This is a genomic window from Clostridium sp. 19966 (assembly GCF_032335695.1).
In the GTDB taxonomy this organism is placed as follows: domain Bacteria; phylum Bacillota; class Clostridia; order Clostridiales; family Clostridiaceae; genus JACTOJ01.
Genome location: NZ_JACTOJ010000008.1, coordinates 57672 through 115342, shown reverse-complemented (window position 1 = coordinate 115342; position 57671 = coordinate 57672). Strand labels below are relative to the sequence as shown.

At 29.9% G+C, this 57671-nt stretch carries 59 protein-coding genes, 1 pseudogene and 2 riboswitches (2 of these 62 cut by a window edge); of the genes and pseudogenes, 51 read left to right on the top strand and 9 right to left on the bottom strand.

The features are described from left to right. The 47 genes from IAI10_RS10410 to IAI10_RS10180 all read left to right on the top strand — a co-directional run. On the top strand, positions 1 to 1011 hold the 3' end of the coding sequence (locus IAI10_RS10410) for a VirD4-like conjugal transfer protein, CD1115 family (protein WP_156736244.1). It extends 1149 nt beyond the left edge of the window; the window shows 1011 of its 2160 coding nt (coding positions 1150-2160); the start codon falls outside the window, past its left edge; its stop codon occupies positions 1009 to 1011. A 16-nt stretch (positions 1012 to 1027) separates the two neighbouring features. After that, entirely contained in the window at positions 1028 to 1351 is a 324-nt protein-coding gene (locus tag IAI10_RS10405) for an Mbov_0395 family pilin-like conjugal transfer protein (RefSeq protein WP_396334366.1), read from the top strand. A 44-nt stretch (positions 1352 to 1395) separates the two neighbouring features. Beyond that, positions 1396 to 1626: a DUF6133 family protein gene (locus IAI10_RS10400; RefSeq protein ID WP_021284930.1), complete on the top strand. Its 231-nt coding sequence runs from the start codon at positions 1396 to 1398 to the stop codon at positions 1624 to 1626. Positions 1627 to 1690: 64 nt separating this feature from the next. Next, positions 1691 to 2527, top strand: coding sequence for a conjugal transfer protein TrbL family protein (locus tag IAI10_RS10395; protein ID WP_156736248.1), 837 nt, complete (start codon positions 1691 to 1693; stop codon positions 2525 to 2527). Further along, entirely contained in the window at positions 2527 to 2736 is a 210-nt protein-coding gene (locus IAI10_RS10390) for a mercury transporter (protein WP_156736249.1), read from the top strand. Before IAI10_RS10395 ends, IAI10_RS10390 begins: the two co-directional genes overlap by 1 nt. A gap of 59 nt (positions 2737 to 2795) precedes the next feature. Continuing rightward, the gene (locus tag IAI10_RS10385) at positions 2796 to 3602 is read left to right on the top strand and encodes a hypothetical protein (RefSeq protein ID WP_156736252.1); all 807 of its coding nucleotides are present in this window, start codon (positions 2796 to 2798) and stop codon (positions 3600 to 3602) included. 64 nt (positions 3603 to 3666) lie between these two features. Next, positions 3667 to 3990 carry a hypothetical protein gene (locus IAI10_RS10380; protein WP_156736254.1) on the top strand — a complete coding sequence of 108 codons (324 nt, stop codon included), beginning with the start codon at positions 3667 to 3669 and terminating at the stop codon, positions 3988 to 3990. Positions 3991 to 3996: 6 nt separating this feature from the next. Next, the gene (locus IAI10_RS10375; protein WP_156736256.1) at positions 3997 to 4263 is read left to right on the top strand and encodes a helix-turn-helix domain-containing protein; all 267 of its coding nucleotides are present in this window, start codon (positions 3997 to 3999) and stop codon (positions 4261 to 4263) included. A gap of 18 nt (positions 4264 to 4281) precedes the next feature. Next, complete coding sequence (locus tag IAI10_RS10370; RefSeq protein WP_315673195.1) at positions 4282 to 4788, top strand: prepilin peptidase; 507 nt, start codon at positions 4282 to 4284, stop codon at positions 4786 to 4788. Between the two features lies 1 nt (position 4789). Next, positions 4790 to 5566 carry an RcpC/CpaB family pilus assembly protein gene (locus IAI10_RS10365; protein WP_156736258.1) on the top strand — a complete coding sequence of 259 codons (777 nt, stop codon included), beginning with the start codon at positions 4790 to 4792 and terminating at the stop codon, positions 5564 to 5566. Beyond that, entirely contained in the window at positions 5567 to 6370 is an 804-nt protein-coding gene (locus tag IAI10_RS10360; RefSeq protein WP_315673194.1) for a ParA family protein, read from the top strand. After that, entirely contained in the window at positions 6370 to 7728 is a 1359-nt protein-coding gene (locus IAI10_RS10355; protein WP_156736260.1) for a CpaF/VirB11 family protein, read from the top strand. Before IAI10_RS10360 ends, IAI10_RS10355 begins: the two co-directional genes overlap by 1 nt. Beyond that, positions 7715 to 8644, top strand: a complete 930-nt coding sequence (locus tag IAI10_RS10350; protein ID WP_156736262.1) for a type II secretion system F family protein — start codon at positions 7715 to 7717, stop codon at positions 8642 to 8644. The genes IAI10_RS10355 and IAI10_RS10350 overlap by 14 nt, the downstream gene beginning before the upstream one ends. A 168-nt stretch (positions 8645 to 8812) precedes the next feature. Then, positions 8813 to 9250, top strand: coding sequence for a hypothetical protein (locus IAI10_RS10345; protein ID WP_156736264.1), 438 nt, complete (start codon positions 8813 to 8815; stop codon positions 9248 to 9250). Positions 9251 to 9273: 23 nt separating this feature from the next. Then, positions 9274 to 9966 carry a hypothetical protein gene (locus IAI10_RS10340; protein WP_156736266.1) on the top strand — a complete coding sequence of 231 codons (693 nt, stop codon included), beginning with the start codon at positions 9274 to 9276 and terminating at the stop codon, positions 9964 to 9966. 103 nt (positions 9967 to 10069) lie between these two features. Next, a complete protein-coding gene (locus IAI10_RS10335; RefSeq protein ID WP_156736268.1) occupies positions 10070 to 10519 on the top strand; it encodes an NUDIX pyrophosphatase in 450 nt (149 codons plus the stop codon). A gap of 90 nt (positions 10520 to 10609) precedes the next feature. Beyond that, complete coding sequence (locus IAI10_RS10330) at positions 10610 to 11482, top strand: secretion protein F (RefSeq protein WP_156736270.1); 873 nt, start codon at positions 10610 to 10612, stop codon at positions 11480 to 11482. Between the two features lie 11 nt (positions 11483 to 11493). Beyond that, the gene (locus tag IAI10_RS10325) at positions 11494 to 11901 is read left to right on the top strand and encodes a DUF4320 family protein (protein WP_156736272.1); all 408 of its coding nucleotides are present in this window, start codon (positions 11494 to 11496) and stop codon (positions 11899 to 11901) included. Further along, positions 11892 to 12446 carry a hypothetical protein gene (locus IAI10_RS10320; RefSeq protein ID WP_156736273.1) on the top strand — a complete coding sequence of 185 codons (555 nt, stop codon included), beginning with the start codon at positions 11892 to 11894 and terminating at the stop codon, positions 12444 to 12446. The genes IAI10_RS10325 and IAI10_RS10320 overlap by 10 nt, the downstream gene beginning before the upstream one ends. A 160-nt stretch (positions 12447 to 12606) precedes the next feature. Next, positions 12607 to 13149 (top strand): DUF6550 family protein, encoded by a 543-nt coding sequence (locus IAI10_RS10315; protein WP_156736275.1) that lies wholly within the window; start codon positions 12607 to 12609, stop codon positions 13147 to 13149. A 65-nt stretch (positions 13150 to 13214) separates the two neighbouring features. Next, positions 13215 to 14942: a hypothetical protein gene (locus IAI10_RS10310; RefSeq protein WP_156736277.1), complete on the top strand. Its 1728-nt coding sequence runs from the start codon at positions 13215 to 13217 to the stop codon at positions 14940 to 14942. 15 nt (positions 14943 to 14957) lie between these two features. Further along, positions 14958 to 15332 (top strand): DUF3846 domain-containing protein, encoded by a 375-nt coding sequence (locus IAI10_RS10305; RefSeq protein ID WP_156736279.1) that lies wholly within the window; start codon positions 14958 to 14960, stop codon positions 15330 to 15332. Between the two features lie 10 nt (positions 15333 to 15342). Continuing rightward, on the top strand, positions 15343 to 16014 hold the full coding sequence (locus IAI10_RS10300; RefSeq protein ID WP_156736282.1) for a hypothetical protein: 672 nt from the start codon (positions 15343 to 15345) through the stop codon (positions 16012 to 16014). Between the two features lie 65 nt (positions 16015 to 16079). Next, a complete protein-coding gene (locus IAI10_RS10295) occupies positions 16080 to 16286 on the top strand; it encodes a hypothetical protein (RefSeq protein WP_156736284.1) in 207 nt (68 codons plus the stop codon). A gap of 2 nt (positions 16287 to 16288) precedes the next feature. After that, positions 16289 to 18121 carry a VirB4 family type IV secretion system protein gene (locus IAI10_RS10290; protein ID WP_156736286.1) on the top strand — a complete coding sequence of 611 codons (1833 nt, stop codon included), beginning with the start codon at positions 16289 to 16291 and terminating at the stop codon, positions 18119 to 18121. Between the two features lie 15 nt (positions 18122 to 18136). Beyond that, positions 18137 to 18967 carry a C39 family peptidase gene (locus tag IAI10_RS10285; RefSeq protein WP_156736288.1) on the top strand — a complete coding sequence of 277 codons (831 nt, stop codon included), beginning with the start codon at positions 18137 to 18139 and terminating at the stop codon, positions 18965 to 18967. 20 nt (positions 18968 to 18987) lie between these two features. After that, positions 18988 to 19152, top strand: a complete 165-nt coding sequence (locus IAI10_RS10280; RefSeq protein WP_315673193.1) for a hypothetical protein — start codon at positions 18988 to 18990, stop codon at positions 19150 to 19152. Next, positions 19130 to 20140: a hypothetical protein gene (locus tag IAI10_RS10275; RefSeq protein WP_315673192.1), complete on the top strand. Its 1011-nt coding sequence runs from the start codon at positions 19130 to 19132 to the stop codon at positions 20138 to 20140. Before IAI10_RS10280 ends, IAI10_RS10275 begins: the two co-directional genes overlap by 23 nt. Positions 20141 to 20161: 21 nt before the next feature. Then, positions 20162 to 20779 (top strand): helix-turn-helix domain-containing protein, encoded by a 618-nt coding sequence (locus IAI10_RS10270; RefSeq protein ID WP_156736291.1) that lies wholly within the window; start codon positions 20162 to 20164, stop codon positions 20777 to 20779. Positions 20780 to 20957: 178 nt separating this feature from the next. Continuing rightward, positions 20958 to 21140 carry a helix-turn-helix domain-containing protein gene (locus IAI10_RS10265; RefSeq protein WP_150845613.1) on the top strand — a complete coding sequence of 61 codons (183 nt, stop codon included), beginning with the start codon at positions 20958 to 20960 and terminating at the stop codon, positions 21138 to 21140. A 68-nt stretch (positions 21141 to 21208) separates the two neighbouring features. Then, the gene (locus tag IAI10_RS10260) at positions 21209 to 22939 is read left to right on the top strand and encodes a class I SAM-dependent DNA methyltransferase (RefSeq protein WP_156736293.1); all 1731 of its coding nucleotides are present in this window, start codon (positions 21209 to 21211) and stop codon (positions 22937 to 22939) included. Continuing rightward, positions 22936 to 24267: a restriction endonuclease subunit S gene (locus IAI10_RS10255; protein ID WP_156736295.1), complete on the top strand. Its 1332-nt coding sequence runs from the start codon at positions 22936 to 22938 to the stop codon at positions 24265 to 24267. Before IAI10_RS10260 ends, IAI10_RS10255 begins: the two co-directional genes overlap by 4 nt. A 25-nt stretch (positions 24268 to 24292) precedes the next feature. Continuing rightward, complete coding sequence (locus tag IAI10_RS10250; RefSeq protein ID WP_156736297.1) at positions 24293 to 25297, top strand: AAA family ATPase; 1005 nt, start codon at positions 24293 to 24295, stop codon at positions 25295 to 25297. A gap of 6 nt (positions 25298 to 25303) precedes the next feature. Beyond that, positions 25304 to 25822, top strand: a complete 519-nt coding sequence (locus tag IAI10_RS10245) for a hypothetical protein (RefSeq protein WP_156736299.1) — start codon at positions 25304 to 25306, stop codon at positions 25820 to 25822. Positions 25823 to 25893: 71 nt separating this feature from the next. After that, positions 25894 to 26700, top strand: coding sequence for a hypothetical protein (locus IAI10_RS10240; RefSeq protein WP_156736301.1), 807 nt, complete (start codon positions 25894 to 25896; stop codon positions 26698 to 26700). A 13-nt stretch (positions 26701 to 26713) separates the two neighbouring features. After that, positions 26714 to 27874 (top strand): AAA family ATPase, encoded by a 1161-nt coding sequence (locus IAI10_RS10235; protein ID WP_156736303.1) that lies wholly within the window; start codon positions 26714 to 26716, stop codon positions 27872 to 27874. Positions 27875 to 27898: 24 nt separating this feature from the next. Further along, positions 27899 to 30880, top strand: coding sequence for a type I restriction endonuclease (locus tag IAI10_RS10230; protein ID WP_156736305.1), 2982 nt, complete (start codon positions 27899 to 27901; stop codon positions 30878 to 30880). A gap of 41 nt (positions 30881 to 30921) precedes the next feature. After that, complete coding sequence (locus IAI10_RS10225) at positions 30922 to 31323, top strand: transporter (RefSeq protein ID WP_315673280.1); 402 nt, start codon at positions 30922 to 30924, stop codon at positions 31321 to 31323. Between the two features lie 56 nt (positions 31324 to 31379). Beyond that, positions 31380 to 33173 carry a TerB N-terminal domain-containing protein gene (locus IAI10_RS10220; protein ID WP_315673191.1) on the top strand — a complete coding sequence of 598 codons (1794 nt, stop codon included), beginning with the start codon at positions 31380 to 31382 and terminating at the stop codon, positions 33171 to 33173. Positions 33174 to 33326: 153 nt separating this feature from the next. Then, positions 33327 to 35156, top strand: coding sequence for a P-loop NTPase fold protein (locus IAI10_RS10215; protein WP_156736311.1), 1830 nt, complete (start codon positions 33327 to 33329; stop codon positions 35154 to 35156). Between the two features lies 1 nt (position 35157). Continuing rightward, positions 35158 to 35979, top strand: coding sequence for a Qat anti-phage system associated protein QatB (qatB, locus tag IAI10_RS10210; RefSeq protein WP_156736314.1), 822 nt, complete (start codon positions 35158 to 35160; stop codon positions 35977 to 35979). After that, positions 35976 to 37274, top strand: a complete 1299-nt coding sequence (gene qatC / locus IAI10_RS10205; protein WP_156736316.1) for a Qat anti-phage system QueC-like protein QatC — start codon at positions 35976 to 35978, stop codon at positions 37272 to 37274. The genes qatB and qatC overlap by 4 nt, the downstream gene beginning before the upstream one ends. Beyond that, entirely contained in the window at positions 37267 to 38004 is a 738-nt protein-coding gene (gene qatD / locus IAI10_RS10200; RefSeq protein WP_156736318.1) for a Qat anti-phage system TatD family nuclease QatD, read from the top strand. The genes qatC and qatD overlap by 8 nt, the downstream gene beginning before the upstream one ends. Positions 38005 to 38131: 127 nt before the next feature. Continuing rightward, entirely contained in the window at positions 38132 to 41029 is a 2898-nt protein-coding gene (locus tag IAI10_RS10195; RefSeq protein WP_156736320.1) for an AAA domain-containing protein, read from the top strand. 96 nt (positions 41030 to 41125) lie between these two features. Beyond that, positions 41126 to 41788, top strand: coding sequence for a DUF5710 domain-containing protein (locus IAI10_RS10190; protein WP_156736322.1), 663 nt, complete (start codon positions 41126 to 41128; stop codon positions 41786 to 41788). Between the two features lie 139 nt (positions 41789 to 41927). Then, positions 41928 to 42596 carry a metallophosphoesterase gene (locus IAI10_RS10185; RefSeq protein WP_156736324.1) on the top strand — a complete coding sequence of 223 codons (669 nt, stop codon included), beginning with the start codon at positions 41928 to 41930 and terminating at the stop codon, positions 42594 to 42596. Between the two features lie 240 nt (positions 42597 to 42836). Then, on the top strand, positions 42837 to 43409 hold the full coding sequence (locus IAI10_RS10180) for an HD domain-containing protein (RefSeq protein WP_156736326.1): 573 nt from the start codon (positions 42837 to 42839) through the stop codon (positions 43407 to 43409). A 164-nt stretch (positions 43410 to 43573) separates the two neighbouring features. Here the strand turns inward: IAI10_RS10180 and ytaF are convergent, their stop codons facing one another. From ytaF to IAI10_RS10150, 6 genes are all read right to left on the bottom strand, one after another. Next, the gene (ytaF, locus tag IAI10_RS10175; protein WP_156736328.1) at positions 43574 to 44188 is read right to left on the bottom strand and encodes a sporulation membrane protein YtaF; all 615 of its coding nucleotides are present in this window, start codon (positions 44186 to 44188) and stop codon (positions 43574 to 43576) included. A 243-nt stretch (positions 44189 to 44431) separates the two neighbouring features. Continuing rightward, positions 44432 to 44869: a DUF1523 family protein gene (locus tag IAI10_RS10170; protein WP_156736330.1), complete on the bottom strand. Its 438-nt coding sequence runs from the start codon at positions 44867 to 44869 to the stop codon at positions 44432 to 44434. A 147-nt stretch (positions 44870 to 45016) separates the two neighbouring features. Further along, entirely contained in the window at positions 45017 to 45751 is a 735-nt protein-coding gene (locus IAI10_RS10165) for a protein kinase family protein (RefSeq protein ID WP_156736332.1), read from the bottom strand. A gap of 3 nt (positions 45752 to 45754) precedes the next feature. Further along, positions 45755 to 46102 carry a zinc ribbon domain-containing protein gene (locus IAI10_RS10160; RefSeq protein WP_156736334.1) on the bottom strand — a complete coding sequence of 116 codons (348 nt, stop codon included), beginning with the start codon at positions 46100 to 46102 and terminating at the stop codon, positions 45755 to 45757. Positions 46103 to 46176: 74 nt separating this feature from the next. Next, positions 46177 to 46866, bottom strand: coding sequence for a TVP38/TMEM64 family protein (locus IAI10_RS10155; protein ID WP_156736336.1), 690 nt, complete (start codon positions 46864 to 46866; stop codon positions 46177 to 46179). Between the two features lie 119 nt (positions 46867 to 46985). Next, positions 46986 to 49529: an HAD-IC family P-type ATPase gene (locus IAI10_RS10150; RefSeq protein ID WP_315673190.1), complete on the bottom strand. Its 2544-nt coding sequence runs from the start codon at positions 49527 to 49529 to the stop codon at positions 46986 to 46988. A 109-nt stretch (positions 49530 to 49638) separates the two neighbouring features. Next, positions 49639 to 49734, bottom strand: a riboswitch (NiCo riboswitch). 394 nt (positions 49735 to 50128) lie between these two features. Between IAI10_RS10150 and IAI10_RS10145 the strand changes: the two genes are divergently transcribed. The 3 genes from IAI10_RS10145 to IAI10_RS10135 all read left to right on the top strand — a co-directional run bounded on the left by IAI10_RS10145 (position 50129) and on the right by IAI10_RS10135 (position 54970). Beyond that, positions 50129 to 51436, top strand: a complete 1308-nt coding sequence (locus IAI10_RS10145; protein WP_156736340.1) for an Nramp family divalent metal transporter — start codon at positions 50129 to 50131, stop codon at positions 51434 to 51436. 112 nt (positions 51437 to 51548) lie between these two features. Then, positions 51549 to 51703: riboswitch (M-box (ykoK) riboswitch) on the top strand. A 383-nt stretch (positions 51704 to 52086) separates the two neighbouring features. Then, positions 52087 to 54756 (top strand): magnesium-translocating P-type ATPase, encoded by a 2670-nt coding sequence (gene mgtA / locus IAI10_RS10140; protein ID WP_156736342.1) that lies wholly within the window; start codon positions 52087 to 52089, stop codon positions 54754 to 54756. A gap of 13 nt (positions 54757 to 54769) precedes the next feature. Continuing rightward, complete coding sequence (locus IAI10_RS10135; protein ID WP_156736344.1) at positions 54770 to 54970, top strand: hypothetical protein; 201 nt, start codon at positions 54770 to 54772, stop codon at positions 54968 to 54970. Positions 54971 to 55096: 126 nt separating this feature from the next. On the opposite strand, the pseudogene IAI10_RS10130 reads toward IAI10_RS10135, so the two are convergent. From IAI10_RS10130 to IAI10_RS10120, 3 genes and pseudogenes are all read right to left on the bottom strand, one after another. Further along, positions 55097 to 55961: pseudogene (locus tag IAI10_RS10130) on the bottom strand (cation diffusion facilitator family transporter). 423 nt (positions 55962 to 56384) lie between these two features. Next, positions 56385 to 56891, bottom strand: coding sequence for an ImmA/IrrE family metallo-endopeptidase (locus tag IAI10_RS10125; protein WP_156736346.1), 507 nt, complete (start codon positions 56889 to 56891; stop codon positions 56385 to 56387). 17 nt (positions 56892 to 56908) lie between these two features. Continuing rightward, positions 56909 to 57361 (bottom strand): helix-turn-helix domain-containing protein, encoded by a 453-nt coding sequence (locus IAI10_RS10120; RefSeq protein ID WP_156736348.1) that lies wholly within the window; start codon positions 57359 to 57361, stop codon positions 56909 to 56911. A 176-nt stretch (positions 57362 to 57537) separates the two neighbouring features. On the opposite strand from IAI10_RS10120, the gene IAI10_RS10115 reads away from it, so the two are divergent. Then, a protein-coding gene (locus tag IAI10_RS10115; protein ID WP_315673189.1) for a hypothetical protein crosses the window boundary here: on the top strand, positions 57538 to 57671 show its 5' portion. It continues 418 nt past the right edge of the window; only the first 134 of its 552 coding nucleotides appear in the window; its start codon is at positions 57538 to 57540; its stop codon lies off the right edge, out of view.

Genomic DNA, 57671 nt, shown 5'->3' with positions numbered 1-57671 from the left:
TATGTAAAGAAACTTAGTCCTACACATCCTGCTAAGGCTTTGATTGCTATATCAGAAGTTGCACCAAGTAAAACAAGAGGAAGCTTTTATACAGCAGCCCTCACTACTTTAAGGCTGTTTACTAATCCTCTTATAAATTCTATGACTAATGTAAGTGATTATAATCCAAAGGAAACAGGAGATAAGAAAAGAGCTATTTTTATTATTCTTCCTGATGAAAAAACAACTTATTATTCTTTGGCAAGTTTATTTGTATCACAGCATTATATAGAACTTGTAAAAAGTGCAGATGAAAGAGGTGGTAGATTAAAAAATAGAGTAAACTTCTTGCTCGATGAATTTGGAAACTTTGCTCAAATACCTGATTTCTCAAATAAGCTTACCGTTGGAGGGGGCAGAGGAATTAGGTTTAATTTATTTTTACAGAGTTTTGCACAACTAGATGAAAAATACGGAAAGGAGGTGGCTAAGACAATAAAAGGCAACTGTGAAAATTGGATTTATCTTCAGGCAGATGACATTGAAACCTTAGAAGAAATATCTAAGAAGTTAGGCAATTACACAGTAGCTACTTATTCATTAAGTGCTTCCCATGGAAAATACAGTACTCCATCAAGTTCACATAGTATTAATCTAACTCATAGAGCTTTACTTACAGTTGATGAAATTAGACTGATTTCAAGACCTTACAGTTTAATTACGTCAAGAAATAATCCTGCAATTATGAATTCACCAGATTTGTCAAAATTGGAATTTAATAAAATCTTTGGGCTAGGAGATAAGGAGTATAATCGAAGGGTAAGAGAAGTAAGAGAAAACAGAAGGAAAGTAAGAAGTGCAAGCATGGAAGAGATGGAGTTGTGGGGAGTATGGCTTTATTACACAGCTAATGAGCAATTAGGTATTACAAAAAATTCAACAACAGGATTACAAGAAAAGGTTGTTAAAGCTCAAAGAATTAGCTATGTAACAGGAAACGAGAAAGGAGAAGATTATTTTGAAGAAGATTAGAAATTTTTTAGAAAAGATAAAAGAAAAAATATTACTGACTTTAGTATCAATTTATACAGTTAGTATGATTTCAACACCAGTTTATGCAGCAGAAGGTGTTAGTAATAGCCAAATTGTAAAAGGTACAGAAAAGTTAATTAATGACACTACAACTTGGTTAATGGTACTTGCTCCTGTATTAGCAGGACTTTTAATTATATATTTTTGTATTAGAAGAAGTGCAGCAGATGAGATGGATCAGAAGAAATGGAATAACAGAATTGTGGTAGCAATTGTTTCATGTATTGGAGCAGTTCTAGGTTCGGCAACATTAAATCTTATTGTAGGTTACTACAAATAATTAATAAAAAATTATAATAATCAAATTTATGGAGGTATAACAATATGAAAAATTTAGTATTAAGAACACAAATAAAGGCTATGAATATGGTAGGAAAGGCAAAAGAAGCTCTCACAAGCAAAAGCGGTGAGGGCTTTGTTGATACAGCAGTAAAAATTTTAATGTCTGTAGTAATAGGAGCATTAGTACTTGGAGGATTATATTTATTATTTAAAGACACAGTTCTTCCAACACTAACTCAAAAAATTAAAGATATGTTTAACTTCAAAGGTTAAGATAAATCCATTTAAGGAGCTTATGATATAAAACGTAAGCTCCTTAAAAATTGGAGGTGATGATGTGGAATATTTATTAGTGCTTTTAATTGCAGGAATATTAAGTGGTTGCCTTGCCTATGTAAATTCATTATTAAATGATTTAGTACCTATTGCTTTACATGCAGAAAGATATATGGATACAATGCTTGGAACGAATGGTTTAACAGAAGTATTTAATATTTTCTTTGGCTTTGGTGTTTCACTAATAGTACTGAAATTTTTAAAGAAAGGCTTCGACCAATATATTCTTTGGACAGAGGGCGATGCTGATGCAGACCCTATATTAATGCTTACAGGATTTTTTAAAGCATTAGCAATAGCGGTAAGCTTTCCAACTTTATATGGTTGGTTAGGTAAAATCATTGAAGATTTGACAGATAAATTGATACAGGCAGTAAGTAAAGGAATGGTAACAGATTTTACAGCCATAATTAATGGAATATCAAGTGCAGGGCTTTTCACAGCCATTATTTCACTGATATTTTTTATATGCTTCTTCCTTTTATATCTTCAATTTTTAATGAGAGGAATGGAAATATTAATACTTCGTGTAGGTCTTCCAGTAGCTTGTGTTGGATTATTAGATGCAGATAATGGAGTATTTAGGACATATATTCAGAAATTTTTTCAGTCAACTTTAGCAGTATTAGTACAAATAGTTTTAGCAAAAGTTGGAGTAGCATTAATGCTTAATACTCATGTGTTTTGGGGAGTAGCAGCCTTAATGCTTGCAATAAAAACACCGAAGTTTTTACAGGAATTCATAATTGTATCAGGTGGACATGGAGCAGGAGTTATGGGCAATGTTTATCAATCAGTAAGGTTAGTACAAATGGCGAAAGGAGCGTTTAAAAAGTAATGGAATTAGTAAAAGAAATGGCAGATGCTTTTGTAATGCTCATTAGAGTAGGTGCAGTATTAAGGGTAGTTTATTGTTTTATAAGAATGGGAGCTTCAGAGGATGAAGGTTCTATGTATAAAAAAAGAGCAAAGAATACATTGATATTCTATATACTTGCAGAAAGTATATGGCAGATTAAGGAGTTGGTTTTAGGGTATTATGGATAATGTTTAAAATCAATATAATATGATATAATGATATCAAAATTTATATTGAGGTGAGTTATATGGCAAAACGTGACGATTTTTCTCCAAAAGTAAAAGATACGCTAGCTAAAAGAGTAGGATATATATGTTCTAATCCTAATTGTAATCAAGAGACTATTGGTCCACATAGTGATCCAAATAAAAGTTTATCAACTGGAATAGCAGCACATATTACAGCAGCAGCTCCAGGAGGAGCAAGGTATAATCCAAATTTGACATCAGAGCAAAGAAAGTCTATTGATAATGGAATATGGCTATGTGAATATTGTGCTGGATTAATAGATGTAGACGAAGTTATGTATCCAGTTTCGTTATTATTAGAGTGGAAACAAGCAGCTGAAATGAAAATGTTTCAATTACAAAATTTAAGAGATAAAAAAGTAAATTTCAAAAGTGAGTTAGAGTTTCAAAACTCTATTAAAATAATAAATACATGTATAAATAATATAGATGATATGTATGAATATTTTTATATGTACTATAAAAATAACTTCTCTCATTTCAGAAATCATTTGGAAGCTATGAATTCTTTAAATACTCATTTTCAACTTCATGAGTCTAGTCTTAGAAATATTATAAATCTTAATGAATATAGAAATAGCTTAATGATTGAATTTTCAAAAATAGAATTAGATATGAATAATGAAATTTCAGAGTTGATAAAAGAATTTGATTCTTTGGGAAATTTCACATATGAAAGTGATAATATTGGTTTTTATAATAATTACTATGAGAAATTTTTCTTAATGGTAATTGAAAGTTATGAACAGAGAAAAAAGATAAAAGAAAAAATAACAAAAGAAATTAGGAAAGTATACAAGAAGTAAATATTACATTTGTAAAAACACTTGAATGTCGGGTGTTTTTTATTTAACTTTTGGAGGTGTTTCAATGAATAACCACGAAAAGGAAACTTTATATATCCCATTAGGTTTAAAAACAAAAACAGAAATATTTGATGGTTTTGGGAAAGAAGAGTTATTTCAAGCTATCCTTGCTACATTAGTGGCAGGAGTAATTGATGTAATTGTATATATGTTGACTAAGAGCACCGCATTTTGTGTGGTGTTTATTTTATCTTCAATTGCAGGTTCTGTAATGATGCTTACAAAGGACAAAACTAATATTTCTGTTGTTGATCAGTTAAAATTTATGATTAAGTTTGCTAAATCACAGAAGAAATACCAATATAAATATCTTGATGAATGGAGATGAATATAGATGAATGATGAGTTGGTAAAGTATAAGCTAGCAGGTACTTTAAAGACAACTATTGCAGGTAAACTTATATATGGTTTATTGTGTGAAATTGCAGATTCTGATGGAAAGGTTCAAGTACCTATAAAGAAAATTAGTTATACATTAAGTATAGGTGAGAATACAGTTAGGAGGAATCTTCATAGGCTTGAGGAAAAGGGGTATATAGATATTAGGAAGATTTATCATGATGATGGTGGAAGAGCAGCTAATATTTATATTATCAAGTAAAGGAGAATTAAGGGATGAATGAAAAAGTCAAAAGCACTAATGATTGTTGGAGCAATACTTACAATAATAAGTTTAATAGGGTTATTTAAAGCCTTTGATGATATTAATTTAATCGTCAAGGGCTTTTTTTACGCCTTAATTTCGATTTATGCAAGCTATAAAGACACAAAAGAAAAGATTATTCCAGATAAAGTACATCTAATGATTATTGTTATTAGCTTAATAAAAATAAATCTTATAGTTGCTATTATTGGATTCATCATTGTTCCATTTCCATTTTTTATAACAACATTATTAAAAGGAGATGGAATAGGTGGTGGCGATATAAAATTTATGGCAGCTAGTGGATTTTTATTAGGTGTAAAGGGAGGTTTTATTGCAAGTATTATAGGACTTACTTTAGCAGTAGTCACAAATTTTATTTATTACAAAATCAAAAATAAGGATAAAAACATATCATTTCCATTAGCACCTTATTTATCTATAGGGTGTTTTTTATCATTTTTAATTACAGGAGGATGTTAAGATGAGAAATTTATTTAGAAATAGAACAGTAGTAGGGCTTACAGCAATTGTATTATCACTTTTAATTTGCTTTGGAGTGACACCACTTTTTAATAATGCATTACAGTCTAAAGTATCAGTTATAAGAATTATTAAGGATGTTAAAGCAGGTGAGCAAATCACAGCAGATAAGATTCAAGTTATAGAAATAGGTGGGTATAATTTACCAAATACAGTTCTGAAAAATAAAGAAAATGTAGTAGAAAAATATGCCACAGCAGATTTATTCAAAGGTGATTATGTTTTAAATACTAAAGTATCCAATAGTCCATTATCAGAGAATAAATATCTTTATGAGCTAGATGGAAACAAACAAGCTATTTCAATTTCTATTAAAAGCTTTGCAGCAGGATTATCAGGAAAGCTTCAAACAGGGGATATTATTTCAATTATTGCATCTAACTATGGTGAGTTCAGAGAAACAATTACACCAAAAGAACTTCAATATGTAAGGGTTTTAGCAGTTACAACTAATAATGGTTCAGATAAAGAGTTTACAGAAAGTAAAAAAGATAACAAAGAGCAGGAGCTTCCATCAACAGTAACTCTTTTAGTAAATAAAGCTCAAGCAAAACTATTAGCAGAATTAGAGGAAAAGGGTAAAATGCATGTCTCGCTTATTTATCGTGGTAATGAAGAAACAGCACAAAAGTTTATAGATGAGCAAGAAAAGGTTATAAAAGATTCCAGTGGCAATGCTGAAACTAATACTGTAAGACAAGCTCAGGGAGGAATGTAAATGAAGAGTAATCAAATTCTTGCGATATGGGGAAATCCCAATTCTGGGAAGACAATAACAAGTATAAAGATTGCAAGAGAGTTAGCATTAAAAAAGAAAAATGTAATTATTGTAATGTGTGACACACTGTGCCCTGAATCTATGATAGTTTTGCCTAATGTTAAGGTAGAGAAAAAATCACTAGGAAGTTTATTGTCAGCACCTACTATTAGTCAGGAAGATATTTTATCTAAGTGCATTACTTTAGATAAAAATCAGTATATAAGTATTCTAGGATATGAGCAGGGTGAAAACATATTTACCTATGCACAGTATTCAAAAGAAAGAGCTAATGATTTATTTATATTACTTAGGCATTTAGCAGACTATGTAATAGTAGACTGTTCTAGTGTTTTTACTTCTGATATTTTATCAACGGTTGCACTTGAAATTGCTGATAAGGTTATAAGGCTTACAGGTGCAAATTTAAAAGCTGTGTCCTATTTTGATTCCTATTTACCTTTATTAGCTGATAGAAGATTTAACGTAGATAGCCATATTAAAGTCTTATCAGATGTGAAGTACAATGAGCCAAAGGAGCAGATAAAAGAAAAATATCATGGTATAAAGTATGAGTTACCACATCTTGAAGAAATATCAGAACAATTTTTATGTGGTGAGCTTTTTCAAAGTTTAAAATCAAAGGAAAAGGAAGAATATAATACAACAATTAGAGAGTTAATCACCTTGGTTTTTGATGAAAGCTTTGAGGTGAAAAAGAGTTCAGGGCGAGTTTTACAATGGTTCAAGGGAGGGAAAAAGTAATGAATAATGCTGCTTTGTTTTTTAATTCAGGACAATGCATTAAGGAATTTGCTGATATATTACAAGAGGTACAAGAGTATATTTCAAATAAATACTCAACATTGATATCAGATAATCCAGAAGAACAAAGGGAACAGATTAAGTCCTATATATCTAAATATATTATGGATTATTCATTAGGGGTTAGAGATTTATCTTTTGATGAACTTGTAGAAAAATTGTATTCAGAAATGGCGGAGTTCTCTTTTATTACTAAATATCTGTTTAGAAAAGATGTAGAAGAAATAAATATAAATCAGTGGAGAGACATTAAAATTACTTATACAAATGGTCAAATATTACCTACAAAAGAAAAATTCAATTCACCAGAACATGCTATTGATGTTATTAGAAGATTACTTCATAAATCAGGTATGATACTCGACAATTCACAGCCTGTAGTAAGAGGACATTTATCTAATAAGATAAGAATTACTGTGTTTGGTAGTGGAGTAATAGATCATGATAAAGGGCTTGCAGTATCTATTCGTATTGTTAATCCTCAAAAGCTTGCAAGAGAGGATTTTATAAGTAATGGAACAGCCACAGCAGAGATGCTTGATTTTTTAAGTATCTGCCTAAGATATGGGTTAAGTATGTGCGTTACAGGTGCTACATCATCAGGAAAAACAACGTTGATGAGCTGGTTACTTTCAACTATTCCTAATGATAAGCGTATTTTTACTATAGAAAATGGAACAAGAGAATTTGATCTTGTAAAGGAAGATGAAGAAGGAAATATTATAAATAGTGTAGTTCATACTGTTACAAAGTATAGCGAGGATAAAAAACAAAATATAGACCAAGAAAAATTACTTGAAAGTGCTTTAACCTCTAATCCAGATTATATATGTGTAGCAGAAATGAAAGGTGATGAATCTTTTTCAGCTCAGGAAGCAGCAAGAACAGGACATGCAGTTATTACAACAACTCATGCAAATTCATGTGAAGCTACTTATTTTCGTATGGTTACTTTATGTAAGATGAAATATGATATTAATGATGACACATTATATTCTTTAGTAACTGAAGCGTTTCCCATAGTATTCTTTTCAAAGAAATTAGAGGATAACTCGAGAAAGATTATGGAGATTACAGAGTGTGAAATATTGCCAGATGGTAAAAGGCAAATTCACACTCTTTTTCGTTATAACATCAAAGAAAATAAAGTTGTAGATGGGAAGTTAAAAATAATAGGTAATTATGAAAGGGTAAATAACATTTCAAAGAGCTTGCAAAAAAGACTGCTTGAAAATGGTATGCCTCTTAATATCCTTGATAGTTTGTTGAAAGAAGGTGATAGCAGTGACATTACTTAATGTAATAGCATTTTTAGGATTATTGGCAGGAAGTTTTATACTTCTTTCCATTAACCCATTAGAATTTGCAGAATCTATTTCAAAAATATTTAAGAGTAAAGAAAAAACACTAAAAGAAAAAGTTATAGAAGTTACTAAAAAGAAAAAAACAAAAGGATTAAAGCTTTTAATAGAAGAAACAAAAGATATTTTAGAAGCTACCAATAAGAGTGGTAAATTCTCAATACTTTGTGTGCTATCTTTTGCACTATTAATTTTAGGAATGATGGTAGCTATTTCAATGAATAACTATTTCTTAATACCAATACTTGCAGGAGGGTTTGCACTACTACCATTTTGGTATATTAAGTTTACATCTACTTTCTATAAGAAACAGTTAAATTCAGAACTTGAAACAGCCTTATCGGTGATAACAACATCTTATTTAAGAAGTGAAAGTATAATTACAGCAGTAGATGAAAATAGCACATATATTAATCCACCTGTAGCAGATGTTTTTAAAAGCTTTCTTACACAAACTAAGTTAATAAATTCTAATATTAAAATGGCTTTAGAAACTTTAAAAACTAAGATTGATAATGATGTATTTAGGGAATGGGTTGATGCGGTTATAGCTTGCCAAGATGATAAAAATTTAAAAAGTACATTAATACCAATAGTTGCAAAGCTTTCTGATATGAGAATTGTAAGTGCAGAGCTTGATTACCTTTTATATGAACCAATGAAGGAGTTTATAACTATGACAATACTTCTTATAGGAAATGTGCCACTAATGTACTTTTTAAATAAGTCATGGTATCAAACATTGATGTTTACAACTATAGGTAAGGCAATACTTGCAATATGTATTTTGGTTATATTTATATCATTGGCAGCGGTAATTAAATTAACTAAGCCAGTTGAATATAAGAGATAATAACTTGAAATTGTTGTAAGTAATAAATTTTGAATATTGGTGAAATGGTAAAATGAAAATGATATAATAATTTCATGTTTGATTTGGAATAGTATTTTACTAATAATTAACGATTATTTATATAATCTTACCGATAAACAGGAATTTGAAAGAGGGGACAGTAGGAATATGTGTGAAGAATGTTATAGTGATAAAAATAGAATAACGCCATTACTTAATCCATTGGACTGCTTACAGAAACATACACAGTACATTTGTGGGACTTGTGGGCGTTGTATCTGTATAGAGCATGATGAAAAGCGAGGACTGCAAAGATGGAATTTCCCATTTAAATCATTGGAGATTGCAAAATTGTATTTAAGAACCGCTGATTATACGATGAAAAAATCGTGTGGTATTTATGAAATTAGTAATAGCAAAGGACGAGTATCATATAAGATTTTTGTGGGTATTGAAGATTTAGAATTGTTCTTGAAAAAGAATAAAGATAAAATTTGCAAGAAAATGGCTCCTATTTTTACAGTCGAAAAATACAAAGAATATCCAAATACGGAAGTGAGGAAAATGACTTCTAAAGAAATTGAAAAATATATGTCAGAGCGATAAATAGTAATTTGTGGAGGTGTAATATGGAAAGTTATGTTCTGAAAATATTGGAAGATTACTTAGCATGGGAGAAATTAAAACAGCTAAAAAATTATAATAGGCTTTCTCAGAAGGGAAAAGATGAACTTAGATTAGAGAATGATAATGATGCAAAGTATTATTACAAAATAATAGGATTAACCAAAGAAAAAGCTCTTTATGCAGATACGATTATATCTTTTTGGACTCCTTATAGTAGATTGCTTAAAGTAGAAGCTGATTGGACAGCATATAAGACATCAAAAAGTCTTGAGAGTTTAATTAATCAGATTAAAACTAATAGAAAGAATGACTATACTGAAAAAATAAGGCGAGTTAATGGCAATATTGAAGAATTTGCTAAAATATGTTACACAAAAGGAAATTATATGTTACTCCCAGAACGTCAAATGAACAATCAAAGATACAGTGTTACAGAGGATAGAATAGATTTAACGCTTCATGAGTGTTTTGAAAAGGGAGCACTAGCCAAATTTTTCAGGAATGAAAATGAGTTAAAAGATTGGATAGATAAGCAAGATCTTAGCTCAGTATTTGTGAATGGTCATATGTGTAAAGATAAGATTAATTGGTTTGTTATCGAAGATAAACCAAAATTTATTTCAGAAATGAAAGCTGATGAAATTTACGAATATTTAAGAAATGCTATTTTACTTATACAAAAAAGAAATAAATAATAATGTAACAAATTCTAATTTGACTGTGAGATTATTTTTAGATTGGAAATAATTACATTATTTTGCGCAAGTAATGATTAATGTACGAAAGTAGGGGGAGTTTATGAGAGCACCGTATCAAGTTTTAGTATTTCCTTATCATATTAATGATAAAGGTATAGAATATGCTATATTCCATAGAAGTGATGATGAATGTTGGCAGGCTATTTCGGGTGGAGGAGAAGATGGAGAAACTATAATTGAATCTGCTAAAAGAGAAGCATGGGAAGAAGCAGGAATTTCTATGGATTCTCTTTACATTAAGTTAGATACAGTTAATTCAATTCCGGCTGAAGAGTTTTCAGACAGTATATATTGGGGAGAAGATGTTTATGTTATACCAGAAAATTGTTATGGAGTTGAAATTACAGATAAACAAATAAAGATTTCACATGAACATACAGAATATAAGTGGATGAGTTATGCTGATGCTATTTCATATTTAAAATGGGATGGAAATAAAGTAGCACTTAGGGAACTTAATAAAAGACTGAACAAGAAAATTAAATTGTAACGAATCATTAATAAAAAGTTAATGTAAAGCACTTTTGAAATAGAATTCTTAAGTGCTTTTTTATTTTTGTAAAAAAGGAAGGAGCGTTTTATGTTATTAATAGTACTTATTTTTATATGCTTATTCTCCTTTGGAGCCTATATGATTTTGGCAGATTATTTTAAATTACCAAGTTATAAGGCTTCTAAAGTTGTTTTAAGCATCAATAAAAGACAAAAGAAAAAGACAAAAAATATAGATGTATTCATTTTAGAGATTTCAACTAAGATTTCTAAGTACATCAAAATAAATGATTATAAAAAGAAAAAGCTGATAGCAAGTTTAAAGTCAGCAGAAATTAATTTATCACCAGAAACTTATATAGCAAGAGCTTATGTTAAAGCAGGAATGGTACTTTTAAGTATTATCCCTGCTTTAATTATTTTGCCTATGATAAGTCCAGTTATTTTATTTTTAGCCATTGCAGTTTATTTTAAAGAAGTAAAAAGTGCTGATGAAGCAGTAAAAAAGCAAAGAGAAGAAATTGAGTATGAGCTTCCGAGGTTTGCTTCTACTCTTACTCAGGAGTTAAAGGCAAGTAGAGATGTTCTTTCAATAGTAGAAACCTACAAGCAAAATGCAGGAAAAAGTATGAAAAGAGAGTTAGAAATAACTGTTGCAGATATGAAGTCAGGAAGCTATGAAGCAGCACTTACAAGATTTGAAACAAGGCTTGGAAGTTCAGCATTATCAGAAGTTGTAAGGGGGTTAATTAGTGTACTTCGAGGTGATGATGGGGTAGTGTATTTTCAAATGTTGTCCCATGATTTAAAACAATTAGAGCTTCAAAGACTAAAGGGAATAGCAGCAAAACAGCCTTCTAAAATCCGTAAATATTCCTTTGCAATGCTTATATGTTTTGTCTTAATGTATCTTGGAGTAATGGCAGTTGAAATTGTTAAAACACTTGGAAATATGTTTTAGGGGGTGGCAAGGTGAAGAAACTTCTTAAATGCAAACGTGGAGAAGGGTATATTGATACTGTTGTTATTATTATAGCTACAATGCTTGTCATTGCTTTTGCAGTAAAGGTATTTCCAGTATTTATTGCTAAAAATCAGCTTAATAATTATGCTAATGAAATTATTAGAACTGCCGAAATTTCAGGGAGAGTAGGAACAGAAGTAACTACAAAGGCAAATGAATTAAATGAGCAGACAGGCATAAAGCCTATTAGTTTATGGAAAGCAAATTATATAAGTGGAACAAATAAGGTACAGCTTAATGATGAAATGACAGTAACAGTATCAAGTACAGTAGATATAGGTTTTTTCAGTTTTGGTTCTTTCCCTATTGAACTTAAAGCAAAGGCAACAGGAAGGAGCGAAGTATATTGGAAATAAAAGATTTTAGAAGGATATTGAAAGAGAAAAAAGGAAATGCTTTGCCACTTGCTTGTGCCATAGTTATGTCACTAATACTAATATTTAGTGCAGTATCAGAATACATGAGGCTTCAAATAATTGCAAAGGGAGTAAGGGATGCACTTCAAACTTCTGTTATATCTGTTGCAACTCAAAATTATGATGATGTATATAATGGGCTTAGAGAAGGGTACAGTGGAGGATATACATTATCATCTTCAGACAAATGGGAAAGTAAACTTGATACAGGCGATGTATATACTTATCTTGATAAGCTTCTAGGATTAGAAAAAGATGGAGCATATCATATTAAAATTACAGGAAAAGAAGCAGAATACAAACTTTCAGCACTTAAAGTAAATATTATAAATACTCCTTTAGCACCAACAAATCCTAATGCTCTACAGAAATTTGAATCTGAAGCATATATTAATCTTGAAGTACCGCTATCTTTTGGATGGGGAATGTTACCGCCACTTAAAATTAATTTAAAAGTTAAGGCTGGGTATACACCTAAGTTTTAAATTAATAACATATCCACAGCAAAGATTGTGGATAAAATGTGAATAAATAAAAATATAAATTTTTATAAAAAGAACTAGACATTTTGATGAAAGTATGTTTATTTTTTAACAAGCGTAGAAAAACACGTTATGTTATAAAAAAATAAGGGAGGTAGTTTACGTGAACAAATTTAATTTAAAGGTAAGGAAAAATATTTTGGTATCAGTTCTTGGAGTGTTAGTTATAGGCTTAGGAATGGTATTAGTATCTTCTATTACGAAAGAGCATAAGGCTAAAGATGCTGAAGCTTTGGTAAAAGACAATAAAATAATAGATGTAAAAAACGATAGTACAAAAGATAATAATTCATCAAAGGCAATAGTTCCTGTAATAGCAAGTGATGAAAAAACGAAAAAGCCTACTGAGGATAAACAGTTAGATTCAAATAGTGAAACACCAAAGAAAGGCGATAAGGTTATTAAACCTGAACCACCAAAAGAAAAGCCAAGAACTAGTGATGATGTAACAAACAAAAATAAAGTTCCAACATATCCAGAAAAAGAAGTGAAACCTCAATTTCAACCTACAAAGGGTGGAGAAGCTAACAATAAAGGACAAGGAAACTTCCCAGGATTCGGAACAGTTGAAGACGGAGGAGCAAATAAAGGAGAAAACGTAAATTCTAGTGGAGATATAAATAAACAGGTTGGAAAAATGGATTAAGGCTTATTAAAATATATTTTAAGAGTATGGCAAAAGCTGTACTCTTAATTTTTTGGGAGGTTTTTATGAAGAGAATAACAGCATTTTTACTTTGTATAATGTTAATAGTTATTGCTATTCCGAAAAATGCTTTTGCCACAGGAGATGGGAACTTTGATGGTGGAGGAGGCGGAATGGGAAATGGTACAAATCAAAACTTTTGGAATCCAGGTAATGATGGTGTTAGAGTAACAGTTATTAGAAATAGTGATAAAATGCCTGTTACTACGCCCATTGATTTATCAAATAATAATCAGCCATCTAACATTGGTCACTTTGGTAAAAAGAGCAAAATTCAATATGTGAATGGTGCTACATTATATCCAAAGATGAATGGATATGTGTACTATAAACCTTCACAGCCAATGCCAAGGATAATAGGTTCAAGTAGTTACAGTATAAATATTGAAGCTACTAAAAAGTATTTTTGTTCAGAGTATGCAATAAGGCTAATTGCGGATATAACAGGTATGAAATATGATAATCTTATAAACGGTGATTATAAATTACTAATAGAACCTATAGCATATATGACGTTTCAGGGTGTTTATATAGCTATGACTGCACACGAAGCAGCTTTATATGATGAAAAATTAGGTGGAGGCTTAAGAAGCAAGATGGTAAGTTTATCTCATAAAAATTTACCTCTTGCTTTATTTTTGCAAACTTCTGATTTAGGTTTTCCTGCATGGACAGGTGCAAATAACCAAAAAGTATCTAATGCACAGATAAAAGCATATTTAGGGCTTGGGGTTATACGTTTTGGTGAAGCTGATAAAGGAGTTGTTATAGATACTAATTACTATGAATACAGATGTGATACTGATGTTATTTCTTCAATAACAGTAAGTACACAAAAAAGGCGAACCCCAGATAGTCCTGTGTCTGTAACTTTTAGAGTGAATGGACAAAATTACACAGTTAATAACATTTGTATTCCAGAAGATGAATCACAGAAAGTTTGGTTTAAATGGCATACTCCATTAACACCACAAACACTTAATATAGATGTAAGTGTAAGTGGAGCATCAGCAGGCAGAGCATCTATTACAGCAAAAATTGTTGATTTAAAAGAAAACACACCACCTAATCCAACAGCTTATGATAAAAATAATAATTTTAAAATTCCAAGCATTCCAAGTAAAGCTCAAAAGACTTCTGCAACATGGGGAGAATGGGATTGTTATTGGGAACCTAAGTGGGAATGGGAGGCAGATTGGAGTTGGGTTAGTAATGGTAGTGGTGGAGGACATTGGGTTGATAATGGGCACTGGGTAGATAGAGGAGATTGGAAATATGGGTGGATAAGCTATAATGCAAATCTTTCAGCTAATATAAATGTTCAGCCTGACAGCAAAGTTCCTACAACTTTATTAAAAACAATAAAATCTGGCTATGGAGTAAATGTAAATGTATCAACAAATTTAAGCTCTAATGCTCCAAGTTCAGCAATAACATGTGCTCAAAATGTAATATCATATTATCCAGAATTTAATTATCAAAATTACAATAGAATTTTAGAAAAAATGTCAGCAGGGTATTCTGCAAGCTTTAAGCTAAAAAGTAATAAATACTCAACTTATAATCAAAGAGTACACTTTACACCGATATGGTATCCAGATGGAACATATAATGTGTATTCACAGGTTATTGACACTTGGACACCAGATGGAATGCTATCTATAAACTTAAATGATTATGTAAATATTAAAGGCAGCTTATATGATGATTGGCATATAGCTCCTAAAAATTAAAGGAGATAGAAGAACATGAGAATATTAATAATTGAGCCACAAAAAGTACCTTATGAAGCAGAAATTATTAAAGATTTAGCTTCAATGCAAAAGATAGTTGGAGGATTAATTCAAGCTGTTGATTTAGATCAAAATACAAGTCTTGTATGTAATGAAGAAGGAAAATTAATGGGATTAGAAGGTAATAGACGTGTTGGCAGAGATATAATTGCTGGCACGTTTTTTCTTTGTGGTTTTAATGAGGAGGGAGAATTTACATCCTTAAATAACGAGCAGATAAAAAAATATTCAGAAAGATTTAAAGAACCAGAACAATATGGATTTTATGATGTAAAAGAAGTAGAAACAATAGAAGTCATGCCTTGGGATGAAGAAGAATTTGAACTTTAGGAGGTGCAACATGAAACCTATTATACCAATTATTATGATTATAGTTTGTTTAACTTTAGGAGGAGCTTTAATTTTTCTAAAAAAGCATAAGAGAAAATCTAAAGAAATCTTAAACAAAGATGAGCATACAGCTAATGAGTTTGTAAATGTAAAAGATATTAAAGACCGTTTCCTTTATACAAGGGACGGTCAAATTATTATGTATATAAAAATTAATCCTATAAGTATTGATTTGTTTTCAGAAAGAGAAAAGAAACAATTAAACAAAACACTTACAGCGGAGCTTTCTAGTGAGCAGAAGCCTTTTAAATTTCTTGCTGTTTCAAGACCAGTAGATATTTCACCACTTATTAATGAATATACACAAATAATTTCAAGTACATCAGAACAAAAACAAAAGGATTTGTTAAGAAATGAAATGCTTGTAATGAGTAACTATGCTTTATCAGGGGATGTAGTAGAAAGACAATTCTATATCATGCTTTGGGAGAAATATGAAGATGGAGTAGAAAGAGATTTATCTAAAAGGTGTTATGAATTTGTATCAAAATTTGAAAGTGGAAGTATATGTTGTGAAATATTAAAAGAGCAAGATATAGTAAGACTTTGTAATCTTGTTAATAATCCTGCCTATTCTAACATTGAAGATAGCGAGTTTAAGGCTACTATTCCGTTGTTATAGAAAGAACAATATTTTTATATGACTTAGTTTAAATAACAAACCTAAAAAAGTTAGGAGGAATTAGCATGCCATATATAGACAATAGCTTTTATGGAAAAATTGATTTTTATTCTATGAAAGGTGTGGTCATGGAAACACTGTATTATGATAACAAAGATGAATTTGATAGAGAAATACAAGAAAGTTATGAGATATGGAGACCAATTAAACCTGAAGTATTATCAGGGTATAAATATTTAGATAGTGATTATGAGGAAGAATTGGAGTGGTAATAATGGTTAAAAAGAATACTAACACAGAAAATTTATTAAACAATGCACTTTTAAATATAATAACTCCAATGGGACTAGAATTTAAGAGAAATAGTCTTGTTGTTGGAGAAAATACAGGTAAAGTTTATGGCATAGTAAAATATCCTCAGAAAGTTGATTATGGTTGGCTTTCTAAAATAACTAATATACCAAGCACCATTGTCAGTGTCTCATTTACACCTATTGACAATGGTGCTTTTATTGAGAGCTTATCACGAAGTATCATTCAGAATCGTGGAGCTGCTGAAAGTGCAAAAGACCCTTTAGCACAGAAAAGAGCAGAAAGGGCAGCATTAGATGGTGAAAAAATTATGGTTCAGATAGACCAGAATGGTGAAACTGTTGGTTTACTAGGAATAACTATTATGCCAATATCTAAAGATGAAGAGGCTTTTAATAAAGTTTGCAGGAAGACAGAAAGTACTTGTGCAATGAGTAAATGCAAACCAAGAACTCTTGCCAATTTACAAGAACAAGCTTTTAAAACACTCTCACCGTTTTATACAAGTGATGAAAATATAGAACAAATAGTATCAAGAATTATACCATTATCCACCTTTGTAGGTGGATTTCCTTTTTCATCAAGCGGATATAATGATGGGACAGGTTATTATTTTGGAAGAGATACTAGTGGGGGATTAATTGTTCTTGATACTTGGAAACGTGGTAATGATAGAACAAATACAAATATGGTTATTATGGGAGTTGCAGGCGTTGGTAAAAGTACAGCAGTAAAGCATATAGCACTTTCTGAATATATGAAAGGTACAAAAATAATTTTCGTAGATCCAGAAAGAGAGTATAAAGAATTGTGTGAAGCTCTTGAGGGCAATTGGATTAATGCAGGTGGTGGAAGTAACGGAAGAATAAATCCATTACAAATAAGACCTACACCAATAGATGATGATGACGAGGTTTATAAGGATGAAGGCTTTGGTATGGGAGATATGGCAATATACATTAAAAACTTAGAAATATTCTTTAATTTGTATCTACCTTCACTTACTGATAGAGAAAGAGCTATATTAAAAGATTGCATTATTGAGCTATATAACAACTTTAATATAACTTGGGATACTGATATTACAAAATTAAGAAATGAAGAGTTCCCTATATTTTCTGACCTATATGAATTAGTAAACAAGAAAGCAAAGGCAAAAGAGAAAACACGCAAGGAAAGTGAACAAAATATATTCGCTGACCTTGCTTTATTACTTAAAGATATAGCTTTAGGTAGTGATTCTTTTTTATGGAACGGACATAGTTCTATCAAAACAAATACAAGATGTGTATGCCTTGATACCCATGATCTACAAAACACCAGTGATAATATAAAGAGAACTCAATACTTTAATATTCTTACATGGTGTTGGCAGGAAATGAGCAAGGATAGAAATGAGAGAGTTTTACTTATATGTGATGAAGCTTATTTAATGATTGACCCTAGTGTACCTCAAAGCTTAGTATTCCTTAGAAATGTAGAGAAAAGAGCAAGAAAGTATGAAGCAGGAGTTGCTATTATAAGCCATTCAGTTGTAGATTTTCTTGACCCACAAATTAAAATGTATGGTCAAGCTTTATTAGATATACCATGCTTTAAAATAATAATGGGTACTGATGGTAGAAATCTTCATGAAACAAAGGAACTTTATAATCTCACAGATGCGGAGGAAGAGCTACTTGCAAGTAAAAAAAGAGGAAATGCTTTAGTTATGATTGGTTCAAAGAGATTACATGTAGTTTTTGAAATACCTGAATATAAATTTGAGTATATGGGTAAGGCTGGAGGAAGATAAAAGCGAGGTGATTTGATGGTAATAGATCCAAAGACAGCAGCTACGTTAGCTAAAATAGCAATACAAGCTGTAAAAGATGAAGAAGCAAGGCATAAAACAATACTTATTGTGATGGCACCGTTAATAACGGTGCTTTTAATTATGACTTTTATGGTATATATACTTACCAATCCTTTTGAAGCTATAAAGTTCCATTTCAAAGGTGCTGAGTTAACGAAAGTCGAAAGTATTGTAAATCAATATAGCTATGAACAGTTAATAAATCCAAATGATAAAAGCTATTTAGAAAGTAGTGGACTAGAGTTTTCAGGTATATCTTTTAAAGATGGAGCTACAGAAGTAGTTTACTATAATCAAGCTGATTCAAGATGGAAAGACAAGTCTTATGGTAAAACAGGCACAATAGGAAATAGTGGTTGTGGACCAACAGCATTATCAATGGTAGTTTCAAGCTTAACGAATAGAAAAGTCGATCCAGTTCAAATGAGCCAGTGGTCTTATGATAATGGATATTGTTGTGAAGGTGCAGGTTCTTATCATACTTTAATTCCAGAAGGTGCAAAGCATTTTGGATTAAAAGTAGAAGGTTGTACAGTAGATGAACCACAAAAATTAGTAAATGCACTTTCAAGTGGAAAGTTAGTTATAGTAATTATGGCTAAAGGACATTTTACAAGTTCAGGGCATTTTATAGTTCTTAGAGGAGTAACAGCAAATAGAAAAATCCTTGTTGCAGACCCTGTAAGTAGAAATAGAAGTGAAAAAGAATGGGACTTATCAATTGTTTTAAATGAAGCAAGACAAGGAGCGGGTGCGGGGGGACCATTCTGGATAATAGAAAAATAATTAGTGAAGGAGCAAAATGAATGAAAAAGAAATCATTAATAGAACTGTTTATCTATATCATAATTGTTGTGGTAGGAATTATATTACTGTTTACTTTCAAACCAGAAAAGAAACCAATTGAAATACCATCAGATTTTAAAATTGTAGCAAGAGGTGATAGTAGTGCTTTTGTATATATCAAGTAATCAAAATATAGGAATATTTGATTTTCTTACGAAAGAAAAAGGGATTATTATAAAAAAACTATCAGGAGAATTTTTTTTAAATAAGTTTGTTATCCATGATATGAGAAATTTAAGTCATTATAGATATGTAGCCATTGATGTAAAAGCTATAAAAGATACAGAACAAGAAATAATTGAAGCTTTAAAAGCTTTTAAAGTTATGTATGATTCCAGAATTATTATATTTGATGAAGGAAAAAACAAAGAAGAAGATTTAATAAAGAGTTTAGTTAATGAGAAGATTTATAACATTATCACAGCTAATACTGTAGCAGAAATTAAAGAGGAAATTTTAAAATGTGTAAGCGAAGAAGGAATGGCATATGAAGATTATTTTACAAGGGACAATAACAAACTTTCAGGTAATGTTTCACAATATATATTTAAGCAAAAGGATATTAAAATAGCAGTTGCAGGTGTATCAAGAAGATGTGGTACAACTACAACTGCTTTTAATTTAACCAATTGTTTATATGGATTAGGAGCTAAAGTTAGCTATACAGAAGCTAATGATAATAATCATTTAAAAGATATTACAGACTTCTATGAGTTCATAAAAGATGGTGGAGAGAGTTTTAAATATAGAGGAGTAGAATATTATCCAGTTAAGCAATTTCCTAATGAGTATAATTTTAATGTTTTTGATATAGGTGTTTTAAATGGTAATGCTTTACCTATTTATAAGGCTTGTAATGTTAGGATACTATGTGGTGGAAGCAAGCCTTATGAAATAGTAGAATATAAAAAAGCTTTAGAACCTATATCAAAAATAAATATAAGCACTATATTAAACTTTTGTCCAGAAATAGGAAGAACAAATTTGAAAAAGCTAATAGAAAATGAAAATATTAAGGCTTATTTTACAGACTATTCACCAAATTTATTTGATGGAAAAGTAAACGAAAAGATATTTAAAGACATACTGAAGGATTATATTATTGAAATTTAAGAAAGAGGAGGCTGTTTTTCAATGAAAAAGCATGAATTACTAGAGCAAGTATATAAATCAAATTTACCAAGTAGAGCAAAGCAGGTGATGTTTTATCTTATCAACAGAGCTAATGGAGAAGGAACTTGTTTTCCTTCTATTAAAACTATAGCTAGTGATTGTGGAGTATCTACAAGAACAATTCAAAGAACAATGGTAATTCTTTTAGAAGCAGGTTTTGTAAAGAAAGACAGCCGATTCAGAGAAAAAGGAGGACAGACTTCAAATCTTTATACATTGGCGTACCCTTCTCAAAATAATGAGGATAAGTGTGAAAAAGAGTTTAAGGAAGAAGAAGTAAAGACTGAAGAAAAGCAAAAATCAGATAATTGCGAAGAAATAGAAACAGTAAGTTTTTTTGATTATAAAACAAGTGATGATAGCATAAGTGAAACTATTAATGATAAATTGTTAGAGGAAAAAAATAAAGTAATTAATGATATACCAGGATTAAATTATAAGGGTGACATTTCTGCAATACCGATAGAATGTCACTCTATTTTTATGAAATTGGATAGAGCTATTAAAAATGTGAGTTGTAAAAATCTGATAGATAATATGCAATGTCATGGGGAGGGCGACAATTTGTATCCTCCATGAACTATATAGTCTAAGAGATATAGGGTTATTGAAAGATAAGTAATATATTTTATATATAATATAGCTTATATATAGTGTTATTGTAATTATTCGTAAGTACGAATATAATATAAGTGATGAGTTTATGATTAAGTTATAAATCTTGTAGAGTAAATTTAAAAGTGTCGGAGGATTTACTATGGATTATATTTCAGTAAAGCAAGCAGCAGAAAAATGGGGAATATCCGAAAGGCGTGTTCAAGTTTTATGTGGAGAAGGTAGAATTAAGGGAGTTTTTAAATTAGGAAACTCTTGGGCAATTCCTAAAGATGCTGAAAAGCCTTCTGATGCAAGGAAAAAGGATAATACATCTTTGGAATGATATTATATATAAATTAGAGCAGTGAATAATAAAATATAATCAATTATTGATTTTTGAGGAGCGTTACTATGAGTAATATAAACATAAATGAAAAAGCTAATCTGATATGGTCAGTAGCAGATAAGCTAAGAGGAGATTTCAAACAGTCAGAATACGGAAAAGTCATTTTACCATTAACAGTACTCCGTAGACTTGATTGTGTACTTGAAGATACAAAGCAAAAGGTATTAGCAAAATATAATGAGTTAAAGTCAATTATGGATGAAGAAGTATTAGATCCATTTTTAAGAGATGAGAGTGGGTATAACTTTTACAATACAAGTAAGTATACTTTTAAGACATTACTTGATGATGCAGATAACATTGAAGCTAATTTGAAAGATTATATTAATGGATTTTCAAAAAATGCTTATGAAATCATTGAGAAATTTGAATTGGATGCTCAAATTGCAAAGCTTGCGAGTAGTGACTTGCTTTATATAGTTTTAAGTGAATTTGTAAAACCAGAAGCAGACTTGCATCCAGATAAAGTGTCAAATATAGAGATGGGATATATTTTTGAAGAATTAGTACGTAAGTTTTCAGAAATTTCTAATGAAACTGCTGGAGAACATTATACTCCAAGAGAAGTAATAAGATTAATGGTAAATCTATTATTTATTGAGGATACTGAAATTTTGACAGGTTCAGATACACCAAGGACAATTTATGATCCAGCCTGCGGTACTGGTGGAATGCTCACAGCAGCAGATGAATACTTAAAAGAACTAAATAGTGAAGCAAAACTTATTCCTTTTGGTCAGGAGCTAAATGGAGAAACCTATGCTGTTTGTGGTTCAGATATGCTGATTAAAGGAGCTAATGCTAATAATATAAAGCATGGTGATACTCTTAAAAATGATATGTATGTTAATGTTAAGTTTGATTATATGCTTTCAAATCCACCTTTTGGGGTTGAATGGAAAAAGCAACAAAAGGAAGTAACGAAAGAATATGAGAAACTTGGGTTTGAAGGAAGATTTGGAGCAGGACTTCCAAGAGTTTCGGATGGAGCATTATTGTTTTTACAAACATTACTTTCAAAGATGAAACCAGAAGGTTCAAGAATAGCAATAGTATTAAATGGTTCACCACTATTCACAGGAGATGCAGGAAGCGGTGAAAGTAATATTAGAAAATGGATTATAGAAAATGATTGGCTAGAGGCTATTATAGCTTTACCTACAAATTTATTCTATAACACAGGAATAGCAACGTATATTTGGGTGTTATCTAATAAGAAAAGGCCATATCGTAAGGGCAAGATACAGCTTATTAATGCAGTTAGCATGTATGAAAAAATGAGAAAGTCTTTAGGAGAGAAACGTCAAGAGATTCCTGATGAAGCTATTGAAGAGATTACTCGTATTTTTGGTGATTTTAGAAAAAATGAAATTTCAAAAATATTTAATAATAATGAGTTTGGATATTATAAAATTGTGGTTGAAAGACCATTAATTGATGAAGAGGGAAACATAGTTACGGATAAAAAGGGTAATCCAAAACCAGATGCAAAGCTAAGAGATACAGAAAGTATTCCACTTAAAGAAGATATACAAGAATATTTTGAAAGAGAAGTAAAGCCTTATGCAAAAGATTCTTGGATAGATGAAAATAAAACAAAGATAGGTTATGAGATACCTTTCACAAGATATTTCTATCAGTATACAGTACCAAGACAATCAGATGAGGTTATGACTGAAATAATGGATATGGAAACTGAACTTCAGTCAATCTTAGGGGGGCTGTTTGAAATATGAGAAAGATGAAAGAAAGTGGAATAGACTGGATAGGAGAAATACCGAGTGATTGGGAAGTTGTTAAAGTAAAATATTTAACTTCTCAAATTGGAAGTGGAAAAACTCCCAAAGGTGGATCAGAAGTGTATGCCCAAACTGGAGTTATGTTTTTAAGAAGTCAAAATGTTTATAATGATGGATTACATTTAGATGATGTCGTATATATAGATGAAAAAACCAATGAAGAGATGGCTTCTACAAAAGTTAAACCATATGATGTTTTATTAAATATAACGGGAGCTTCTATTGGTAGAACATGTATGGTGACTAAGAATTTTCAAGGTGCAAATGTAAATCAACATGTATGTATATTAAGACCTATTCAAGAAAAGATTTTACCAATATTGTTTGAAAAGATAATGCAATCAAGTTTTATTTTCAATCAAATTTATTCTGTTCAGAACGGTAGTTCTAGAGAAGGACTTAACTTTGATGATATAGGAAACCTAGTATTTACACTACCACATAATATAGAAGAACAACAAAAAATAGCAAGTTTTTTGGAGGGGAAATGTAATAATATTGATAAAGCAATATGGTTACAACTAAAACAAATTGAGGCTTTGAAACAATATAAAGTATCAGTTATTAATGAGAATGTTACGAGTGGACTTAATAATAATATTTCAATGAAAGATAGTAGTATTAATTGGATAAGTAAAATACCACAACATTGGCAAGTTATAAAATTAAAGTTCCTTGGAGAATTAAATTCAAGTGGAGTAGATAAAAAAATAGTTGAAGGTGAACCTTTATATAAATCAATTCACTATGTTGATGTTTATAGAAATAGTTTATCTGAAATAGGAGATGGTGATGAATATTTAGTGATATCTGAAAAGGATACAAAAGCTGAAACTTGTAAGTTGAAAATAGGAGATGTTCTTTTTACTAATTCTTCGGAAACACCAGAGGATATAGGACACTCAACGGTAGTGGGAGGAGAGTTGGAAAATATATTATTTGGATATCATTTAATGAGATTCAGACCCAATAATAATATGTATTTACAATATGAAAAATATTTATTTGGTTGTAATTATGTTAGAAAGTGGTTTGATTTTAGGGCAAAGGGGATTACAAGATACGGAATAGTAAATGATGATTTTTCTTCATTGCTAATTCCATTACCACCATTAGAAGAGCAAAAGGAAATAGCAGATTATCTTGATAAAAAATGTGAAGATATTGATAAAGCAATATCAATTAAGCAAGGATTAATAGAAAAACTAAATGAGTATAAAAAGAGCCTTATCTTTGAGGTTGTTACTGGTAAAATAGAAATATAATTTATGTATGAAAGGTGATGAAAAAATGAATATTAAGAAAGTTCATGTTCAAAACTTCACAGTATTTGAGAATTTAGAGTTAGAGTTTACAAATGGAATAAATATACTTATTGGTAAGAATGGAACGGGAAAAACACATTTGCTTAAAAGTTTATATGGGATATGTGAAAGTACAAATTATGAGGGAGATGATGTTTTTGATATATCTCAGCCTTATTTTAAGGTGAACTCTATGAACTTGGTAAGAGATAAAAATGATATACAAAAGGAAACTCGTGTAACTGCTTATTTTTCTGAAAATAGCTATACTTCTTATGTCATAATAAAACATGAAGGAATGAAAATAGCAGCAGATGGAGCAAGTTATTGTAAAACAGATTTTAAAGTAAAGGATATTTTCATACCTGCAAAAGAAATGTTATCTCATTCAAAAGGATTTTTAGCTATGTATAATAAATATAATATGCCTTTTGATAAAACATATGTTGATATTCTTACAAATGCTGAATTACCAGAAATAAGAGAAATTTCAAATTTTAACGATAGCTTATTAGGAATAATATCAAAAATAATAGAAGGTAAAGTAATATATGAAAATGATACATTTTATGTAATAAAAGATGATGGAATGAAGATAGAATTTTCAATAGAAGCAGAAGGTTTGCGTAAATTTGGTCTTTTATGGAAGCTTTTGCGAAATGGACTAATTGAAAAAGATACAGTATTATTTTGGGATGAACCTGAGGCAAATATTAATCCAGAACTAATGCCTATTTTAGTTGAAATAATCTTAGAACTTCAAAAAAATGGTGTTCAAGTATTTATTGCTACCCATAGTTATAATCTTGCAAAATACTTTGAGATAAAGCGAACAGAAGTAGATAAGGTTTTATACCATAATCTTTATAAAACAAATAATGGAGTTAAATCAGAGAGTAGTGAATATTTTGGAAAAATAAAAAACAACCCAATTATTGAAGCAGATTCAAAGCTTTTAGATGAAGTGATTGAAGGAAATTTTGAGGAGTAGGGTTATATGGATGATAAAATATTACTAGATGAAAATAAGGAATACAAATTTGATTTTTCAAAATTAAATTATGTATGGGATATACATGATATGGCATCGCAAACAACAATGTTAAGTGATGTGGATTTCATAACAGAGACAGAAAAAGAAGTACTTTTTATAGAATATAAGAATGCTAATATTGCTAATGCTAAAAATCCTGATGGAATGTTAAAGAAAGCAAGTACAGAAACCTTTTACAAAAAAATAGCTCGTAAGTATTACGATAGTTTACTTTTATTTTGGGCTTGTAATGGAAATTTTAAGCAACTACCTGTTGTTTATGTTCTTTTAATTGAGCATCCTATGATGGATAAAAAAATCAGGAAAATGCTTAAAGAAAAGATAAGTAAGCAATTACCTTTTAATTTAAAAGATTCAAGGATAGTTCATAAAATAATTGCTGATTTTGATGTTTGTAATTTAGAAGAATGGAAAGAAAAATTTCCATGTATTAGTATTACGCCAGTTGAAAAAATAAGATAGTAAAGATTTAATAACTTTCTAGAAGAAAGTTATTATAGTAGCAATGAACTTATGAAGATAGGGGTGGAAGGGTGTTCAATATATATTATATAAACTTAGAAAAAGCTTTTGAAATATCAATGATGATAAATAATGTACTTCTAAAATCAAAACAGGAAGAAAGTCAAAATGAAAAGAAAAATAATTTGGAAGCTGATGCAAATGCACAAGCAGAAGGTGGAAATAGTATTGTTGCTAAAGCTATGGGGAAATTAGGGTTGAAGTTTACCCATGCATCAACAAATTCTAAAAAAATGATTGATACGATGGAAGTAAATATAACAAAATCGATAATTCTTGAACAAATAAATGAAAAGGCAAAGAAGCTTGGGAAACTCTCTAATAATAAAATAGGCAGTTTAATAAAGATTGAGGATGTTTCATTAAGCATTGATAATATGAATGAAATTATTGCAACAAAATCAATTATGAATGGAATGATTGAGGATATAAAGTATGAGGGTGTTAATATAAATAGTTTTCTTCAGACAGTTTTAAAAGATTCTGCTTATATTTTTACTGGAAATCACAAAGGAAATAAGATTTCATTTAAGATACCAATGCAAATTGATAAGGAAATGGAAAATCAATATAATATAACAGATTTAGAGATTGGGACAGTTACTATTATAGGAATTTATAGAGGAAAGCACATTAAGAAGGATATAGATGGTAAAATGAATCAGATTATGATGTTAAATAACATGTCCTCTAATAGCACACAGTCTAATATTGAAGATGGTGATAGTGACGATAGGAATAATACTAATGCTCCAGATAATGAAATGGTGGATTATATTGATATTATTGCAATAATACAAGATCTCAATATTGATTAGTAGGTGAAGTTTAGTGGAAAAAGTTATAGTTTATGAATATGACAAAAGAAATTTTAAGGAAATTGAGAATTTAGTAGAAGAGCAAGATAGTGTTATTGTAGATTGGGTGATTTTTAATAAAAAGAGTGATGAAAATAAAGTTAGCTTTCCAGGAGGGACTGAGGCAATATATATAGATATTTCATCATTGCTTTATAATGAAGACAGGGCAGAAAATATAATTGGAGCAATTGTTCCATTTCTAAATATAACAGTAGAAAATTATGAATGCGATATATTCATAATAGTTGATAAAAGATATAGTGAGATAATAAAGAATACACTTTACTTGAGGATTTCAGAAATACAAAAACTGGAAAAGTTACTAGGAATGCCTCATGAGTCAATTAGTAATGTAATTGATATAGATGAAGCCATGTTTAACAGTATGATTCATCATGTAAATGACAATTTGTTTGGAAATGATAATTTCAAAAAACGTCTTAAAGAAGAATTGGTGAAATATAGGCTTTTTAATAAAATAGGAGAACAACCAGTATTTTCAGTGTTTGTTTGTGGAGAATCAGGAATTGGAAAAACAGAAGTTGCTAGATTACTCCATAACTATTTAAGCCCTACTGAAAAAATGATTAAGATAAACTTTGGTAATTACAGTGATGAAAATGCACTGAGTAGCTTAATAGGAAGTCCTAGGGGATATATTGGAAGTAATAAAGGAGAACTATCAGAAAAAATACTAAAGAGTAAGTCTAAGATAATATTAATAGATGAATTTGAAAAAGCCAGTAAGCCAGTATTTAACTTCTTTTTAGAACTATTAGAAGATGGAGCTTTTACAGATTCATTAGGGCGAGAGTTTGATTTAAATAAATATTTAATTATATTTACATCAAATATAAAGAAGCAAGATGTAAGCAAAACAATTTCGCCAGAACTTATGTCTCGTTTTAACTTTATGTGTCAATTGAATCCACTTAGTCAGGAAGATAAACAAAATTATATAAACTATAAGACAAGTCACATGGTAAAGAAGATTGAAGATAAACTCAATATTAAATTAACTGAAACTCAAATAATTCACATTAAAGACATAGATACAAGAACGATGCATAATTTACGTGATATTAATACTCAAATAATGAACAATATTTCTAAGCAGATTGGATTTAGATAGGGGTAAAAAGGGGGGAAGCCTAGGATGATTAATTATAAAGAAAAGGATTTTGAGGATTGGGTAGAAGAATGTCTGATAGAGCAGGGCTATATTAAAGGTAGTTCAGATAACTATAATAGAGAACAGGCATTTGATACTAGTGCATTATTCTCGTTTATAAAATCCACACAACCAAAAGAGTGGAAACGACATGAAATAAATTATCCAGGTAATGCAGAAAAAGCATTTTTAGATAGATTAATAAAGGAAATAAATTCTAAAGACAAAGGACTTATCCATGTTTTAAGACATGGATTTATTGATAGAGGAGTTAAATTTAGATTAGTATATTTTAAACCTGAAACAACATTAAATGATGATTTAATGGATAAGTATAATAAAAATATTTTTCAAGTAATAAGGCAACTACGTTATTCAATTCATAATGAAAATAGCATTGATGTAGTGATATTTATAAATGGTATCCCAGTTGTAACTATAGAACTTAAAAATCCAATGACAGGTCAAAATGTAGAACATGCAATTCAGCAATATAAGAAAGATAGAAATCCTAATGAGCCTATTTTTGGTTTCAATAAACGTTCTTTAGTTAACTTTGCTGTAGATCCGTACTTGGTATTTATGACAACTGAATTGAAGGGGGATAAAACATTTTTCTTACCATTTAATCAGGGTTCTGCGGGTGCAGGAAATATAGGTGGAAAAGGTAATCCAACTAATGCAAAAGGTTTTGACACAGCATATTTATTTGAGAATATATTAAACACTGATAGTTTACTTGAAATACTGCATAAGTTTATTCATAAAGAAGCAGATAAGGTAACTAAGAAAGAAAAGATAATATTTCCTAGATTTCATCAAATTGATGTAGTAAGGAAACTTTTAAAGGATATTTATGAAAATGGTGCAGGTAAGAATTATTTAGTTCAGCATAGTGCAGGCAGTGGAAAGAGCAATTCTATTGCATGGCTTGCACATAGATTGTCAGGACTTCATAATGCAGATAATAAAGCTATATTTTCTTCTGTTATAGTTATTACCGATAGAAAAATATTAGATAGCCAATTACAAGATACAATTTATCAGTTTGATCATGTTGCAGGTGTTGTAGAAAAGATTGATGATAATTCAAATCAACTTTTAAATGCTATTAATAGTGGAAAGAAGATTATTATTACTACATTACAAAAGTTCCCTGTTATATATGGTGAAGTAAAAAAGGTATCAGGAAAGAATTTTGCAATTATAGTCGATGAAGCTCATTCCTCGCAAACTGGACAAGCAGCAACTAAGTTAAAGATTGCTCTTGCTGATATTAGTGAAGCTTTAGAAGAATATGCAAGAATTGAAGAAGTAGAAGAAGAAAATATATTAGATTCACAAGATGAAATAATAAAAGAATTAGTTTCACAAGGGAAACATGCAAACCTTTCATTCTTTGCATTTACTGCAACACCAAAGGCAAAGACTTTACAGATGTTTGGTGAAAGAGGAGAAGATGGTAAATATAGAGCTTTTCACATTTATTCAATGAGACAGGCTATTGAAGAAAAATTTATTTTGGATGTTTTAGATAGCTATATGACTTATAATATGTACTATAATGTAGTGAAAAATATACCTGATGATCCAGAGCTTAACTCAGCTCAAGGTGTTAAGGCAATTAAAAGATATCAATCGTTACATCCACATAATTTAGCACAAAAAACAGCTATTATGGTGGAACAATTTAGAAATGTAACAAGACATAAAATAGGTGGAAAAGCTAAAGCTATGGTAGTAACAGCATCACGTATGCATGCTGTTAGATACTGTGAAGAATTTAGAAGTTATATAAAGTCTAAAGGGTATAATGACCTTGATGTATTAGTTGCATTCTCAGGTGAAGTAGATGATAATGGAATGCCAAAGACAGAAGAAAAAATGAATAGTTATAAAGGAAATCCAGTAAAAGAGAGTGAGCTTAAAGATGTTTTTAAAACTGATGATTTTCATTTTTTAATAGTTGCCGAAAAATATCAAACAGGTTTTGATGAGCCATTACTTCATACTATGTTTGTAGATAAAAAGTTAAGTGATGTAAAGGCAGTGCAGACACTTTCACGTTTAAATCGTACTTGTGTAGGAAAGGAAGATACTTTTGTTTTAGATTTTGCAAATACAGCAGAAGATATACAGAAAGCTTTTCAACCTTTTTATGAGTCAACAGTATTAGAAAAAGAGACAAACCCCAATATGCTGTATGATATAAAGCACATTTTAGACAAAAAGCAAATATATACCAAAGAGGAAGTAGATGGCTTTATAAATATATTCTTTAGTAAGCGTACTGGAAAAGAAGATTTAGGCAAGGCATCAGCATTTTTGAAGCCTGCAATAAGTAGGTTTTCAGAACTAGAAGAATTGGCACAAATGGAATTTAAGTCTTCGTTGACATCCTTTGTTAGACTATATGCTTTTATTACTCAGGTTATAAGGATGTATGATAAAGAATTGCATGAATTTTATACTTACGCAAAGTTTTTAATGAAGGTATTGCCACGTAAAAAGGAAGATAATATTGATCTAGAAGGTAAAATATCCATGGACTATTATAAACTTCAAAAAAGCTATGAAGGGCAAATATCACTTGTAAAAGAAAGTGAAGGAGCAGTATATGGAGCAGAACATGCAGGAGGAGCAAAGCCGCAATCAAAAGATACGTTAAGTCAAATTATAAAGAAAATAAATGAACGATTTGGAACACAGTTTGGTGGAGTTGATAAAGTCATGGAACAAATAATTGATGATTTTAAGAGTGATAAAACCATAGTAAATTTTGCTAAAGATAATGAAGTGGAGATATTTGGACATGTGTACAACGATATATTTAGTAAAATATTGGTTGATGGATTTAAAAACAGTAATGAATTTTATACCGAAATGTTAAAAGATAAGGAAAAACTAGAATTTTTTAAAGCAGCTATGTTGCCTATTATATATAATGCACTTAGAAATGCTGAATAGTAGCAGTGTATAAAACTAGGGTTAATTTAATGGAAATGGTGGTGTGGCATTTGAAAAAGAGATTTATGATTGAACAATGTAGGAGACTTGGGATTATACATCAAGAAGAAAGTGAAGAATTAAAGCAAGAAGATGAATTAAATAGTAAATGGTTAATCATTCATAATGATGGGCATAAGGAATTGATGAATGATTTTGTAAAGTTTCTTAAAAGCACAGATAATGAGGAGAAAAGAGTAGCTAAAAAATGGCTAAAGAAGAGTATAAAAAAATCTAATGATATAATCAAAAAATTAGATGCAAAATACAACGACTTTGTTAATGATGAAGTTATGAACCAAGAAGATGAAAGAATTTATCATATGAATGATGGTGCTATTTGTATTGCTTATACATTAATTAATATTATTGATAAGAGTAAATATATAAGTAAGTTAAAATAGTTTGCGGTTAATGAGCAATAGAGCTTTTAATATTGGTAATGGGGAGAGGATTTATTTTGGGGATATTTGATATTTTTAAGAAAAAGAAAAATGAATTACAAAAAGTTGTTATCGGTAAAAATGATAATGAGCAAAAAAATAATGATATGTTAGCAATAAGACCAGATATTATTCCACAAGATGTATTTAGATTATTATGGTTTATTGATGGTAAATATAAAAATTATGAGCAATATGCAAAAAATAGATCACAAATTGATATTGAGGGAATAAAGATTGAGATTTCTTTTATGGGTTCATCAGAACCAAGTGCTATAAGTATGAATTTACCAATAAAACAACCAAGAAATATTGACGAAATAGAAAGACCATCTTATTATCCTGCATATGCATCTATATCTTCAGAGCAAAGGTGGATATATTTGAATTGGCTGAAAAATATAGATTCTGATATAAATATAGGATATGTATTTATTTTTTATTATGGACTTGAACGTCATTTATTCTTTGGAAATTATGAAGAAGCTTTTAATATGGTGTTAAGATTACGTAATAAACATAAGAACGGTTCATTTTTAGCATATTCTTCAAATGCATTAATTGCAGCATGCTTGTTTCATAAAAGAGAAGATTTATTTATTAAGTATATAAATAGTATTGAAACTGTGGAAGAAGTTAATATGTCAAATATATATATTCTTGCAAAACAAGCTATGGGTATAAATCTTACTGCAAAAGAACTCATGGCTATTGCAGGCAAAGTAGGCTTCACTAATAAAAGATATATAAGGGACGAAAGTAATATTTTTGAAATAGAGCTTAATAAGTTACTGAGGGAAAAATATGGTGATGAATATCTTGCTTTAAACAAATACTCACCATTAAAATGTCCAAAAACGAGAGAAGTGATATTAGCTAACTATTCAATTGATGAAAATCAAAGAGTATTAGCTATACCATCAATATTAGATAATCAGGCTTTTTCAGATACATTATTAGAAATTTTAAAATTAACACATGAAAATGTAAAGGCTACATTAAAGGAATTAAGAAAAGGTGGAAAATATGCACCACAAGCACAAGCTATAAAGAATATAGCAAAACAAGAACCAGATGAGGTTTTTAGAAAATCTGTACTTTTTGACGAGATTGAGGCTAATTTATTTGATAAGAATGTGGAGTTATACAATGAGGGAGTATGCCCTTACTGTAATAAGCCTTTATTAAAACGTCCTGTACAAAAGGGAAAGTGTAATGAATGTGGGAATACAATTCTTGTAAAGAATAGTGTTTTTACAGGTGAAAAACTTATGATGACAAATACTGAATATGAAAAAATGGTAGAAATAAGAGATGAACGTTCAAGAAGAAATTGGATTAAAACTATTATTATTAACGAAGGTCTAAATATTTCTGAAGTAGCAGAATTTATAAAAGCGAAAAAAGTTAGTATTGAACAAGCACTAATTGAGTGTGTAAAAAAGCAAGCTAAAATAAATAAAAGCAAATCAAATTATGGTTTATATAGGAACAGCTTAATGCAAATAGGTAATATTTATGAAAGGTTGCAAGATTACAATAAAGCAATTGATTTATATTTAACTGTATGCGTGTATGACTTGAGTGGGTGCTCTAATTGGTCAGAAAGCTTTAGAAAAGAACATGCATTTCTTGCTCCAGCAGTTATTGCATGGATATCAAATTTATCTGAAAAGCTTGAACTTGACGAAAGTGAAGTTAAAAAGCGATTTTATATAATTGCATCAAGCTTAGAAATTGATAATATTAGTACAATGGTTAATGAGTATTGGGAGCAATTAAAAGAAGATTTGTATCACGAAAATATTTAATTGGAGGGTTAATTAACTGTAGAACGTATATTTTTAGGATAAAGGGATTTATTTCTATTGGATATAAAATTAATTTATCAGCATTCATGTAAATAATAAGTTAGATATATGTAGAGTTAAAGATAGTATGATATTACAAGCAAGGAGGATATTATGTGGAAGGATAGTGAAACAGAATTAGATTTTCTAGATTTTGACTATTTAATCAATATACTTAAAGATATAATTGAAGACGAAACATTATTACCGTCTAGTGTTGGGGTATATGGGGACTGGGGCAGTGGAAAGTCAAGCTTAATAAGCATGAGTATGAATACTTTTAATAAGGATGAAGATACAGTGTGCTTAGTGTTTAATGGGTGGCTCTTCGAAGGTTATGAAGATGCTAAAACTGCTTTAATGGGAAGTATACTGGATAAGATACAGGAAAATAGAAAATTATCTAAAAAAGCAGCTATATGTATTAGTGGGTTGTATAAAAGTATTGATAAAATGAAGTTGTTAAAAAACGGGGTAAAGTACGGTGCGGATATATTCTTAACAGGTGGAATAGGAACTATTACAGATTTAACACTTAATAGCATTGTGTCTAAAGTTAAAGATAAGACTAAGGATGTAGATACAGATGGAATTATTAAAACAATTAAAGATGAGTTAAGTAATAAGGAAATAAGACAGAATATTAAAGAGTTTCAGAAGAGTTTTGCAGAGTTGTTAAAAGAAACAAAGATTAAAAGACTAGTGGTTTTTATAGATGAATTAGATAGGTGTAGTCCTGACACTATATTAGAAACGTTAGAGGCGATTAGATTGTTTTTGTTTGCTGGAAATACAGTATTTATTATAGGAGCTGATGAGAGACATATATCTTATGCTGTAAAAAGAAAATTTGATAAAATCGAAGGTCAGCAAATTGATATTGGAAAAGAATATTTGGAAAAAATAATTCAGTATCCAATAAGAATTCCTAGATTAAATTCTAAAGAAGTTGAATTTTATATTACATGTTTATTATTTCAAAAAGATTTAAGTGATGAAGAATTTAAACAAGTAATAAATTTTCTTAAAGAACAAAAGCAAATTAAATTTCTTGATTTTACACTTGACTATACTATTATACATGCTACCTTACCTGAAATAGGTGAAAAAGTTAAAGATAGTTTAGCTGTGTCCAAACAACTATCTTCAGTATTAGCTAATGGATTAAATGGTAATCCACGTCATTGCAAGAGGTTTTTGAACTCTTTAGTAATGAGAGAAAAAATGGCTCATTATAAAGGAATTGAAATAGATAGAAAAGTTCTTGCTAAAGTAATGTTACTTGAATATTTTAAGTCTCCTTTATTTAGGAAAATAGCTCAATTGCAATCAAGTGAAAAAGGAAAGTCTAAAGAAATAGAATTATTGGAGCTTGGAGAATTAACAGAAGAAAGTGAGCTAAGAATATGGAAAGATGATAAATGGGTAAAAGAGTGGTGTGAGATAGAGCCAAAGTTATCAGAGATAGATGACTTACGACCATATTTTTATTTTTCTAGAGAATCTTTAGATGAAAAGTTCGATACTAGTGTTAAAAAGTTAAGTCCAAAGGCTAAGGATATATTGGACAAGTTAGTAAGCAAAACTAAAGTTGGTATTAATGAAGCTATAAAGGCAGCAGAAGAAATTAATGATTATGAATCTGGAGAAATATTGCAGAGTGTTTTTGTAAAAATAATATCAGATACAAGTGTTGATAATGATTTATTCAAAGCTTTTATTGAATGGGGTAAGACAAAAGAAATTTTATATTCCAATGTCTTAAGTAATTTAAGTGGACTTTCAGGTGAACGTATTAATATATCATTGATACCAGTAATAAAAGATTTCATGAATGAATCAAAGAAAATTACTGAAGTTTTAGAGATTACAAAAAAGTGGGCACAAGAAAATAGTAAATTAAAACCTGCTTTAGAAAGATCATTTAAGAATCAGGGGGAATAATATGGGGACATCAAGTATATATAAGGGTCCAATAGGTAAGAATCCTTTATTACCTGAAGGATTTGAAGATGATAGTATAACAAAGGATGAAAAGCAAGATCACAATACAGATAACAATGAAAAAAAGCAAGAAGATAATGAAAAGCAAATGGGTTCATGGCAGGAAACTAAAAAAGCTATGTCCCAATATATCAAAGGTAGCTCTTCTAGTAAAGCACGGGTTTTAAATAATTATGTAAAGGCATATGGTGGGGCTAAGAGAGCTTCAACGCAGTCGGCGTCAGGAAGAAATTCTACGGTACAATTAGGAAAATTTCTTTCAAGTATTAGAAGCGTAGGTATTATAAAGACATTTGAAAAATTACATATAGATTATGTAGGTAAAAGTGTTGAGACATTATTATCTGAGATGGTTAACATTATATCATCTAATTCAAATACAAAAGAAGATGCTATAGCTAGGAATGCAACTATTGAAGCATTATCAGAAATCTATGATTTTTTAGAACAAAATAATAAGGACATTACTTCTTTGGATAGAATAGATGATTGTATTTTTGAACAAATTATGAGCATTTATATTAGTGATTATATATTTGAAAAAATGCTAAATGATTTACAAAGTAGGTTTGAACAGTATGCTAAAAATACACAAGAAGCATTAAGGGTAGAGAAAGAATTTAAAGATTATATTAAGAATTCTGTAGATATAAAATTGAAACAAGCTAAACTAGAACAAATTGATTACAATAATGCTGATATAGGTAAAATTATTGAAAATCTATATACGGAATGTTTTGAAGTGTTGGAGGTGTGTGTATGACTTCAATAAATATAGTTTGTCAAGTTGATGGTGCTGAGGAGTTTAGAATTAATGCTCCGTTTATAAATTACAATATAAATGATAATGAAATGTTTTCGTATACATTTTGGAATAATCAATTAAAAAGGTTACCAACTTATTTTTCTAATGTAGGAATAGATTTATTATGTTTGTCTTTGTTTGTTTTTGGGGCAGATAGAATAGTTCCTAGAAAAGATTTTGAGGATTGTTGGACTAGAAATATTAATATGTATATACCAGTTTTAGAATTAGAAATATGGGAACAGAATAAAGAACTAGTTCAAAATATGTTAAATTACTTAAGTGGTGATAAATGGAATTTGACGTTTAGATATAGAGGTTTTACAAAAAATGAGCTGGAATGGAAAAATAGAATTAATAATTCTAATGAAACTAAAGTGAATGCTAATAAGGTATGTATGTTTTCAGGTGGTCTAGATTCATTTATAGGAGTTATAGACTTACTAGAAGTATGCAATGAAGAAATAATATTCGTTAGCCATTATGGCGGTGGAAAAGGAGTTAAAGAGTATCAAGATGGATTAAAAGACAAATTTATTAATAACTATAATGTTAATGAGAATATTTTCTTTAGCTTTTATGCAGCTGCTATGAATGGAAAAGAAGATACAACACGAACACGCTCATTAATGTTTTTTTCTCATGCAATAGCTATAGCTACATGTATGAATACTCAGGTTAATCTGATAATACCTGAAAATGGATTGATTTCACTTAATATACCATTAACTAATTCAAGACTTGGAAGCAGTAGTACAAGAACAACTCATCCATATTACATGAAAATGCTACAAGAACTGTTATCTAAATTGGGGATTGATATTAGAGTAATAAATCCATATCAGTTTAAAACTAAGGGAGAAATGATACAGCAATGTAAAAATATTGGGTTTTTAAAAAATAATATTGTAAACACTATGTCATGTTCTCATCCAGACCATGGAAGAATGTTAGGGGAAACTGAATCTTGTCACTGTGGAAATTGTTTACCATGTGTAATTAGAAGGGCTGCAATAAAAAAGTCAGGAATTGAGGATATTACAATATATAGAGATAAAAAATTTGATAGTGGAAAGACAGCAAATATGAATTTGAATTCATATTTATTGGGAATTGGTAAGTATGATGAAAAAAATTCATTTTTAATTATTCAAAAATCGGGTCCACTTACTTCAGATTTAGAAAAGTATTCAGCATTATATAAAAGAGGACTTCAAGAATTAATGGAATTGTTGGAGGAATGCAATGAATAGGTTTAATTATGACACTCATATGCATTTAGATTTATATAAAAATATTGATGATTTAATCAAATACATTGAAGAGAATAAATCATATACTATTGCAGTAACTAATTTACCTGTATTATATGAAAAGTATATTCAAGAGTATAAAAATCTTAAATATATACGATTTGCTGTTGGATTACATCCACAGTTAATTGGGCAATATAAAAATCAAATACCAAAACTGATAAAGGATTTAAAGTATAGTAAGTATATTGGTGAAATTGGATTAGATTTCAATGAAGAAGATGTTGAAAATAAAGCTTTGCAAATAAATACATTTAAAGAGATTATAGATAATTGTAATAAACTTGGTGGAAAAATATTGAGCATTCATAGCAGAAAAGCTAGTAAGCATGTAATTGAAATAATAGGGGACAAATTTAACGGCAAGATTATTCTACATTGGTTTAGTGGGACAATTAGTGAACTAAGGGAAGCTATAGAAAATGGATATTACTTCTCAATAAATACTGAAATGGTAAAAAGTAAAAAAGGTATAGAGTTAATAAAAAATATACCAATAGAAAGAATTTTAATAGAAAGCGATGCTCCTTTTACTAGGTCAACAAAAGACGGGTATAATCTTAATTTTATAAGTGATATAGAAAAAGGATTAATTAAAATAAAAGGTTTAGAGGGAACAAATATTAATGAAATATTAAAAAATAATTTTAAAAAGTTGCTAAATGTCTAAGTTGTAGTAAATAGAGGTTAGAAATGAACGGTAAAACATCTGTTGGATTTTATAATTATTGTAGGTTACATGTAAGTTATAGTTAGAAAAACATCAAGGACATATCACAAGAAAGTTTGGTGGAAAATTGAGTAATAAAATAAAAGAGATAACATCATATTTTAAAAGTGCAGTTGCATCACAAGTTAATAAGGGAATAGAATTTAAGGAAGGTAATTATTATCAATTTGCATTTGATGAATTGATAAATGGGCAAATTGATAAAGAGATTTTTGTAAAGTTGTCTAAAGTATCTTCAGAAAATAAAGAAAAAGATAGCATTAATGTGATAATTGTTGCAAAGACAATAAAAACAATTTTTGATTCTCAAGAAAAGAAGAATAGTAACTTTGAAGATTTGACAGGGGTATACTATATTCCTTCTATATTAAAAAAGGATGGTAGCCTTCATTATGATGAGGGAAAGTTTCCCTGGATACCTAGAGAATTTCTTCAACCTATGATTGAACCTATATTATCAATGGGAAATTATAAAGATTATGACAACTATATGAGTGAAAGTATAGGGAGAATTCATAAAATAGAAAGCTGGCAAGATTACATAAATTTTGCTAAGGATATATATGAAAATGTTACTAAAGCAAAATTTTCGGAGTGTAATCTATTAGATACTGAACTAGATAAACATATTTATATTTTAAAAGATGATACTATAAATGCTACAACATCAATACTAAAATTGTATGACAATATAATTGACGAATGTAAAGAGTCTAAGCTTTATGAGAATTTTATAAGTTTAGATTTTAATAAAGTATCACCATTGATACCAAATGAACTATTGGAAATGAACAAACACTGTGGACAGATGGGAGGAGAATACCCATTATCACCTTCACAAAGAGAATGTATTAATCATTTTACAAATATGACCAATGGTGAAATATTAGCAGTAAATGGACCACCAGGTACAGGTAAGACAACCTTGCTTCAATCCATAGTTGCTAATATGTATGTAGAAAGAGCATTAAAAAAGGAAAAGCCACCGATTATAGTAGCGTCGTCTACAAATAATCAAGCTGTTACTAATATAATAGAGTCCTTTGGTAAAATAAATGTTTTAGGATATGAAAATCTTGAAGAAAGATGGATTGAAGGTGTAAATAGTTTTGCTGTATATTTTCCATCAGCTAAAAGTGAGAAGAACGCAAATGCTAAAGGATATCATTATACTAATTTAAAAGGTGAGAATTTTATTTCAGATATTGAAAGTGAAGAAAATATACTAAAATCTAAAGAAAAGTTTCTGAAAAATTGCAACAAATACTTTAGTGATAATATTTCAGACTTAGGTGTATGTGAAGAAAAAATACATACATTATTATGTAGAATTGATTTAATTAGAAAAAATCTTTTAGGGTTAGTTAATAAGCTTAAATCATATGATCTTAATGATAGAACTATAGAAGAGCATTTAGTATTTCTAAAGGATGAAATAAATGATTTAGAATGTAAGATATCTTCAGATCTTTTACGAGTTGAAGCTTGGAGAAAGCATTTTAAGGAAATGCCGCTGTTGTATAAATTATTAAAATTTCTTAAAAGCTATAGGACAAAGATAGAAATAAGAAATAGAATGTTTATTGAAAGTGAAGAAACCTTTTTAGATGAATATATGAGCTTAGATAAAATTGAGGAAAAATATAGCTATATAATTAAGGAATTAAAAATTAAGCTTGGAGAACTACAAAGAGTATATAAAGAAATAGAACATATAAAGGTTCAGTATGATGACAATTTAAGAATATTGAATGAACTAAATATTGATATATTTAAAGGAGAAAAGCAAAAGTTTCCTATTAAATTAGATAAAATAAATGAAATAATGGATAAAACCCTTAGATACATTGAGTTTTGGTTAGCAGTTCATTACTATGAATGTAGATGGACTAAAGGAGAAGATAGTTTAACTGAAAAACAAAAGGGAAAAACATTTGAAAATGTTTTGTATAAGCTATATAACAGATTGAGTATGGTTACCCCTTGTTATGTAATGACTTTTTATCAACTTCCAAAGAATTTTTTAGCATATGAAAATAGTAAGAATTTTTATCTTTATAATTACATAGATTTATTAATTGTAGATGAAGCTGGACAAGTTTCTCCTGAAATAGCAGCATGTTCTTTTTCATTAGCTAAAAAGGCTATAGTTGTAGGTGATATATATCAAATAGAGCCTGTGTGGAGCGTTAGTAATGCTTTAGATAAATCTTTAGCTATAGAAAAAGGAATAATAAAAAGTAAAGAAGAATTTGAAAAACTTTCTGAGTTAGGTATGAATGCTTCAAATTCAAGTGTAATGAAAGTAGCTTCAAAAAGTTGTAAATATATGAAATTTGAAAATAGAGGATTATTTTTAAGTGAACATAGAAGATGCTATGATGAAATTATTTCTTATTGTAATGATTTAGTATATAAAAGAAAACTTGAACCTATGCGTGGAAAAGGTGTCAATGATAAGGGATATAAGTTAACTAAACTACCACAGATAGGGTATAAACAAATTGAAACCGGATATTCAAGCAAAAAGGGAAGTAGTAGATATAATAAAGAAGAAGCAATTGAAATAGCAAACTGGATTAATGAAAATTTTGATATGATTAAAGATGCATATCCAGAAGAAAATATAAAAAATCTATTAGGTATAATTACACCATTTAAGGCACAGGTTAGTTGCATAACAAGTGAGATTAATAAGAAAATACCAGAAGATATCAAGAAAAATATAAGCGTTGGTACTGTACATACTTTTCAAGGGGCTGAAAGAAGGATAATAATAATGTCTACAGTGTATGGTGAAAATGAAGGTTGTTATTTTATAGATGCCAATAAAAGTATGTTAAATGTTGCTGTTTCTCGTGCAAAGGATAGCTTTTTAGTTTTTGGTAATGTCAATAGTTTAAAAAATGATAAAAGCAGTGCAAGTGGGTTATTAAAGCAATATATTATGAATAATAGCATATAACTGATTTATGTAGAGACTAATATTAATATAAAATTTAACACCAGTATGAGAAATAATTAGCAAGCACTATAGTCGAAAAGAAAGGAAATTATTCTTATGGATAATAATAAAGTGTGGTTGGATGTACCATATAAAGAAAAAGATGAAGCTAAATCACTTGGAGCTAGGTGGGATGTTGATAAGAAAATGTGGTATGTGCAAAATTCTAAAGATTTATCAAAATTTAAAAAATGGATAAATGATACTGTAATAAATATTAAGGCAGAAAATCCTTTCTATATAGCATATGGTTATCGAAAATGTTGGAAATGTGGTAGTGCTACACCAGTAATAGCTTTATGTAGTGAAAATTATAAAAGTCTTAATGTTGATATAAATAATAAAGAACAATGGGTAAATGAAAAAGGGTTAGTTTTTTTTCAATATATAAAGTATTTATCAGATAATATAATTAAAATAATTAATGAAACGTTTCCTTTTTATAAGAATGGTTTTTCTAAATTTATACAGAAAAAATATTGGAATAATCATTGTCTTAAGTGTAGTGCACTTCAAGGTGATAACTATTTGCATGATGAATATGATTCAATATTTTCACCAACAACTAGAGAAGAAGCAGAGAAAGTAACGCTAATAGAAATAGAGCTTCATAAAGCAATAGAAATGAGCGGTTCCTATGGATATTCATCTACAAATGATTTAATAGAAACATATTCCTTAAAAATTACTTATAACGATTTTATAAAGAAAAAGGGTTGATTTTTAACTTACTAGTATGAATAAGGAATTAATTTAAATAACAAATAGAAAATATTGATTTGTTTTGGTTATTTATAATTGTGATGTATATAGTTCCGTAATTATTGTATTTTAACATATAGGAGATGATACAAAAGCTATGAAAGTATTTGTAACAAGTGATATTCATGGAAGGTTTAATGTACTTAATAAAATTATCGAGTTTGTTAAAGAGAGGCAAGATATAGATTGCATAATTTTATGTGGAGATATAACTGGAGACCATGTATTTAGCTATTTTTATGAACTTGAAGATAAGCAATACGAGGATTACAAAATAATTAAGGATAAGCTACAGCAATTGAATAGAAAAGTTTTATTTATTCAAGGTAACCATGATGTATTTACTGTTGATAAGTCAGATATTACTTATTTACCTTATTGTAAGACAGAATCTTTTAATAATTTCATAGCTATAGAATATGTTAATTTCCTTATGTATGGAACAAAGCGTGAGGGAAATGAACAAGATATGATATGCAGGCTATCTAAGCTTAATATAGACAATAAAAGCATTATTATATCACATCTTCCACCATACAAATGTTTAGATAAAGCTAATAATGGTGTTTATTACGGGAGTGGAGCTATTAGAGATATGATAAAGGAAAAAAAGCCTGCATATTTTTTCTGTGGGCATGTGCATGACTCTTTTGGTTTTAAAAAGTTACATAATACATTTGTTTTCAACGCTGCTTGTAATAAAATTACAACAAGAGGCTGGGTTGTAAATTTAGAAACTGCAAAGTATGAGAAGGTAATATTATAAAAATACAATTTCAAAATGGACAAGTGTTGATATATATGTGATTTTTAAATATCCTATATTTCTTTTAGAGAATATAAATGTATGTAAAAGGTAGAGGTAGTATTTATGAGTAAATGTGGTATATGAGGAAAAGAGGGTGCAAAGGATAGAATAGGTGAAAATGGGGAAGAAGATATTTGAATATTTGAAATAGAAAGCGAGCACAATAGTGCAGTTGATATCATATGAGGGGGAGATCAGATGGTTTATATGGATGATAGAGAGGAACTTACTAATATACTTCTTAATAACAATGGAGATGATATTTTATCTTGTGCAGATAAAATATTAGAATTAGTACCTGAATTAATAGTTTGTAATAAATGCGAACATGAACATAGAGCACATAAATATAATGTTTATATACATATTCTTCATGTAGTTGCAGGTATAGATAGTGATTTAACACTTAAACTTGCAGCATTATTTCATGATATTGGCAAACCTTATGTTAAGAAAAAGGTGAATGAAAAGGTTCGTTATTGGGGACATGAGGAGGTTAGTGGTATAATTTCTAATCTTGTACTTAATAGACTTGGTTACGATGAAAGTATAATAAATGATACATGTACTTTAATAAAGATTCATGATAAAAAAATCAAGCCTACAATTAACGATATAAAATTAGTTGTTGATAGCATTGGAAAAATGAATTTTGAAAGATTGCTAAAATTACAAACAAGTGATATTTCTGCACATGCAAATGAGTATGCTGAAATAATAATTCCTAAATTAGATAAAATTAAAGAAGTATACATTAATAATAAATTTTAGTAAAAATTAATGGGAAATTATATGATGCAAGAAAATGATACAGGGATGTGATCATGAAATTTAAATAGGCGCCATTATGGCAACCTATTTTCTTGAAAAATTTCCCTTTTGGAATTGTTAATGATTAGTGGTCAGAAAAGCTAGGCATTCATCAGATACTCTTTTTATAGGACTTGCTTCATGCCTATTAATATTAATAAAATACCAGCTATTAAAGTAGCCTTTTTTCCTAGATTCCATTTATTAAGGAAATCAGTAATATAGTTACCTGCCCAAAGAGCTAAAAAGCTTATGACCGCAGAAAAAAGTCCTACAAAAAGTGAATTTAATCCAATCATGCCTGCACTTAGACCGCCACCAATATTGTTAATTGATAGAGCAATACCAAGGAAAGTAGCTTCTTTAAAATCAATGTCTTTAGAATTATCAATATCTGCATTTTCAGGTTCTTTTAAAATATCATAGACAGTTTTTTCTTTATTAGTGTTATCTTCTATTTCAGAATTGACTTCTTTTTTGAAATAAGGTTCTATTATAATCCAACAACCAATAATTACAAGTAATATCATACTTAATATAGAAGATATATGATTATTTAATAACTTTGGTATGATGGTTCCTAAGAATGCGGCAAAAGAAGAGATAAAAAAAGTAATAATGGAAATCCATAGATTTTTTAAAACAGATATTTTTACACCACGAATACTATAGGCAATTCTAACACTTATATTATCAATGTTATTAGCTAAGGCAATAAAAATTGTATAGATAAAACTCATGAATATTCTCCTTTTTTATATTATTTATATTGCTATAATATGGAGTTAATATAGAATAAGTGAAATGGTGATTTGTATCATGTTTAACAGATATAATAAACCGATAAGATTGCATATAAGAAAGAATGATGAGTAATGTAAAAAAAGTAATGCCAGTGAATAAAGAACAAATGTAAGTATAATAAGAAATGCTTAATGTTAGAAACATTAAGCATTTCATTTTTTTAGTCTGAGCTAAAGTCTTCAATTTTGTATTCCTTTAACTTTTACAATATTTTGATAGTTTGAAAAGAGAGGGATGTTAAAGCCATATACTGTGATTTCATATTTTTTATTTATTGATATTGCCCAATATAAATCTTCAGAATTATGTTTCATTTCTATAAAATTGTTTGCGTTTTTGAATACTCTAATTTCACCATCTTCAGTTTGTGCATAAATTAAATACACATCGGTATTTTTATGCTTTATTACTCGTTTATTTGTAATGGTTACTTTATAAGTATCTCTAATAAAATGAGGAGAGAGCATAATTACAATAATTATTACAATAACGGCAGGTATTAATATCAATATTCCTGTCTTAGATTTTAAAAAATTATTATGTCGAAAATTATTATGTCTAAATTTTTTATATTTAAATTTATTATACCTAAATATATTAGTAATATTTCTTGGCATAATACCTCCTCAATTTAGATAAATTGATTCTCTTTTATTCTTACTTCTAATATTTAGACATTAGTATATTGTAGATGTAAATAATTTCTTGATTAATTTGTACTAACTTCAATGACATGTTCCTTTAAAAATTCCTATGGGTGAGTACTAAAAAGATGACTCTCCCGCAGCAAAAGCTTTTATAAAATCTGCTTCAATGTCTTTTATATTTTTATACATTAATTCAATGCCTAGAAGCTTTTTTAAAAATAATATTTGTTCAGATGTTAGTAACAGTTCCTTATACCATGGCAAATTTTTACGTTTTACTTTAGGTTCAAAGGAAGAGTAGAGCAAATACAGAAAAAAATCGCCCAAATAAGAAAAGTCTAAATCATAGGGATAGTTATCGTTATTGGCCCATCTAGATAGGCCGAAGTCAAGTAGATTAACTTTGCCATCATTAATTAATACATTAGGTATCCTAATATCCCTGTGAACAATACCATTTTCATGAAGATATCTTATAATACTAATTAGCTGAATACCTATATTAAAGAATTCCTCCATAGTAAATTTGTGATTACGTTTAAAGAGAAGCTCCTTTACGGTGAAGCCTTCTTTAAATTCCAATACAAACCCGTAAAAGCCTTTTTCATTTATTACACCTAAAAGCTCAGGGATTCTTTTATCCTTCAATTTTGATAGTATAACTGCTTCATACGCATTTTTATCTGAATTTCTCTTAAAGAGAGTAGGCTTAAATTTCTTTATAATAACCTTTTCTCCCGTATTTGATCTAGCAAGAAAACATAAGCCATATCGACCTTCTCCAATAGGTTCTTCAATGGTATATGTTCCTACTACTTTCCCAGAGTATTTTAGCGTTTTGCAAAACCACATATCTTATTCATTTACTTTTTTGCCGCATTGCATACAGAATTTTGCATTTGGAGGCAGCTTCTCTCCGCAATTCATACAAAATGAGGTGTCATTTACCTTTTCACCACATTGCAAACAAAACTTTGAACCAGCTGGAATTTGAGCTTTGCATTTAGTACAAAGCATATTATTTCCCCTTGAAGGCGGTTCATTATAAATAGGCGTATTTGGGTACTGATGTCTATTTTTACGATAAGAACTGCTTCTGGAAGCTATTATATCAAATAAGTCTCCGAAAAGACCTTTCTTTTGATAGTGGTTACTTCCATAATGACCATGTCTATAATGTTTTCCACTTGATGAAGAACTCATATTTTTATACCTCTTTCTTTTTAGAATTTAAATTATATTTCTTTTAAAAGTTAGTTTTAATAAATTTATTTACATTATACATTATTTTGTTTTCGCTTATATCTATTTTGTAATAAAAGTCCTGTTGATATTAATAGTATAAGACCTATTAATGTAATAATAATCCCTAGTATATTTTTGTCATAAACCTGTGCCCCAACAGATACCCAAATTAGTGTGCCAGGTATTCGTGATAATCCATATACGAAAAATAGCTTTGATGCTTTAATAGGTGTAAGACCAGCTATGTACATCATCAAATCTTTTGGAATAACAGGGATTAAACATATAATTAGCATACCAAGCATACCTTTTGTTGAATTTAATATTTTTTCTATTTTATCTATTTTGTCTTTGGGTATAAACCTACTAATAAATTCGTACCCAAATAATCTTGAAATGTAGAAGGCACATACTGTTCCAAGCATTAATCCAACCATAGATAATAAAAATCCTAATGGAATGCCATAAATAAAACCACCACATACGTTAAAAATATCACCAGGTATTACAACTAAAAGTACATGAACTGCTTGCAGCAATATATACATTAAAAAACCTAAGCCGCCAAAGGATCTTAAATATTCTCTTAAAGCCTCGGGTTTTTTCACTTTTTCAATAATCCATGGTGCAAAGTTTATTCCTAAAATAACTATTCCTGATATTATTATAATCATAACTACTAATTTAATCTTTATTTTATGGTCAATTTTTTCTGTTTTCATAATACCTCCGCTAATATTTAAGTGCAAAAATCAGTGTCATAGTACCTGGATTAATTTGAAGCATCATTGCAGGCACTATGACCTTAAATTTTATTATAACCAAATTTACGTTATTTAGATTATTGGCTTAAAAAATTACATTTACTTTTTACTTTGATACGTTTTATTGCCTTTACAAGCTCATACCAAACCACTGAAGCTGCAGCAATTAAAACTGCCAGCATTAATTGCTTAAAAGACAAAGGGGCTAGCTTCAAAAAGCTATTTAGCGGAGTATATAAAATTACTACTAAGCCAGCTAGCGTACCTAGACTAACAGTCCACATTACCTTATCCTTAATAAGCTTAATAAAGGATTTAGCTGCAAAATCAGTATTTGAGCTGTTAACATGAACAAGTAGCACATTAGCAAGTAATATAATTGTAAGTCCCATTGCTCTTGCAAGTGATGCATTGTCTGGATTTTGCTTTAAAAATGCAAAGTAAGTTCCAAAGGAGGCTCCAAACATCACAAGACCTTGTATTATGCTTTTAGAAAGAGTTTTTGCTGTCAGCATTTTTTCCTTTGGATTACGAGGAGCTCTTTCCATAATATCAACTTCAGCAGGCTGACGTTCTAATACAATAGAACAAGTTGGGTCGATTACTAGTTCAAGTAAAACAACGTGCAGTGGAAGCAGTAGAAGACTTGCAGGACTTATTCCAAGCAGGGGAGCAAGCAGTGCACCAAAGGCAATAGGAATGTGAATAGTGAAAACATATCCAACTGCTTTTCTAATATTATCATAAATTCTTCTTCCATCTTTTATAGTTTCAACGATGGTGGAGAAGTTATCATCAAGTAAAATTAAATCCGCTGCCTCTCTTGAAACCTCTGAGCCACGTTTACCCATAGCAATACCGATATCTGCGTGCTTAAGGGCAGGGGCATCATTAACGCCATCACCAGTCATTGCAACTATTTCACCATTTTCTTTAAAGGCTTTAACTATTCTCATTTTATGCTCAGGAACAACTCTTGAGAAAACACTAACCTCTTTAACTTTTTCTCTAAGCTCTTCGTCACTCATTTTATTAAGCTCATCACCAGTAATAATTTTATCGTTGTTTGGCATATTAATCTGCTTAGCTATGGAGCTTGCAGTTATTCCGTTATCTCCAGTTATCATAACCACACGAACGCCTGCTTTTGTACAGGTTTTAATATCTTCCTTAACTGACTCTCTAGGTGGGTCAGCTAACCCAATTAGTCCACAAAGCTCTAAGCTGCATTCCTTCAGTGTATTTGGAATATCATCTGTGCTGAGTATATTCATTTGCCCAACGGCAATAACACGTAGTCCTTCCTTAGACATTTCAAGTATTTTCTTTTCCGCTATTTTTCGTTCATTAGCAGTCAAGTTACATATAGTTAAAATACGTTCAGGTGAACCTTTTGCTGTAACTAAAATATTATCGCCATTTTGCCAAACGTGACCCATCATTTTAAGTTCATCAGTAAAGGCATATTCTTTAATAAGCTCTCCACCAAATAGAATATCTCTTGAGATTCCTTGCTCCTCGCAATAGGATATCATAGACTTTTCCATTGGATCATAGGCATCAGCTTTACAGCCCATTCCCATTATTTTAATCAAGTTCTTTGTATCATTTTTTAAACTCCAAGTATCTCTAACTGTCATTTTGTTCATTGTTATTGTTCCTGTTTTATCAACACAAAGAACGGAAACAGCACCTAGGGTTTCTACTGATGGTAGCTTTCTAACAAGTGAATTCTTCTTAGCGAGTCTCCATGCACCCATGGATAGAAATACTGTTAGTATTACTGGGAATTCTTCTGGTATCATTGCCATAGCAAGAGTTACACCAGATAGAATACTTTCTATAAGTCTATCTCCGAAGGTATGGTCTGGTATATTAAAATACGTAACAATACCAACAACAGTAAATAAAACTGCTGCAATTATTGCGCATAGCTTTACTAATTTTCCTGTTTGTAATTGAAGTGGTGTTGGATTATCAGGAGCTGATAAAACATTTTGACCTATTTTTCCATATTCAGTAGCTGGGCCAATTTTATCTACTAAAATAGTACCAGTACCATGGGTAACAAGAGTTCCTGCATAGCAGTAGTCTTTGCGCCAATAATCAGAATCGTTGCCCTCACAGTTATCCTTAGAAGTCTTCCATACTGCTTCAGCTTCTCCAGTTAAAGAGGATTCATCAATAGAAAGAGTACTAGCTCTCAAAACTACTCCATCAGCAGGCACTTTAACGCCCTCTGAGATAAACATAATATCGCCTGGTACTAAATCGCAGCTGTTAATTATTTTTTCAATTCCATCTCTGAGTACTTTAATCTGTGGTGCTGATAAGTCCTTAAGTGCTTTTAAGGTTTTATCTGTTTTCCATTCCTGAATTGTTTCAATGCCTATAATTCCAATAACGAAAATAAGCATAATTGCGCCATCTTTAGGTTCTCCAAGTATAAAATAGATAGCAGCTGCAACAATTAGTAATAAAAACATAGGCTCGGTAATGACGTGTAAAATCTTGTGTAAAAAGCTTTCTTTTTTTTCAGCCACAAGTTCATTTTTACCGAATCTTTCTTGAAGTTTTTTTGCTTCTTGAGTAGTTAGACCTTTGAAATGTTGTTCTGTCATAAATAGTTACCTCCATTTTTGCTTATTATAAGCATTTTTAAGATAGCTCTATGGCATTGCAATCATCAGATATGTTCTATGGGTATAAAAAAATACCCGTAGAACATTTTACTGTCCCACAGGTATGTGTTATCATCCTGCTGCCAATTAAGGCCCGGCCCCACGAACTTATAAAAAAGTTCATCGCCTGCTCAGTTTGTACTGTAGATTTATATGCAGTGCAAAGAGATATTTAAATTATAGCACAAATTACATGATATGTAAATAGGGCTAATTTTATTTGATTTGAGATAATGAGTATTTTTATAAGATTATTATAAATAGCATGTTAAAGAGCTGTTAGTAATGGGGATTAAGAGGAGAGATTAAAGCTTTTTTTAACAGATGTTCTATATCATGCAGCTTTGTCTCAATATTTTCTAGGGTATAAGCTGTTAACTAATTATATGCTGAAATAAAGAAAAAAACACTTATATTGTAACAATTTTTACAAATGATACATAGGTTATATTAGCCCCAAAATAGTTTGAACTAAAATTGTTAATCAATAATAACTATTTTAGTTTAAGAAAAAAGGTTTATAAAGAGGGAGGTGTTTTATGGAAGGTGAAGAAAGGCTAGTTGGTATTGATGTACCTAATACAGAGGTTATTTCTTTTAAAACAAGAAAAAATAAAGATGCAGAAAAATCAAGTAAACTTAAGAATATACTTAAATTTTTAGGACCTGCTTTTGTTGTTAGCGTGGCATATATTGATCCTGGTAATTTTGCAACTAACATAAGCGGAGGATCAAAATTCAACTATGCGCTTATTTGGGTAATTTTATGGAGTAATATGATGGCTATATTTCTACAAACTATGTCTGCCAAATTGGGAATAGCTACAGGCTATAACCTTCCAGAAATGTGTGCTAAAGTGTTTTCAAAGCCAGCAAATTGGGTTTTTTGGATTGTTGCCGAACTAGGTGCTATGGCAACGGATTTAGCAGAGTTTCTCGGAGGAACATTAGGGTTGTACTTATTGTTTCATATTCCTATGATATACGCGGGACTTCTTACAGGAGTAATGACATTTATTATTTGTTATATGGAAAAGTATGGACAAAAGCCTATTGAGATTATAATATCAATACTTGTTGGAGTAATAAGTGTTGCATATACAATAGAATTGTTTCTTGCAAAACCAAATTGGGCTCAGGTAGGCATTCATACGATAAGTCCAACGCTTCCTAACGGTGAAGCTGTATTGATTGCTGTAGGAATGCTTGGTGCTACGGTTATGCCTCACGTAATATATTTACATTCCCAATTAGTTCAGCACAGAAGTATTGATAAATCAGATGAAGGAAAGTTAAAACATTTAAAAATGGAAAAGATAGATGTTGCTATTGCTATGAATATAGCTTTTGTTGTTAATGCTGCAATGGTCGTAGTTTCTGCTGCAGTATTTTGTAAAAATGGAATGATAGTAGATACAATGGAACAGGCTCACAAATCGCTACAACCTTTATTAGGCTCTTTATCAAGTGGTGCTTTTGGAATAGCGTTACTTGCATCAGGTTTGTCGTCCTCTGCTGTTGGAACACTTGCAGGACAAACAATTATGAAAGGTTTTATTAATATAACCATACCTGTAAATATAAGAAGAATTATAACTATGGCACCAGCTTTAATTATAATTGCAATTGGAATAAATCCTATGAATGCTCTTATTTTGAGTCAAGTTGCACTAAGCTTTATTTTACCATTTCCAATAATTCAGATGTTAGTTATAGCAAAACGTGAAGATTTAATGGGAGTTTTAGTAAACAAGGGGCTAGTAAGATTCTTAGGCATTTTAATAGCAGCAGTAATAATTATACTAAACGCAGTGCTTTTGTATCTAACATTTACAGGAAGAGCATAAAATATTTCAAGATTTTTATTTAAGATTAATATTTTTAATTTTATTAAGATTAATATTTTTAATTTTATTGTTGACATTTTGTATTTTGTTGCATAGAATAATAATGACAATTGAATTAAAACGGTAGGTGAGGTTACCACAGGGATACGGGTTGCTGCCGCGGAGTAGTGGAGACACTATGAGAAGGTTAGCAGGCTATGTCGACTCAAGGCATAATCTAATGCAATTTCATTGTCCTGTGAAGCTAAAGCTTGAACGGTATATATTGTAAGTATGTAGTATATTTGCGTATATATTTTTGTGCGGATTATTTTTCCTTGCCTAATTATGTTTGGCAAGGTTTTTTTGTTTTAAATAGAGCTGTTTGGCTTTATATAAATTATTATATTTAGAAAGTTGAGGTGGTAATAATGGACTCGGGAAGTAGTAGGGGCATAGAACCTGATGGGCAAAGTATTAAATTAACAATTGATTTTAAGAATATTCCCATGTTTATTCTTATCACCAATTACACAAACTAATAATATAAATTTTTATATGCAAAATAGTTTTTAATTATAAAAAAATTTTAATTTAAATACTTTGTCTTGTTTTATGCCATTTCTTCCTAAACTAATATTTTCATTTTTAAATTTTAGGAGGTTGGAATTATGAAAAAGAAAACAGAACAAAATGTTGTTAATGAAGCTTTAATTAATGAGAAACTTATTAAAGCAAGTAAAATGAAATTAAAAAATTTATTAGAAGAAATGAATACGTCTTTAAAAGGGCATAGTAATGAAAAAATAGAAGAGTTAATTGAGAAATATGGTGAAAATGTGATTTCTCACGAAAAGCCTGAATCAGTTCTTAGAAAAATTTTTAATGCTTTTGTAAATCCTTTTACTATTGTGCTCTTCGTTCTTGCAATGATTTCTGTAGTTACAGATATTATTTTACCTGCTCCAGGTGATAGAAGTTTTAGAACAGTAATAGTTATTACAACGATGGTAACAATTAGTGGACTTTTACGCTTTATACAAGAAACTCGTTCTAATAATGCTGCTGAAAACTTAAAATCTATGGTTAAAACAACTGCTACAGTTGAGAGAGAGGGTAAAAAGGAAATTCCGCTTTCAGAGATTGTACCAGGTGATATAGTATATTTAGCTGCTGGCGATATGATACCTGCAGATGTTAGAATAATTTCTTCAAAGGATTTATTTGTTAGTCAATCTGCATTAACTGGAGAAAGTGAGCCAGTGGAGAAGTATGGCATAGAAATGAAACAACTTTCTAAGAATCCATTGGAATTCTCAAATCTTGCTTTTATGGGGAGTAATATCATAAGCGGTTCAGCAACCGGTGTTGTTTTAGCAACAGGAGATTATACTTATTTTGGCTCTATGGCAAAAACAATTATAGTTAAAAAGGTTGTTACCAGTTTTGAAAAGGGTATAAATTCTGTATCTTGGGTATTAATTAGATTCATGATGTGCATGGTACCTGTTGTATTTTTCGCTAATGGGTTTACCAAAGGTAATTGGTTTGAAGCTTTTTTATTTGCATTGTCTGTTGCAGTAGGATTAACTCCAGAAATGTTGCCTATGATTGTAACAACTAACCTTGCAAAAGGTGCAGTACAAATGGCAAAGAAAAAGACTGTTGTAAAAAGCCTTAACTCAATACAAAACTTCGGAGCTATGGATATTCTTTGTACTGATAAAACAGGTACTCTTACACAAGATAAAGTTGTTTTAGAGTATCATCTTGATATTCATGGCAAAGAAGACGCAAGAGTTCTTCGTCATGCATTTTTAAATAGTTTCTATCAAACAGGACTTAAAAATCTTATGGATGTGGCAATACTAGAGCATGCTAAAGAAGAAGCTTATCACGAATTAGAAACTAAATATGATAAGGTAGACGAAATTCCATTTGATTTTAATCGTAGAAGAATGAGCGTTGTTATAAAGGATAAACTAGGTAAAACTCAGCTTATTACTAAAGGTGCAGTTGAAGAGATGCTTAATATATCTTCACATGCAGAATATAATGGTAAAGTGGAATTATTAACAGATAGTATCAAAAAGGAAATTCTAGCAACTGTTCAAGAATTAAATAGTAAGGGTATGCGTGTTATTGCAGTAGCTCAGAAAACTAATCCATCTGTAGAAGGTATTTTTTCTGTGAAAGATGAAGCTGATATGGTACTTATGGGATATCTTGCGTTTCTTGACCCACCAAAGGAAACTACAATGTCAGCTATTAAGGCACTTAATGAATATGGTGTTTCTGTAAAAGTTTTAACAGGTGATAATGACGCGGTTACAAGATGTATTTGCGAACAAGTTGGAATGAAAGTTGACAATCTTTTGCTTGGTTCTGACATTGATGAAATGGATGATGAATTATTATCAATAGAAGTAGAAAATACAAGTGTTTTTGCAAAGCTTAGCCCACAGCAAAAAACTAGAATTGTTAGAATTCTTCGTGAAAATGGTCATATTGTTGGATTCATGGGTGATGGTATTAATGATGCAGCAGCAATGCGTGAGGCTGATGTTGGGATTTCAGTTGACACAGCAGTTGATATTGCAAAGGAATCTGCGGATATAATTCTTCTTGAAAAAGATCTTATGGTACTTGAGGATGGAGTACTTGAAGGACGAAGAACTTTTGGAAATATAATAAAATATATAAAAATGACTGCAAGTTCTAATTTTGGTAATATGTTTTCAGTTGTTGCAGCAAGTGCATTTTTGCCATTCTTGCCAATGCTACCAATTCAAATTTTAGTGCTTAATTTAATTTATGATATATCCTGTACCTCAATTCCATGGGATAATATGGATGAAGAGTATCTAAAGAAGCCTAGAAAATGGGAAGCTTCTTCAATTGGTAAATTTATGTTATGGATTGGACCTACAAGTTCGGTTTTTGATGTAACAACCTATATTCTTATGTTTTTCGTAATTTGTCCAGCTGTTTGTGGCGGCGCTTATGGAGCAGCTGGTGTTGATAAAGTTTTATTTGTTTCTTTATTTAATGCAGGGTGGTTTGTTGAAAGCTTATGGTCTCAAACTCTTGTTATTCATATGATACGTACACCAAAAATTCCATTTATCCAAAGCAGAGCATCACTTCCAGTGTTATTATTTACAACAATTGGAATATGCGTAGGCACAATACTTCCATACACTCCTTTTGGAAAAAGCCTAGGAATGTCAGCAATGCCCCTTAGCTATTTCCCATGGCTAATTGGTATGATTTTATGCTATATGTTACTTGCAACATTCTTAAAAACTATGTTTAGAAAACGCTACGGCGAATTATTGTAAGGAGGGTAAAAAAATGATAATAGGAAATAATATATTTACTGCCATTGGTTTATTTTTAACTTGTGGATTAATGCTCTTAGGTCTTTTTGCAACCTATCCTGCTGTAAAAGCTTACGAAAAAGGCAGAAACTTTGCTACTTGGTATTTTTTTAGCTTTCTTGCTTTACCAATAGCCTTAATTGCATCAATTATTATTAAGGAAGAGCAATCGTAACTTCTAAAACGAAAGTTGTATGTAAAATATAAGCGGTAAATAACTAATCACATGGATAGTTATTTGCCGCTTTATTACTTTCTCACTAAGAGTAAATATCAGTCAATTAACATTGTCAATATATACTTAATCATGATCTATGTGTATGGTTATATTGATATTTTTAAATTCCGCTTCTAGGCTTTTTTCTATCTTCTTTATTAGTTGATGGGTAGCTTTTGCAGTAAGTTCTGAATTTACAGTTATGTGAAAATCAACATAGCGTATAGGACCTGACTTTCGTGTCTTCAATCCATGAAAATCTACTATTTCTTTTTTTGTATGTTTCCATAACTTCTTTTATTTTGTTCTCTTCTTCAGCTGATAGCTTTGCATCTATAAGAGGAGTAAAAGCACTTTTCGATAAGTGCCATGCTTCTATTACAATAAGGCATGCAACGATAATAGCAGCAATAGGATCAAGAATACTGATTCCAGTGAATTTTATAAGAAGCAATCCTATGGCAACCCCTAAAGAAGTATATACATCAGTTTTTAAATGAAGTGCATCGGCCTCCAATGCAAGAGAGTCTTCTTCCTTTGCTACCTTATAAAGGATTCTTGAAACAATTGTATTTACTACAGCAGATATAACCATTACTATAATAGCTATAACTGTTTCTTCTATTTTTGCGGGGTGTATTATTTTAAAAGCGGATTCTTTTATTATTAAGAAGGCTGCAACAAATATTAATAATCCTTCCGCTAAACCAGAAATGTTCTCAATTTTTCCATGACCGTAAGGGTGTTCTTCATCTGCTGGTTTTGAGGAAACACGGACAGAAAAAAAAGCAATAATGGATGCCACTAAATCCATACCAGAGTGAATTGCTTCTGAAACAATACTGACAGAACCACTAAGTAATCCTGCAACTACTTTTAGAATAATTAAAGTTGTATTTGATACAATTGATAAGGCAGCAACTTTAACTTTTCTGTTTGATAATATCATAAGTTTAAATCCTCCTAAAATAAAAAATAAGGGACATACCAATATATTATCCCTCATTTTTATGTACATATTCATCAATAATACTCTTTAAATTTATAATGCTATTTTTCTACAATTCAAAGGTTGAACAAGGGGGTCGCCTAGATAACGTGTATATCTCGGCTTGTACCTAATAATATTGTGTATAATCTTTTCTTAATAAAGTTCAAATAAAAAATGGTTAATAATAAAATAAAATTTAAAGAAATTAGGTAGGTTTATTATATGGATTTAATTGATTTTTATGTAAGTCTATCAAATGATTTTGTTTATATTAGGGAAGATAACTAGTAGGTTATTTGTATTTATGGGAACTATTTCTAATGGTATTTTGTTAAAGTTATTGAGTTCAACCGTCATCAATAATAAAAAATGACGGTTAATTTAATGTTTAAGGAAGTTGCCTTTACTAATATTTAAAGAATTAATTTCATATCCTTTATATTTTAATATTTGGCTTTTAAAATCAACAATTTCAATAGGTACATTTAGTTGTGCAGCAATGTAACTATAGGTACATTCCCCATGAACTAAACACATTATACTTTCATCAGGTATTAAAAGTTCTGCCGTAAAGAGATTGGCTTCACGTTCTGGCTTTGAAGTAACATCAAAAAGAGTAAATTCTTTTATAGGGTCATTTTTAGCCAAATGTTGGTGAAATCTATCATGTCCTAATTCATGAGCACATATTACAGTTTGCATTTCTTCAGAGATATTTTCATTTATAACTATAAATCTAAATCTTGATTGATAGAAGTAGTACCCTTTTAAATTACCTAAATTATGATATACAATTTCAATATTCATCATTTCAGCAATTTCAAATGGATTCCTGGTGTGGTATGTTTTAATTAACCTATTAACTTCATTTATTATTACCTTCCTCATAAGCACATATCTCTCCTTTATGGAGTATTAGATATTTCAGTTTCAGAGTTTGAGTTCTTTTTACCATATTTTTTTCTAGCTTTATTTTTTGCTTCAAAATATAATTGTGTTATTGATTGGAAAAAAGCATCTTTATCTTCTTCAGACAATTCACCGCCTGCTAGTACAGCAGCAGTTCTTTCTATTAACATTTCAGCTTCATTCTTACATTTATAGCCGAATTCATCTTTTGCAGAAGAGATAAAAATATTTTCTTTAGATGTAGTATCATCGGTGTCAGAGATTAAGTAATCAACCGTTACATTAAATATATCGGCTAATCCCTTAATTACTTTTTGTCCTTTTGGAAATCTAGTGTTATTTTCATAATTACAAATAGATTTTTGAGAAACACCAAGTTTAGCTGCTAAATCTTCTTGAGATAAACCAGCTTCTTTACGAAGATGTTTTATTTTATTACCAAAATTCATTTTTTTTCCTCCAATTTATGAGTAACTTCTTACTAAAGCAAGAACGAATGTTCTGAATTTTATTGACAGTATTTCAGTTCTAATTTATACTTTAAATTAGAACGAAAGTTCATAATATAATTTTATATTAGAACAATTTTACTGTCAACATAAATTAAGAAAGGAGCATCAGTGTTATGGCTTTAGCGACAATTAAATATGGTAAAAATAACATAGTAAATAATGAAATAATAATGGAAAGGAAAGTTAGCCCCAATATATATCACAATACGAAATTATTGTTACAACTTTATAGTAAGGTACTGTGGCG

Excerpts from the sequence above, each read along its gene's own strand:
- IAI10_RS10400 (WP_021284930.1), top strand. The coding sequence starts at position 1,396 with ATGAAAAATTTAGTATTAAGAACACAAATAAAGGCTATGAATATGGTA.
- IAI10_RS10390 (WP_156736249.1), top strand. The coding sequence starts at position 2,527 with ATGGAATTAGTAAAAGAAATGGCAGATGCTTTTGTAATGCTCATTAGA.
- IAI10_RS10385 (WP_156736252.1), top strand. The coding sequence starts at position 2,796 with ATGGCAAAACGTGACGATTTTTCTCCAAAAGTAAAAGATACGCTAGCT.
- IAI10_RS10380 (WP_156736254.1), top strand. The coding sequence starts at position 3,667 with ATGAATAACCACGAAAAGGAAACTTTATATATCCCATTAGGTTTAAAA.
- IAI10_RS10375 (WP_156736256.1), top strand. The coding sequence starts at position 3,997 with ATGAATGATGAGTTGGTAAAGTATAAGCTAGCAGGTACTTTAAAGACA.
- IAI10_RS10370 (WP_315673195.1), top strand. The coding sequence starts at position 4,282 with ATGAAAAAGTCAAAAGCACTAATGATTGTTGGAGCAATACTTACAATA.
- IAI10_RS10365 (WP_156736258.1), top strand. The coding sequence starts at position 4,790 with ATGAGAAATTTATTTAGAAATAGAACAGTAGTAGGGCTTACAGCAATT.
- IAI10_RS10360 (WP_315673194.1), top strand. The coding sequence starts at position 5,567 with ATGAAGAGTAATCAAATTCTTGCGATATGGGGAAATCCCAATTCTGGG.
- IAI10_RS10355 (WP_156736260.1), top strand. The coding sequence starts at position 6,370 with ATGAATAATGCTGCTTTGTTTTTTAATTCAGGACAATGCATTAAGGAA.
- IAI10_RS10345 (WP_156736264.1), top strand. The coding sequence starts at position 8,813 with ATGTGTGAAGAATGTTATAGTGATAAAAATAGAATAACGCCATTACTT.
- IAI10_RS10340 (WP_156736266.1), top strand. The coding sequence starts at position 9,274 with ATGGAAAGTTATGTTCTGAAAATATTGGAAGATTACTTAGCATGGGAG.
- IAI10_RS10335 (WP_156736268.1), top strand. The coding sequence starts at position 10,070 with ATGAGAGCACCGTATCAAGTTTTAGTATTTCCTTATCATATTAATGAT.
- IAI10_RS10330 (WP_156736270.1), top strand. The coding sequence starts at position 10,610 with ATGTTATTAATAGTACTTATTTTTATATGCTTATTCTCCTTTGGAGCC.
- IAI10_RS10310 (WP_156736277.1), top strand. The coding sequence starts at position 13,215 with ATGAAGAGAATAACAGCATTTTTACTTTGTATAATGTTAATAGTTATT.
- IAI10_RS10305 (WP_156736279.1), top strand. The coding sequence starts at position 14,958 with ATGAGAATATTAATAATTGAGCCACAAAAAGTACCTTATGAAGCAGAA.
- IAI10_RS10300 (WP_156736282.1), top strand. The coding sequence starts at position 15,343 with ATGAAACCTATTATACCAATTATTATGATTATAGTTTGTTTAACTTTA.
- IAI10_RS10295 (WP_156736284.1), top strand. The coding sequence starts at position 16,080 with ATGCCATATATAGACAATAGCTTTTATGGAAAAATTGATTTTTATTCT.
- IAI10_RS10290 (WP_156736286.1), top strand. The coding sequence starts at position 16,289 with ATGGTTAAAAAGAATACTAACACAGAAAATTTATTAAACAATGCACTT.
- IAI10_RS10285 (WP_156736288.1), top strand. The coding sequence starts at position 18,137 with ATGGTAATAGATCCAAAGACAGCAGCTACGTTAGCTAAAATAGCAATA.
- IAI10_RS10280 (WP_315673193.1), top strand. The coding sequence starts at position 18,988 with ATGAAAAAGAAATCATTAATAGAACTGTTTATCTATATCATAATTGTT.
- IAI10_RS10270 (WP_156736291.1), top strand. The coding sequence starts at position 20,162 with ATGAAAAAGCATGAATTACTAGAGCAAGTATATAAATCAAATTTACCA.
- IAI10_RS10265 (WP_150845613.1), top strand. The coding sequence starts at position 20,958 with ATGGATTATATTTCAGTAAAGCAAGCAGCAGAAAAATGGGGAATATCC.
- IAI10_RS10260 (WP_156736293.1), top strand. The coding sequence starts at position 21,209 with ATGAGTAATATAAACATAAATGAAAAAGCTAATCTGATATGGTCAGTA.
- IAI10_RS10255 (WP_156736295.1), top strand. The coding sequence starts at position 22,936 with ATGAGAAAGATGAAAGAAAGTGGAATAGACTGGATAGGAGAAATACCG.
- IAI10_RS10250 (WP_156736297.1), top strand. The coding sequence starts at position 24,293 with ATGAATATTAAGAAAGTTCATGTTCAAAACTTCACAGTATTTGAGAAT.
- IAI10_RS10245 (WP_156736299.1), top strand. The coding sequence starts at position 25,304 with ATGGATGATAAAATATTACTAGATGAAAATAAGGAATACAAATTTGAT.
- IAI10_RS10230 (WP_156736305.1), top strand. The coding sequence starts at position 27,899 with ATGATTAATTATAAAGAAAAGGATTTTGAGGATTGGGTAGAAGAATGT.
- IAI10_RS10215 (WP_156736311.1), top strand. The coding sequence starts at position 33,327 with ATGTGGAAGGATAGTGAAACAGAATTAGATTTTCTAGATTTTGACTAT.
- qatB (WP_156736314.1), top strand. The coding sequence starts at position 35,158 with ATGGGGACATCAAGTATATATAAGGGTCCAATAGGTAAGAATCCTTTA.
- qatC (WP_156736316.1), top strand. The coding sequence starts at position 35,976 with ATGACTTCAATAAATATAGTTTGTCAAGTTGATGGTGCTGAGGAGTTT.
- qatD (WP_156736318.1), top strand. The coding sequence starts at position 37,267 with ATGAATAGGTTTAATTATGACACTCATATGCATTTAGATTTATATAAA.
- IAI10_RS10190 (WP_156736322.1), top strand. The coding sequence starts at position 41,126 with ATGGATAATAATAAAGTGTGGTTGGATGTACCATATAAAGAAAAAGAT.
- IAI10_RS10185 (WP_156736324.1), top strand. The coding sequence starts at position 41,928 with ATGAAAGTATTTGTAACAAGTGATATTCATGGAAGGTTTAATGTACTT.
- IAI10_RS10180 (WP_156736326.1), top strand. The coding sequence starts at position 42,837 with ATGGTTTATATGGATGATAGAGAGGAACTTACTAATATACTTCTTAAT.
- ytaF (WP_156736328.1), bottom strand. The coding sequence starts at position 44,188 with ATGAGTTTTATCTATACAATTTTTATTGCCTTAGCTAATAACATTGAT.
- IAI10_RS10170 (WP_156736330.1), bottom strand. The coding sequence starts at position 44,869 with ATGCCAAGAAATATTACTAATATATTTAGGTATAATAAATTTAAATAT.
- IAI10_RS10165 (WP_156736332.1), bottom strand. The coding sequence starts at position 45,751 with ATGTGGTTTTGCAAAACGCTAAAATACTCTGGGAAAGTAGTAGGAACA.
- IAI10_RS10160 (WP_156736334.1), bottom strand. The coding sequence starts at position 46,102 with ATGAGTTCTTCATCAAGTGGAAAACATTATAGACATGGTCATTATGGA.
- IAI10_RS10155 (WP_156736336.1), bottom strand. The coding sequence starts at position 46,866 with ATGAAAACAGAAAAAATTGACCATAAAATAAAGATTAAATTAGTAGTT.
- IAI10_RS10150 (WP_315673190.1), bottom strand. The coding sequence starts at position 49,529 with ATGACAGAACAACATTTCAAAGGTCTAACTACTCAAGAAGCAAAAAAA.
- IAI10_RS10145 (WP_156736340.1), top strand. The coding sequence starts at position 50,129 with ATGGAAGGTGAAGAAAGGCTAGTTGGTATTGATGTACCTAATACAGAG.
- mgtA (WP_156736342.1), top strand. The coding sequence starts at position 52,087 with ATGAAAAAGAAAACAGAACAAAATGTTGTTAATGAAGCTTTAATTAAT.
- IAI10_RS10135 (WP_156736344.1), top strand. The coding sequence starts at position 54,770 with ATGATAATAGGAAATAATATATTTACTGCCATTGGTTTATTTTTAACT.
- IAI10_RS10125 (WP_156736346.1), bottom strand. The coding sequence starts at position 56,891 with ATGAGGAAGGTAATAATAAATGAAGTTAATAGGTTAATTAAAACATAC.
- IAI10_RS10120 (WP_156736348.1), bottom strand. The coding sequence starts at position 57,361 with ATGAATTTTGGTAATAAAATAAAACATCTTCGTAAAGAAGCTGGTTTA.